Here is a 57671-nt window from a genome sequence, read left to right as displayed (position 1 = left end):
GGACTTCTGGGCCAGCCTCGAGCACAAGATCTTCTACAAGTGGCATCGACACGTGCCGATCGCCCTGCGGGAAGAGCTCTTCGAAGCAGCCCGCAGCGCGAGCGCCCTGGACCAGACCATGCAGCGGCTCCATCGCGAGTCCCACAGCGGGGCTCTCACTCAGCGCGCTCTGACACCCGATTGATGCACCGAGATCGCCCATCCCCCAACCACCAGATGATCGGAAGGCCCCCATGCGCATCCTGTTGAGCGGTGTCCCGGCGTTCGGGCACCTCCTCCCCTTCGCACCACTGGCCCGGGCCGCGCTCGCGGCCGGCCACGACGTGGCCCTGCTGACCAGCGGCGGCATGGCCCCGCCCCTGGCCGCCGACCTGCCGGGCGTGCAGGTGCTGCCGGCCGGCCCGATGCCGGACGTGCTCTTCGCCGAGGTCGGCCGGCGCACCGGCGTCGCCGACGCCGCGGCCGATCCCCAGCCCGAGGCGGTCGCGGAGTTCTTCGTCGGCGTCCGGGTCGACCTGACCGCCGATGAGGCCGTCGCGGTCGCCCGGGACTGGGCGCCGGACCTGATGATCTGCGAGGCCACCGACTTCGTCGGCCCGCTGGTCGCCAGTACCCTCGGCGTGCCGTGGCACGTGCTCGCCCTGGGCCCGGCGGTGCCGCCGGAGTTCACCGCGCCGATGGTCGCGCTGGCCGCCGAGCGCTACGCCGGCCGGGGCCTGGCCTCCACTCCCCCGTCGTCCTACATCGACCCGGTGCCCGCCGCGCTGCAGACCCCGGGCTTCACCTCCCCCGCACGGCACCTGCTCGTGCGCGCCGAGGCCCACCAGCGACCGGGGTCCTCCACGGCCGCCGAGCCCGGCACCCGGGGGCGCCGCCGGGTGCTGGTCACCCTGGGCACGGTCTTCACCGACCCGGACCTGCTGGCCACCATCGTCGGCTCGCTGGACGACGCGGACGTCGACGTGGTCGCCACGCTCGGGGTCACCGGCCTGGCGGCGCCGGACACCCCGGGTGTGGACTACCGGCCGTTCGCACCCCTCGCCGAACTGCTGGACGTCGACGTGGTCCTCTGCGCGGGCGGCTCGGGCACCGTGCTCGGCGCGCTCAGCCGGGGCATCCCGCTGGTCGTGCTGCCCCAGGGAGCCGACCAGCCGCTCAACGCTGCGCGCACCGAGGCCGCCGGCTCAGCGGTGGTGGTCCACGACCCGCGGGAGGCCGGGGCGGCGACCCGGCGGGTACTGGAGGACCCGTCGTTCGCCGCTGCGGCCCGCGACCTCGCCGCCGAGATCGCCCGCACCCCCACCCCCGCGGACGTCATCGCCACGCTGGTCGGCGAGAGGGCGTCGACGAGCGCGTCCATCCCGCAGGGCTGAGCACAGCCCGGCGCCGGACGACGGGGTCTGGCGCTGGGCGGTGCCTTCACTCAAGGGCTCCAGCGTTCCCAGCCCCCAACGGCCCGCCGGCGCAGCCCGGCTCCAGGCCCGGCGGGCCGCCCGGCGCCGAGCGGCCGAGATCGGCCCTGAGTCCCGGCCGCCTGCCTGGCCGGCCGTCGCGGACAGCCTGCGTGGCGCAGGTGGCGGCGGCCGCAGGCGTGGCGGTGACCACCGTGTACGCCGGTGTGGGCGGCAAGCCCGAGCTCATCCAGGCCCTGACCCAGAGCGGTGTCGGCCGACTCCATCGCGCAGTTCCTGACGCAGGGCGCCGCGACCGACGACGGCCGGGAGTTCGTGCGCCTCACGCCCAGGCGACGCCGGCGGTGATCGGTACTCGGGAGCGCACCGGTCAGGTGGTGACGTGCGCCTGAGTGTCCGCCGCGACCCGCTTACGCGCGCGGTAAGCAGCCGCTTTCACGCGGTTCCCACACTCGTCCATGCCGCACCAGGTTCGCCGGGCGCCGCGCGACCGGTCCAGATAGATGCGGGTGCACGACGCGCGGCCGCACTCCTTGAGGCACGCGTCCGGGTCCGACAGCACCGAGATGGCCGAGCGCGCCACGTCGGCGAGGGCGTTCTGGGCGCTCCCATCCCGCTCGACGCGATCGGGAGAGAGCCGCACCCGCACGCCGGGCAGCGCAGCCAGCGCGTTGACCACCGCGAGGTCCGACGGATCGAAGGGCACACCCTGCAAGCGGTCGCTGGCCAGCCGGTACACAGCCTCGCGGAGGGCCAGCGCCGCTTCCAACGCGGTGTGGTCGACCGGCAGGTCCGGGGCGAGGTCGGCGACCTCCACCAGCCATCGCTGCAGGTCGGCCGCCCCGCGCAGCAGCTCTTCCGGCTGGGCGTCGTTGCGCCACTTGCGCGTCCCAGCCAGGTCCAGGGCCGGGTTGCCACTGACGAAGGCGAAGGCCACGTCACCATCTTGACAGGTGACGACGGCGCGGCTCAAGCTCGTCACCAGTCTGACAGGTGACGGGAGGCCGCGAGTGATCGACGAGTACGACTACCTCTACTTCGCCGAGAGGGCGTTGACGGGCATGCGCACGATCGTCCTCGAGCTGGGGGACGACGCGGCCAACCTGCGTGCCCATGAGGGGGCCAACACGCCTTACGCGCTGCTCTGCCACTGCCTCGCCGTGGTCGAGACCTGGGCGGGGGGCTTCGTGCACGGCCGGACCGTCGACCGCGACCGTGACGCGGAGTTCGAGGCCAGCGGCGAGGTCGGCGCACTGGCGGACCGCGTCGGACCAGTCATGGAACAGTTCCGTCGCGATGTGGCCACCGCCCAGCCGCACGACCGGTTGGCAGTGGAGCCGCCCGCGGACTTCCTGGGTCCCGCGCGGAGCCTGACACAGGGCGCCGCATTCCAGCACGTCTTCGAGGAGCTCGCCCAGCACCACGGGCAGATGGAGATCCTGCGGGACCTGCTGGTCCTGCATCGGGCCGGTCGGGTGGACGCGTGACCGAGATCGCGGGGCTCGACCCGGCTCGCCTGCGCGGTGGTCATGGCGCCAAGTGGACCGCCGTCCCCGAGGACGTCATCCCGGCGTGGGTCGCCGACATGGACATCGGGATCCCGGGCCCCGTCCGCGAGCGCCTCACCGAGACCATCGAGCGCGGCGACCTCGGCTACCCGTACTGGGCCGCAGGTGACCCGGTGGTCGATGCCTTCGAGGAGCACATGCTCACGCGCTTCGGGTGGCCACCAGCTCCGGGCCGGAGCCGGGTGATGAGCGACCTCATCCAGATCCTGCAGGTCACCATCGAGCACACGACCGAGCCGGGTGACGCGATCGCCCTCCATGTGCCGGCCTACCCCCCCTTCCTGGCGTCCATCGCCCGGGCAGGTCGCACCATCGTGCCGCTGCCGGTGCACCGGTCCACCGATGGCTGGCACCTGGATCTCGAAGAGCACCGGCGGCTCGTGGCCCACCACCGGCCACGGCTGTTGGTCCTGGTCAACCCGCACAACCCGACCGGACGGGCCTTCCGGCAGGACGAACTGCTCGGCATCGCAGACATCGCACTCACCCACCGGATCCCCGTGTTCGCTGACGAGATCCACGCCGACCTGACCTACGCCCCCCACACGCACACCCCATTCGCCTCCCTCAGCCATGAGATCGCTGACCTGACCATCACCACGACGTCACCGGGGAAGGCGTTCAACCTCGCCGGCATGCGGTGTGCCATCGCCCACGTCGGGCACACCCCGATGGCGGAAGCACTGGCGAAGGCGCCACTCGACTACTTCGGGACACCCAGCGTGCTGAGCCGCATCGCTGCCGTCGCCGCCTGGCGTGAGTCGGCCGAGTGGTTCGAGATCGTCATGGACGGGTTGACTGCCAACCGAGCGCTGGTCGAGAACTGGGTCCGTCGGCGAGGCGACATCGACCTCGTGCCGCCCGAGGCGACCTACCTGGCTTGGATCGACTTCGCCCGAAGCGCCGTTGCCGCCGATCCAGCCGGGAACTTCATGCAGCGTGCCCGCGTGCAACTGAGCCCAGGTACCGACTTCAGCCAGTACACCCCTGTGGACACCACGACGTTCGCGCGGCTGAACTTCGCCACACAGTCGACCACCCTCCAGCAAGTACTCCACCGCCTTGATGCGGTTCTTGATGGAGAACACTGACCAGACCCGGTGGACGGGACTGGCCCCGAGTTCAGTTGACTCGTCGGGTGTGGTGGTCAGGCCGCGGTAGCGGCGAGGTGGAGTGTCTCGTACTCGGGGAGTGTGAGTCGTCCGAGGTGGCGTTGCCGGCGTCGGCGGTGGTAGGTGCGGTCGATCCAGGTGATGATCGCCAGCCGCAGTTCTTCGCGAGTGCTCTATCGCTGCTGGTCCAGAACGTATTCATGCTGCAGGGCGAAGAACGACTCCGTGGCTGCGTTGTCGTCGCAGGCACCGACTCGGCCCATGGAGCCGACCAGGCCGTTGTTCGTGATCATGCGGACCAAGGCGTTCGACTGGAGTTGGCTGCCGCGGTCGGAGCGGACCACGGTGCCGACCGGGTCTCTGCGGATGGTGGCGTTCCGCAGTGCGGCCACCGCCAGTGATGCCTTCACGGCGAGTCGATGGAGTAGCCGACGATCCGGCCGGAGCAGACGTCCTTGATCGCGCAGAGGTAGAGCTTGCCCTCGGCGGTGTTGTGCTCGGTGATGTCGGTCAGCCAGGTGACGTCGGGCGCGGTCGCGGTGAACTTCCGGTCGACCAGCCCCTCATGCACTGGCGGGCCGGCATTTCGGTTCAGGCCCGAATCTATATTGCGGGCGGTCGTCGCTGAGGCCTTCGATGAATTGATCGCCGTCCTGCACGCAGGCGCACAGGACGACGACCCGGTAGACCGGCTGTTCAGCCTCTGTCGAGGCTATCTCGACTTCGCGCGCGACTTCCCGGAACGCTACCGATTGATGTTCGGTGGCGTCTGGGAGGTGTCGGATACCGACGATGAGGTCGAGCTGGAGGAACGTGCGCGCGTCGGCCGATCGGCCTTCAACGTTCTGGTCGAGGCCCTTGATGCGTGCAGTGAGGCGGGTGTGTCAGACAGTTCGGATCCTTTTACCGACGCCACCGCCCTCTGGGTTGCCTTGCACGGAATGGCGGGCTTACGCCAGACTGCTCCACTGTTCCCGTGGCCTTCACATCTCGACGATCTACTGATCAGATCTTTGGCGCGACTATCTTGACCCGGACTTCGACTTGGTTCTGCCAAACGGGCCGCCTATCCGAGCAACCTGGCCCGCATGGACGCCGCGGGTGTGGCGATGGAGGTCCTGTCCGTCACGACCCCCGTGGCCGGGGTCGCGATGTCGGTGCGCACGCACGGCACCACCGCTGGGCGGACGCTGTCGGCCGTACTCGCGGGTGCGCGACGTCTGCGTCAGGAGATGGCATCGATGAGGTCGGTCAGAGCGTCGTGCGGGCTGCGCATCTGCGCCATGTCGGCGGCTACTGCCTCAGCGGCTCGCCGGTAGGACGGGTCGGTGAGCACTGCGGCGATCAGCGCTCCGACGTCTCCGGGTGCGGTGGCGACCAACCCCGCTCCCGCGACAGCGACCCGCTCAGCGTTCATCGGTTTGTCCAGGCCCAGCGGGAGCAGCACCAGCGGCACGCCTGCGCTGAGGGCGGACAGGACTGTTCCGGCGCCACCTGAGGAGACGACGACATCGACGTCTCGCAGCAGGTCGTGCATCGGCACGAAGCCGACCACTTCGAAGCGGTCTGGCACACCGTCGCTGCCGGACAGGTCGATCCCCTCGGCACCTGCGATGCGCAGGTCGACGTCTGCGGTTGCCGCCGACGCAACGACGGCGACCAGGACATCGGCATCGTCGACCACGGTGCCCAGGGTCACCAGCACCCTTGCGCGCTGGCGCTCCGCGTCCACCACGTCGCCACCACCGTCAGGGTGAGAGCTGTGTACCCGCCCCTCGTGCCCGGGCCCGCTGCCGTGAGGCTGAGGACGAACGGGGATCCGAGGAGCTGGGTAGCGGTCAGCCTCGGTCACCAGAGCATCCGGCCACGGGTCGAGGTATGCGATCGGCGCACTCGGCACGACACCGAAGTCGGCGAAGCGTCGGGCCGCACGTTGAGCGAACTGATCGGCCAAGAGCGGGATCATGGGAAGCGACGCACCGTGCGCCACCCACGGGGTCTTTCTCGAGGACGCGGCGAGCTGCCCCAGGTAGTCCACCAGGTCGCAGATCATGACGTCGGGCGCGAAGCTGTCAGCGGCGCTCATCGCCGCTTCCGCTCCCAAGGTCAGCCGGGTTTCGATGAGGATCTCCACAGCCGACACGAGTGGGTCCTCGAGAGGTTCCGCACCCGTCCGACGCGACACGTCAGCCAGGGTCGTGGCCAAGTCCGGTCCAGCCGGCAACAGACGCACGTCTGCGGCAAGTGGAGCGACCGATCGATGGGTCATCAGGGCGGTTTCGTGACCCGCCGCCGAAGCCGCCCGCATCAAGGGGATCATCGGCAGGAGGTGACCGTAGGCGGGCGTGCTGGTGAACAGGATTCGCATGTCGTCCCCACGTCTCGATACATCAGGGTCCACTCGTGTTCCACAGCCGCCGCGCCACGGTCCGCTGCACTGTCCGACGATTACGCGGGGCTCGAGCTGAACGCGCGTTCGCTCACCCACTCCTGCAACGGGCAGGTCGCCCTTCTCCACAATCCAGCGGCAAGCGGTTTGCCTGTCAGGCGCGGAAGCTCATCAACCGGCGTGACCGATCAACATGCGTCCATGGTGCGCGGACACCGATGTCTCGTTCCATCCAGCTGACTGCTCAGTCACGGGTGCAGCAGGCTGTATTGACGACTCCGCGCTGTCGTGGTTATCCACCGACGGCACCAACGCCCACGCCGGGGGCAGTCCGCGGAGGGAGCCTGTCCAGCGCGCATCCGACTCGGACTGGCCCGTGGCGAGTACGTGACCACCGACTCCCCGCAACGGGTGTCCGCTTTCGACGAGTGCGGGCCTCTTGTCATCCGTCCGCAGGCCGGTTCCGACTGGGCACCCGAGGCCGCCCGCGAACCACCAGAAGCTGCACGGCGTCCGACAGTTCCACGGCTGCTACAGCGTCGGTGACGACCAGCTCTGGGGCGTCGTGCACCGGCGCAAGAGCACGGCGAGCACCCTGGCCGCGCTGAGATCATTCCGCGCCGGACGAGACAAGGGGATCCGGGCGTGCGCGGCACGGCACGAGGTCGAGCTGTGCTCCACCCCGACTCACGCGTCCTGGGCCAATCCGATCGAGGCGCAGTTCGGGCCGTTACGCCCCTTCGGCGCCTCGAAGATCGTGGTCACACGGCACTACTTCGGACGAAGCTCACCGCGCTCCACGCAGATGATCGGATCGGGCTTCGCGATCTCGAACATCGCTTCGGCCAGGGCCAGCCCTTCAGGATCTTCACGCGCGGCGGCAAGAGCATCACTGCTGGCCCAATGCGACTGATTCACCACCTTGGCGCCGTCCAGAGAAGCGTAGACAGTCGAGCCGAGGAAACCCGACTTCTTCCGCATGACCTCGCCGGCGCGATGGATCGCATCGATCAGATCCTGCTGCCGCTCCACGGCAACCGCAAAGACCCCGATGACAGTGACCCTCACAACTCATCCTCCAGACAGCATGCAAACACCAGCCGAACCACGGCCGACAACGCGCCCACCACAACGGGCCTCAGGACGTCGTAGTTCACGGGCTCCCCACCGTATTGCTCACTACGCCCGCGGGCCAGCCCTTCAGGACCACCACTCTTGCCCATGACAGCCGGCGCGTCTCCTGCACCCAACACACGGTCCCAACACCGTGAACGTCCGTGGTCAGGGCACCATGTGTACTGACCGGAGATGTTGGTCGGGCGATTCCGCTTGTGATGAGCGACCGATCGGCTGCCGAGAGGTACAGCCTGCTGTACCTGATCTTGGTAGCGCAGGGGCTTCGCCTGCGCTCCACCCGCGGCCAGATTGTGTCTTGACCGGCAGCCGACAAGACGGAGCGCGGCTGACAGGCTGCCCGGCCGTCCCGACCCGCGGACGCACGACGACGGCCGGGTGTGCCCGCCCGGGACAGCCGCCGCCCGTCGCGCCCTCACCGCTCCACCCGGCGGCTCGACCTCGTCGCCGAGAGGTCCGATGACGTCCACCCCGAGAGGAACTCCTGATCACCATGACCGGAACGCGTCTCCGCCGATCCACTTGCGCAGCCCAGCACCACGGACTTCCGGGAGGTGCCGCGTGATCGAGGAGACCGCGGCCCGCGCCGAGCAGATCGAGGCCCGCGCGATGGAGACCTTCGTCCGTGACGCCTCACCCGCAGCACACCGCCAGCTGGGGATCAGCACGGCCCGACTGGGCGGCGGCGTGGTCGTCGCGGTGGCCAACGACCCGACCCACTACTGGAGCAAGGCCCTGGGCTTCGGCGTCACCGAGCCGGTGACGCGGTCGCTCGTGCAGGAGATCTGCGCCTTCTACCGGAGCAGCGGAGTGGCCGTGGCCACCCTCCAGATCGCCCCCGCCGCCCTGCCTGAGGACTGGCCGGAGATCGCCGCGGAGCTCGGGTTGGTCCACAGCTCGACGTGGATGAAGCTGCAACGCCACGTCCCCGATCCGATCACCTTCCAGCCGGCCGCCACCCGGCTGAGGATCGGGCCCGTGCCCGAGGACCAGCACGACGAGTGGGCGCGGGTGCTGATCAGCGGCTTCGGCATGCCCCCGGTGTTCGAGGGGCTGGGCGCAGCTGCCGACCCCGAGTTGGTCCACCGCTTCGCCGCCTGGGACGGCCGGGACCTGGTGGCCAGCGCGAGCGTCGTCGTCGACGGCGACGCGGCCGGGTTGTTCGGCGCCAGCACCCTGCCCGGCCACCGGGGGCAGGGAGCGCAGTCGGCACTCATCGCGGCCCGGCTGGGCGCTGCCGTCGACGCCGGTGCCCGCTGGGTCAGCGCGGAGACCTCGACGGAGACACCAGAGTCACCCAACTCCTCGTTGCACAACCTGCGGGCTGCCGGACTGGTCGACCTGTACGAGCGGCCGAACTGGGTGTGGCGCGCCCCGTGACCGCCAGACCGGCGGGACACGGAGACGGTCGCCGTCCCCGGGGCACCCGGAGTTCACCTCGGGGCCAGCCCGGCCGGCGTCCGCTCGTGACCTTGACCGTCCCCCTCCGCCCGACGTCGCCGGTACCGGCGCCCTGCTGGTGACCGTTCACGGCCTCACCGAGGAGCGCACGTTCTGGGGCGGGGTGCCGCTGGCCGAGCGCCTCGCACACTCCGCGTCGACCTGCGCGGTCACGGGCAGCCCGCTGGACCGGGCCCTACTCCCCCGCTGACCGTCGCCACCTACGTGCACGAGTTCGTCGGCGCCTCGCCGGCCGCTGCTGATCGGGGTGGTCGCCTTCACCGCGGTCTCACTGCTGTGCGCGGTCCGCCCGTTGGTGCCCCCTCGATCCCGATCGAGCAGCTAGCCGAGAGCCTGAAGGTGCTCCCGCGCGGTGTCGACATCGTCGCTGAATGCCGAAGTCCGTACTGTGTGATGGCCCTCGACGCCGTGCGACTCCCGCCCAAGGCTCTGGCGCTCGGCCCGACGCCTCGAAGACGGCCACCCCGAGCGGCGCGCCCGATCCCGCCCAATCGTGAACGGCGTCGTGACGGCGAAGCGCGATTCTCCGCGATCACGGCGACCGGCCGGTTCAGACCAGATCACGTCGAGGCCGTCGCGCGAAACATGGTCGTCGAGCGCGACCGCCGTCATCCTCGGCCGAATCGTCGGCCACCGAGGTCGACGGCTCGGTCGCGGATGTACTCCCGTGCGAGTACGCGTCGCCTCCTGTGGGTGGACGCGGCGGCCGGCGGCCGCCGTCATCGTGGTGGACACCAACCATTCTTCGGAGGTCTCGTGTCCCCAGAGCCAGATTCCACAGTCGTCGATGGGCAGTCCCGGAGCCCGCTGTCAGCCAACGCTGATGACGCTGCGGCCATGCTCGTCGGCGCCGTCAAACGATATGGCTCCGGCCAGTCGGCCGTCGTCGCGCTCGACGACGTCACCATTGCGTTCCCGGCGGGGAAGTTCACGGCTGTGATGGGCCCGTCGGGTTCGGGGAAGTCGACGATGATGCACTGCGCCGCCGGGTTGGATCGACTGACGTCGGGCCGCGCATTCGTGGGCAACACGGATCTGTCGACCCTCGACGACCGTGAGTTGACACGGCTGCGTCGAGAACGGATCGGGTTCGTCTTCCAGGAGTTCAACCTCGTGGCGACGCTCACGGCCAAGGAGAACATCCTCCTGCCGTTGACCCTGTCGGGCCGCCAGCCGAGCGATGGAGTGCTCGATCAGGTCGTGTCGATGCTGGGCCTCGGTGATCGCATGCACCATCGGCCGACGGAGCTCTCGGGCGGCCAGCAACAGCGCGTCGCCGTCGCCCGGGCGCTGGTCGCTCGGCCACAGGTGGTGTTCGCCGACGAGCCCACCGGCAACCTCGACACCCGGTCCGGACAGCAGATCCTCGGACACCTGCGATCAGCGGTCGACGAGCACCGTCAGTCGATCGTGATGGTCACGCACGATCCCAACGCCGCTGCCTGGGCCGACCACGTCGTGTTCGTCGTCGACGGCGGAGTGCACGACGTGATGGACCGCCCGTCGGCCGATTCGGTGCTCGACGTGATGAAGGGCCTGGGCCGATGAGCCAGATGATCCGGAGCGCGGCCCGGAGCGTGTTCGCGGGGCGGAATCGGTTCGTGCTCACGGGCACGGCGATCACACTGTCGGTGGCGTTCCTCCTCGCGACGCTGGTGCTGTCGGACTCGCTGCGCGGCCGAGCGGCCAGCGACATCTCCGAAGCGATGGCCGGGACGGACGCCGTGGTGCAGGGCGTCTCCCTAGGCGAGCCCGGCGGAGGACCGGGAGATCCTGCCAGGTCGGTTCAGCGATCACTGGATCCCGACATCACCGAGCGCGTGGCTGGGGTCGACGGCGTCGACGAGACCGCCTCGCAATGGGTCGGCTTCGCGAAGCTGGTCGTCGACGGATCGTCGGTCGGAACCGGCACGGCGAGCGACCTCGGCCGCAACTGGATCGCCGACCCGACGCTCAATCCGTTCCGGCTCGAGAGCGGGCGAGCACCGACCGAGGCCGGAGAGATCGTGATCGATCGATCGCTCGCCGGCGACGCAGGCGTGGACCCGGGTGACGTCGTACAGGTCTTGACCGCGACGGGGATGCACGACGCGACCGTCACCGGTGTCGCGACGTTCGGTTCGGCGGACACGGCACCGCTGCAGCGAACGGTGCTGTTCCCCGACGCAGCGGTGCCCGCCTGGCTCGACCTCGCGGCGCCGACCGAGGTGCTCGTCGACATCGCGGAGGGTGCCGACCGCGCCGAGGTGCTCGGCCGACTGTCGGCGCTGTCCGACGCCGAGGTCGTCGACGGACCGGACTACATCGCGACGATGCAGGACGACGCGACGTCACCGCTGCAGTTCCTGACCGTGTTCCTCCTGGCCTTCGCCGTGGTCGCGGTGTTGATCGGCGTGACGATCATCTTCAACACGTTCGCGCTCACCGTCGCCCGCCGCCGGCGGGAGTCAGGACTGCTGCGTGCGATCGGTGCGGAACGACGCCAGGTCCTCGGTGGAGTGGTGATCGAGGCGGTGTTCGTCGGAACGATCGCCACGCTCGCCGGCCTCGTGTGTGGGGTCGCGGGAGTGGGCGTGCTGCGCTGGGTCGTCGGACTCACCGGGGTCAGCCTGCTCACCGGGCCGTCGATCGTGAGCCCGATCTCCATCGCGGTCGCCGCGACCGTCGGAATCGGCGCAACGATCCTCTCGGCATGGATCCCGGCTCGCCGCGCGGCGGCGACACCACCGATCGAGGCGCTGCGCGAGAGCGCGGCGGAACCCCGGGTCGTGAGCCCGGTGCGGACTGCCAGCGGACTCGTGCTCGCCGCGGCGGCGATCGCTGGAGGAGCTCTGGCCGTGGTGCGCTCGAGCCCGGTGTGGCTCGTGCTCGCTGCTGCCATCGTCCCGGCGCTCGTGCTGTGCGGCCCGGCGATCGTGACCGCAACAGCGCGTTGGAGCTCTCCGGTTGCCCGCCGCACCGCCGGTGTCAGCGGCACGATCGCAGCGCGCAACTTGGCTGGGAGTCCACGCCGATCGGCATCGACAGCGCTCGCGCTCATGCTCGGCACCGCGATGGTGACGATCTTCGCGATCTTCGCGAGCTCTCTGACGAGCGGGATCGGGACCGATGTCCGTGAGGGACTGCGGGCGGACCTGGTGGTCACGTCGGCGACCCCCGACTTCGCGACGATCGACCCCACCCTGGCCGGCCGGATAGCAGCGCTGCCCGACGTCGACGCGGTCACTGCGCTGTCGTTCGCCGAAGGGATCGTGGCAGGAACAGCCGAGGCGGTCGGCGGCATCGACCCGACGGCCCTGCCCACCATGGTCGACCTCGACCCGATCGCCGGTGACCTCGCCGACCTGAGCTCGGGAGGCGTGGCCGTGGTCGGTGACGACCCGGCGCGGCTTGGCGAGACCCTGGAGATCCAGTTCGAACGATCGACCATCGAAGCGCCGATCGTCGCTGTGGTCGCGAGGAGCACCGGCGGTTTCGAAGCGCCGGCGTACTTCGTCGACGCCGCGACACTCGACACCGCGGTCGGTCATCTGCTCGACGCACTGGTGTTCGTCGACCTCGCCGACGGAGCGGCGGCGGACGCCGAGAACGACGTGAGTGCCCTGGTCCGAGATGCGCCCGGGTCGTTCCTCGAGACCCGAGAAGAACACATCGCCAACAGCGGGAGCGAGATCGCGGCGTTCGGGAACTTCATCGACGGGATGCTCATCCTGGCGAGCTTCATCGCGCTCCTCGGAGTCGCCAACACCACGGCGCTCGCGATCAACGAACGCTCTGGAGAGATCGGGCTGCTGCGAGCGGTCGGCGCGTCTCGCCGGGAGGTGCGTCGTATCGTGCGGCTCGAGGTGGCACTCCTGTCTTTCGTTGCGGCATCGATCGGCATCGCCGTCGCAGCCGGCCTCGGCTGGGCGCTGATCGACGTCACCGGTGGCGCGGAGATCCCATCCGTCGTCATGCCCTGGACCCGTCTCGCGGTGACGCTCGTCATTGCGGTCGCAGCCGGCGTGGTCGCTGCAGCGTGGCCCGCGTTCCAGGTCTCCCGGACGCCCGTGCTCGAGCTGGTGCGCGGCGACCGCTGATGCGAGAGTCTCTGCACCTGGGCCGGGCGGCCGACGACCGGTCCAGGGGCAGGGACCTCCCGGCGGAGTACCCGCCCGTCATCGGTTGCGACGATGATCGTGCCGTGACGCACACGGATCACCGCGCCGGTCGCACAGATCTCGCTGTGATCGTCGCCGCGTTGGCGGTGTCGATCGGCGTGTTGGTCACCGATCCGGACGTCGTGGCCGGACGGCAGCTCCCAGGCATCGCGCTCGCGGTCGCAGCCGCAGTGCTGCTCGTCGTCGCCGGTCGGTTCGGTCGGGCCACCGTCGTGGCGATCGGTGTGCTGGACGTCGTCACCCTCGCATGGACCTCCAGCCCGATCGCGTTGCTACCGCTGCTCGCCGTGGCGCTGTTCCGTCTCGTGTACCGGAGCGAGGATCGTTCTGTCATCTGGTTCGGATCGCTCGTCGCGATCGTCGTCGCCGGCTCCGGAGCGCAGGTCGGTGGTGAGCCGTTCTGGTTCGAATGGGTCACCGACGCAGCCGTTCTCCTGCTCCCGATCGCCGCCGCGGACGCCCGTCGCTCCGACCTGCGGCGTCGAGCCGACGAAGTGGAACGCCAGGTCGCCGAGCGGCTCCAGGCGGAACGCCTTCGCATCGCGTACGACCTGCATGACATCGTCGCCCATTCGCTGTCGGCGATCACCGTCCAGTCCGGCATCGCCGCCCATGTGTTCGAGCGCGATCCGGCCGCCGCTCACTCTGCGCTCGTCGAGATCAACGACGTGGGCAGACGATCGCTCGACGAGCTGAGATCCCTCCTCGGGCTCCTGCGGTCCGACGAGTCGGTGCCGCTTCGCCCGGTACCGACGGCAACCACCGCCCTCAGCGATGTCGTTGTCGCTGCCGCCGGGCACTCGAGGGCGGTCGAGGTGGTCGAGGACGGTGACTATCCTGCGGGGGTGGCGGAGAGCACCGTGGTGACGGTGCACCGCATCGTGCACGAGTGCCTGGTCAACGTCGCCCGCCACGCCGGCGTCGTCCCCGCGGTCGTCCGGCTCCGGCACGGGGACGGCGGCGTGCACGTCACGGTGTCGAACGACGCCCCGGCCACCGCACGCGCCGCTGTGCCGGGCACCGGCATGGGTCTGCTCGCGATCCGTGAGCGAGCGGAGTTCCTCGGTGGCACGGTCCACGCCGGACCTGCCGACGACGGTGGGTTCGCGGTGCGCGCGTTCGTGCCCTACCAACTGCCCGACGGGCGGGGGGCATGACCGCCCGGCCCGACGCGCCTGCCACGGCGACGCGCAACATCCGCGTGCTGATCGTCGACGACCAGGAGTTGGTGCGTCGCGGGTTCGCAGCACTGCTCGCCAACGAGCCTGGCATCGAGGTCGTCGGTGAGGCCGGCGACGGCGCGCAGGCGATCGCCCAGACCCGGCGGACACGCCCCGACGTCGTGCTGATGGACATCCGCATGCCCCGCATGGACGGGCTCGAGGCGACGCGAACGATCTGCGGAGACGAACAGCTCCGCGCCACCAAGGTGCTCGTGCTCACCACCTTCGCGCTCGATGAGTACGTCTACGAGGCGCTCCGAGTCGGTGCCTCCGGTTTCCTGCTCAAGGACACCCCGCCGCGACTCCTCCTCGAGGCGATCGCCGCCGCCGCCGACGGCGATGTCCTCATCTCACCAGCGATGACGAAACGGTTGGTCGCCGACCTCGTTCGCCGACCGATCAGCTGGCCGGGGGACTTGGGTCCCCTCGATGTCCTGAGCGAGCGCGAGCGGGAAGTGCTCGCCGAGGTCGCACGTGGCAAGACCAACTCCGAGATCGGCGAGTCGCTCTACATGTCGCCGCTCACCGCGAAGACGCACGTCAGCCGCATCCTCGGCAAACTGAACGCGCGCGACCGCGCCCAGCTCGTGGTCATCGGATACGAGACCGGACTCGTCAGCCCCGGCGAATGAGCATCGCGAGCGTCGTGGTGGTCTGCTCGGCGCGTTCGGCAAGTCGGTGATGAAGATCGGTATGACCCGGCGACTGGAGCCACTGGACCGGATCCGGGAGCTGGGCGACGCATCGGTCCCGTTCCCGTTCGACATCCACAGGCTGTACTTCTCCGATGACGCGGTGACCCTGGAGAACGAACTGCACAACTCGTTCGCCGCCTCGCCGGCTCAACCAGGCCAATCCCCGACGGGAGTCCTTCTTCCCCACGCCCGAGGAGGTCCGGGACGTGCTCGCCGAGAAAGTCGGCAATCTCCTGGAGTGCCCCCCCTTACCGTTTCCGCGTCCCCGCTGAGGGGGCTCCTGGTCACCTGGTCCGGCATGACTGACTTCTCCTGTCGTTGATGATCCGGGGGGTGTTGGTACGGGCCTGGTGGCACTGGTGGACCGCTGATAGGGAAATGGCTGCCTTCGGGCAGGTCTTCGTAACGTGGCTGCCGGCATCCAGTGCTCGACTGGCCAGGACGGGCATCGGTGCAGGAGGCACATCGATGAGCGAGCTCGGCCACACGGTGTTCTGCGGGCTGGACGTCGGCAAGGGCATCCATCACGCGGTGGCGCTGGACCCCGGCGGGAAGCGGCTGCACGATGCCGCCCTGCCTCAAGACGAACAGCGCCTGCGTCAGCTGTTCACCAGGCTACAGGCCCACGGTGAGGTGCTGGTGGTGGTCGACCAGCCGGCCACGATCGGGGCGTTGCCGATCGCGGTCGCCCGGGACGTGGGCTGCCATGTCGCCTACCTGCCCGGGCTGGCGATGCGCCGGATCGCTGACCTGCACCCGGGATCAGCCAAGACCGATGCCCGGGACGCCTTCGTCATCGCCGAGGCCGCCCGGACCATGCCGCGCACCCTGAGCCGAGTCGATTCCGGTGAGGAAGTGCTGGCTGAGATCCGGGTGCTGATCGGGTTCGACGACGACCAGGCTCAAGAGGCAAACCCGGCTGAGCAACCGCATCCGCGGGCTGCTCACCCAGATCCACCCCGCCGCCAAGCGGGTGCTCGGTCCTCGAGTGAGCACCAGGGTCGTACTGGAACTGCTCTCCCGCTTCGGCGGGCCCGCCGGACTCCGCGTGGCCGGCAGGCGGCGACTGCTCACCGTGGCCCGCAAGGCCGCACCCCGCGCCGGGGAGCAACTGGTCACCGCCCTGCTGGCCACACTCGACGAGCAGACGGTGGTCGTTCCCGGCAACACGGCCGCGGAGAAAGTGCTCCCGCGGCTGGCCCAATCGCTAGCCCAGGTGCCTGCCCAGCGGCGGCAGATCGCCGAGGAAGTCGAAGGAATCCTCGATGCCCACCCTCTTGCCAAGGTCCTGACCTCGATGCCCGGCGTTGGGGTCAGGACCGCAGCCCGCATCCTGCTCGAAGTCGGCGACGGCAGCACCTTCCCCACCTCCGGACACCTGGCCGCCTACGCCGGCCTGGCGCCGGTCACCCGCCGCTCGGGCTCCTCGACCCGCGGCGAGCACCCGCCCCAGGGAGGCAACAAGCAGCTCAAGCGGGCACTGTTCCTCTCCGCCTTCGCCGCCCTGGCCGATCCGACCTCACGGGCCTACTACAACCGCAAGCGCGCCACCGGGAAACGCCACAACGCCGCCCTCATCTGCCTCGCCCGACGCCGGGTCGACGTCCTGTTCGCCATGCTCCGCGACGGCACCGCCCACCAGCCTCAACCGGCTTGACCCAACCCATAGGGACACCCCCCGAACGCGACCACCCAGGCCGGCAATTCGACATGCAGGCGACATCAACCGTTCGGGACACCCCGCCGCTGAGACCAGGCGCGAGCCATCTTCCGTAGCCCCGAGGTACGGGAGGACCAAGGACATGACCGCGGGCGTGATCTCCTCACCCGGACGCGGTCGAGCAGCGGCCGCCTTCCCGGAACCGGCCTGCCCGATGCCGGCCTCCACCCCCTGCGGCACTCCGCAGCCAGCGCCATGCTCGGCCACGGCGTCCGCTGAAGGTGGTCTCCGAGATCCTCGGCCACTCCTCCATCGCCATCACCGGCGACGTCTACGGGCACGTCTCCCGCGACGCCGTGGCCACCCTGGGCGCCGTCCTGAGCAACTCAGGGTCGGCTAATGGTGGTCAAACCACCCGGAACAGCAGCAGGGGCCGTTCCCGATTTCCCGGAAACGGCCCCTGCCCTGCGACTTCTCTTGTCGGGCTGACAGGATTTGAACCTGCGACCCCTTGACCCCCAGTTTCCTGCGCGGGGTCCGCCGCCGTTCACCCTGATCCGGTCTTCCCTGGTCAGCGCGTCACCGCGTCCCTCGACGTCCGCGGTCGTCCGGCGACGTTCGGACCGCGTTGCTGTACCGGTTGCTGTACTTCCTCCCCTGCGCTGGGCAAGTCCTCTCTGCAGCAGCCAGGGAACGGTACGAGCTGCGGGACTCTCGGTCGGGCGGTCAAGAGTGCGTTGATCCGCAAGTCGACGGACGGGCGGGACGCTGACAACCGCCTCGGCCATCCGGCGGGAGTCGCCGACCCGAGGTCCAGCGCTTGGAGAGCGTCGGCCAACTAGAGCGCGCAACCGTGGTCGGCGGCGAACCGATCAGCAGCAAACTCGGAACGTCGGCAGGTCCGCGCGTCGGCCAGCGGACAGATCACCGCCGCCAGCGCGACAGCCCCCACCACTCCCCCGGCCAGCCATTGCCCCTCGTGCGCCGCCCGCACCATCGCAGCGCCAACACCGCAGATGCTCACCCCGCGAGAACGCCCTGAGACTGGCGACCCGAAGGCGCCGTGAGGCCGGCCAGCAGCCGCGCTGCGGCGATCCGTCGGGCTGCTGACCAAAGCGGCTGCAGCGCCTCGGCCTCAGCCGGGCTGTGCCGGAGGAACCCGAACACAGCGCGCACTGAGTGCTCTAGTGCTCGAGCCAGGGGGCAAGGGCGGCGGCGCGCTGGTCGTTGGTGGTCAAGATCTGCCGGCAGGCCACTCGGTGACCAAGGTGGGGTTAAGTCGTTCGACCTTGCCGTTCTGCCAGGGGCAGTGCGGCTTGATGAACCTCTGTCGAGCTCCGATTTCGGCGCAGGCGTCGGCGCTCGTCCCGGACCCATGACCGGGCAGGCTCCACGACCACGCGGTCAGGAAGGCAGCCCTCTGCGACGCAGCAGTGACGTGGCCAATTAGAAGTGCACCCGGTCGCTGAAGGAGTTCAGATCCCGCCCCGTGAGCCGCTCGATCAACGCCAGCCGGTAGCGCATCGTGTTGCGGTGGATGAACAGCGCCTCCGCGGCAGGGCCGGTGGCGCAGTCGTGCGACAGGAACGCGTCGAGCGTGTCGACCAGCTGGCCGGCGTTCTTCGCGTCGTAATCGGTCAAGGGTCGCAGGGCGCTCTCCGCCAGGGCGTACATCGGCCGGTCCAGGGTCGCAGCCATGAGCGCGGTCTCCAGGTCCATGCGGTTCTGGTAGCTGACACCTTCGCCGCGGGCCACCGCGTCGGCAGCCTCGAAGAACGCGACCCGCAGGCCGCCGACCCCCGCGTGCGAACCGCTGACACCCACCCGGGCGCGAGCTCCCAGCCGGCTCAGGTGGCGGAGGGCCAGGCTGGCCACGGCGTCGACCTCATCCCCGGCGGGGACCACGAGCACGAGCCCGTCGGCGAGGGTGGTCCGCAGGTACGGGTCCCCCCGCTGGGCCAGCAGGCTGTGCAGGTTCGACGGGAAGGACTGCAGGAGCCGCGGTGCGCAATCGGCGCGGCCGAGGATCACGTGGTTGGCCGAATCCGCGTCCACACCGAAGCCCGCCAGCCGCCTGACGGCATCCCGGTCGGGGATCGCGCCGTGCCGGATGTCTTCCAGGAGCTGCGCCACCAGCTCCCGGCGCCCCGACAGCAGCGCCTGGAGGCACCCGAGCTCGAGAGCAGCGACGCTCGCCGCGAAGCGGAGCAGCGGGAGGTGCTGGGCACCGGCCGAGGTGCACAGGAGGGCTATCACGTCACCGTCCAGCTCGATGGGGACGACGACGTACGGGTTGGCGGCGTGCGGAGCGTCCGGCCGCCATCGGAGGAGTGTCTCCACGGGCCAGAACATGCGTGCGGGCGACTGGGACACCATGCTCCCGCGCATGTCGACGACGGAGACGGGAGTCCCGAGCCGGTGCCGGAGCAGTGTCACGAGTCCGTCGACACCTCGCCCCGCCGCGATCGCGCCGACCAGGTGCTCGTTGAACGCAAACTCCACTGACGCGTCGTTCCCGATCGGCGTCGCGTCGGGTGCACCGGCATCGGTCGGTACGTCGCGGCCCGAGGAATCGGGGTCGGTCACCACCCGCCTCCTCGACGTCAGCGAGCGAGCACCTGCCTGCCTCTGCCGCCGACGGTAGTTCCCATCGTGTGCTCGAACAAGGAGCGGCAATGTCCTCGTGCAGCCACACATCGGACGTGCCAGCCGGCTCGAGGTCCCAGCGGGAGGCCGCGCCAGCTCTCCCGTCGACGTCCGCGGCCGGTCTGCTCCCGCGGCTCCACCGTGGTCACGTCGGCGCGGTTAGGAGCTCAGGACGGGTTGACCGACCCCACAGGGAGCGACCCGACCGCCGGCAGCAGGTGCCCCATGCGTTCCTGCTTGGTCCGGAGATACCGGACGTTGTGCGGGGTGCTGACCGACGGCAGCGTCACCCGGTCGACGATGTCCATGCCCTGGCCCTGCAGCCCTCCGTACTTGGCCGGGTTGTTCGTGATGAGGCGGATCCGCTGGACCCCCAGGTCGGCGAGGATCTGCGCGCCGATGCCGTAGCTGCGCGAGTCCACCGGCAGCCCCTGCGCCGTGTTCGCCTCAACGGTGTCGAGCCCCTCCTCCTGCAAGGCATAGGCCCGGATCTTGTGACCGAGGCCGATGCCCCGCCCCTCGTGGCCGCGCAGGTAGATGACCGCGCCGACACCCTCGGCCGCGATCGCCTGGAGCGCCTGCTCCAGCTGGCTGCCGCAGTCACATCGCAGCGATCCGAGGATGTCGCCGGTGAGGCACTCGGAGTGCACCCGCACCAGGGCGCCGCGTGGACTGCGCCCGGCGGAAGCCACGTCACCCATCACCAGCGCGAGGTGCTCGGTCCCGTCCACCGTGTTGCGGTACGCGATGGCGCGGAAGTCGCCGAACTCCGACGGCATGGTGGCACTGGCGACAGGTGCCACGAGCCGTTCGGTCGCGCGACGGTGGCGCACCAGATCGGCGATGGCCAGCATGGGGAGGCCATGGGCAGCGGCGAACTCCCGCAGGTCCGCCCCGCGGCGCATGCTCCCGTCCTCGGCGAGGATCTCACCGATCACCGCGACCCCCGAGAGACCGGCCATGCGGGTGAGGTCGACCGCCGCCTCGGTGTGCCCCGCTCGCACCAGGACGCCGCCCTCGCGGGCCCGCAGGGGGAAGACGTGTCCGGGGCGGCGCAAGCCCGCCGGGGACGTACCGGGATCGGCCAGGGCGCGAACGGTGGCCGTCCGGTCCACTGCGGAGACCCCGGTCCCCGTACCGATGGCGTCGACGCTCACAGTGAAAGCGGTGCCGTGGGCGTCGGTGTTGTCCTCGACCATTAAGGGCAGCCGCAACTCGTCAGCACGTTCTGCGGGCATCGGCGCGCACACGATCCCGGTCGTGTGTCGCACGAGGAATGCCATCTGGGCGGTGCTGACGAGCTCCCCCGCCACGATCAGATCGCCCTCGTTCTCACGGTCCAGGTCGTCCACCACCACGACCATCCCGCCATCGGCGAGCGCGGCCACGGCGTGCTGCACGGCCTCGGCCGGCATCTCGCGGGTCACGTGGCCGGCCCGATCAGGACGGGGGCGGCGGCGGCCAGCGCCGCAACCGACGTGGACGGAGCCATGGGGATACCTCCGGGTACCGACGTTGGAGAGCGGAAGGCGGGATCGGGCACCGATGCGCTGACCGCCCGTCTCTTATAGAGGGATGCGCGTAGTCTTACAGTGACCAACATCACTGTCAAGCACACGCGTGCGGTTCGGGTGTAGACGACGTGGACGTACAGCTGCGGCATCCTCTCGTCCGGCATGCATGAGCGATCCCCACGGGGGCCAAGCAGCGGGCGCGCCGCTAGCAGGGCGGCCACCACACCGACTCCGAAAGGCGATCATGTGGCCATGAGAGCCCACCTCGACGCCCTGGCGAGCAACGTGCGTGCGCTGCGCGAAGCGCACGGGTTGTCCCTGTCGCAGCTGAGCGATCGGTCGGGTGTGGGCAAGGCGACGCTGTTCAAGATCGAGCAGGCGAGGACGAACCCCACGCTGGAGACGTTGCTTCTGATCGCTGACACCTTCGACGTGCCGGTGGCAGAGCTCGTAGCGCGGCGGACCCGAGCGAGCATCGAGGTGGTACGGGAAGGAGAAGGCGACGAACTCGTCGATGACAGCTCGCGCGGGCACGGCATCCGGAAGCAGGTCGTCGGTGCCGGAGTGATGAGCATCGACTCCGCCCGCTTCCACGCAGGCACGTGCATGCTCGCCCAGAGCCATGGCGTAGGTGCCCGCGAACACGTCCTGGTCCGCAACGGGTCGATCGAGATCGGTCCCGCCGGCGAGGAGGTGATCCTGCACGCCGGGGACTACGCCACCTTCGTGGCCGACCGCCCGCACAGGTGGCGCCCCGTCGACGGCGACGCGACCGTCTGGATCATCGGCACCTTCCCGCGGCCCGCGGCCTTCGTGGAGCAAGGGCCTGACGGTCTCTGAGGACACCCGGCGACCGAGCCGACCGACCGCTTCACGCGGACGGCCGGCGCGCCGTCGGTCGGCACGGTCGTCAGCCGTGTGAGACGAGTTGCTCCTCGAAGAAGGCCCCGACGACGCCTACCGCGAACGGCGCGTCCATGCGCGGATCCTCGTGCCCGGCACCACCGATCACCAGCAGCGACGACGCGCCACGGGCACGCACCAGCGCTTCGTGCAGCCGCACGCTCACCGACCCGTCCACCACCCGGTCCCGGTCGCCGGTCACCAGCAGGAGCGGCGCCGCCTGGCCGGACACCAGGGACATGGGGTCGGCCGCCCGATGGCGAGGATCGGAAGCGTCGAAACTCCCACCCAGCAGGGCCTCGGCCGAGGACGGCGGGAAGAGCTCCCGCTCGAGGGGCGTGCCCGCGGTCTGGCTGGAGAGGTCGTGCGGTGCGAACCAGGACACGGCGGCCTCCACGTCAGGGCGTTCTCCCGCCTCGGCATTGCCCAGGGCGAGCAGCGCGGCCAGATGCCCCCCTGCGGAGGCTCCCCATGCGCCGACGCGTTCCCCTGGGATGCCGTAGCGAGCGGCCTGGCTGCGCAGCCATCCGATCGCGGCCCGGGCGTCGTCCAGTTGCGCGGGGAACTGCGCGACATCACTGAAGCGGTACTGGAACGAGGCGACCACGAACCCGCGCTCCGCCAAGGGGATCGCGCGATCGCTCTCGTAGTCGGTCCGCTCCCCCACCTGCCAGCCGCCGCCGTGGAAGTACGCCACTGCGGCGCGGGGCGGTTGCATCGCCGGGGCGAAGACGTCGACGTGCAAGCCGGTGTCGTCAACGGTGCGGTAGACCTGATCCCGGTAGACGTCGACCGCGGATATGGCTGTCATGTCACTCCTCTCGTGAAGGGGGCGGGGGACGGGTCCCCCCGTCCACCCGCCCGGTACATCAACCTCGGGCGTTCCTGACACTCAGCCCCACTGGCCCTCGATGCCCTCGACGTTCCCCTCGGTGAGCACGTACGGCGTGATCTCGTCGGCGACCTCTTCTGGGGTGATCACGTCATCGCCGTTGATGTGGTCCACCAGTGCCTGGGCGGCGATCTCACCCCAGGTGAAGGGGGCCAGCACGGTGGTGCCGTAGACACCGCCTTCCTTGATCGACTCGACGCCCTGCCGGCTTGCACCGTCGCCCAGGACGACGACGTCGTCCCGGCCTTCGGCTTCGAGCATGTCGACGACCTGGACCGCGGTGCTGTCCGTGGAGTTGAGGATGACGTCGACGTCGGGATTGGCGGCCAAGAGATCACGCACGACCTGGCGACCTTCCTCCGGGTTGTAGCCGTCCTCGCCGAGTGCCACCCGCTGGAATCGGCTGTCGCCGCCGAATCGCTCCTCGAAGACCTGGAGCTTGACGGCCTCGAGCTGATAGGCCTGGGAGCCGACGATCTGGATGTAGCGACACGGGTCCTTGCCCTCGCACGCCTCCTCGAGCAGGTCGGCCGAGGCCTCGCCTCCGGCGATCAGGCCCGCGGAGACGGATGCGATGACACCGTCGACCTGCGGCGCGGTCTGCGTCTCATCGGGTCCGATGATCGTCTCGAGCCCGACGACGGGGATACCGGCCTCGCGCGCCCCATCAACGCAGGGGATGGAACCGGGACCACTGAGCGGGTTGAGGACGATGCCGTTGTAGCGGCCGGACGAGACGATGTCCATGCAGTCGGCGTTCTGAGTCTCCACATCAGAGCTGTCGAACACGGTCAGCGATCCACCGAGGGGCTCGACGACCGACTTCATGCCTTCGATCTGCACTTGGCCGAAGTCGGAGATGTCCCCGGTGACGAAGGCGAACGTGGGTGCGCCCTCCTCTGCCTCTGCGCCGCCGGTCCCCCCGGCGTCGGAACCGCAGGCGGCAAGGCTCATCGCCAGCAACCCTGCCGTGCCAATCGACGCCAGCGTCCTCGTGGGAATGGTCATCTTGTACCTCTCTCTGGGTCGTGCTGCGGCTCGGAGGAGCCTTGGACGGACAGGAATGAAGAGGCGGACGCTCAGCGTCGGTCGGCGGTGCGCATCCAGGTGTCCCAGCCGACGGCCAGGATGATCACCAGCCCGGTGAAGATGCGCTGATATGTGGGGTCGACCCCGAGCAGGTTGAAGCCGTTGCCGATCAACTGCAGCAACATGACTCCCAGCAGCGTTCGCCAGATGGCCCCTGCGCCACCCAGCACCGACGTCCCGCCGAGCAGCACCGCTCCGATGGCCACGAACTCGATTCCCACGCCGGTGTTGCCGTCGACGGTGAGCGTCCGGGAGGCGGAGATGACCGCCGCGATGCCGGCTGCCACGCCGAGGATGACGTAGGTCGTGGCTCGCACCCGGTTGACGTGGACGCCGGCCAGGCGCGCCGCCTCGGCGTTCCCGCCGGCTGCGAAGAGGTGCCGTCCGAAGACGGTGCGGTTCAGCAGGAACATGCAGAGAAGGGCGAAGACGACGAGGACGATGATGGTCACCCGGACGCCCAGGATCCTCGGCTGGGACAGGGCTCTGAAGGAGTCGTTCTCGATGATGACGAGGTAGCCGCCTGTGAGCGCCAGCGCGAGCCCCCGGAAGACCATCGTCGTGGCGATCGTGGCGACGAACGGATTGAGCCGTCCGTAACTGGTGAGGGCTCCGTTGACGGCGCCCATCGCGGCTCCTGCGAGGAGGGCAGCCCCCAGCCCGGCGACGACGCCGGCGGAGTTGGTGACCTGTGCACCGACGATTGCGCTGACCGCGAAGATCGCGCCGATCGAGAGGTCGAAGCCACCGGCGATGATGACGAGCGTGAGTGCGCACGCCAGGATCCCCACGGTCACGGACTGGTCGAGCAGGTTGAGCAGGTTCGAGACCGTCAGGAAGGCCGGCGAGGCGATGGAGAGGACGACGAACAGGATGACGGCCGCGCCCACGATGCCGTAGTCACGCGCGTGCGCCATCACCGTCGCCCACCGTCTCGACGAGGACTCCACGGGGCTCGGGGTCGGGACTTCCTGGAGAGTTGTCATGGACGTGCTGCGCTCCCGGTGCTGGTGGAGGCGGTGTCGAACGCCGCCTCGAGGATCTGGTCCTTGCTGGTCTTGGCGGTCTCCAACTCGGTGACGGCCCGCCCCCGAGCCATGACGACGATGCGGTGGGTGAGTGCGAGGATCTCCTCCAGCTCGCTGGACACCACGACGACCGCGACACCCTGGGCGGCAAGGTCACGGATGATGTCGTAGATGGCGGCCTTCGCCCCGACGTCGACGCCACGCGTCGGCTCGTCGACGATCAGGACACGGGGCATGTCGACGAGCCACCGGCCCAGCACGACCTTCTGCTGATTGCCGCCGGACAGCGTCGTCACGCCGACGTCGATGGAGGCGCACTTGACGCCCATCTGATCGCGCAGCTCCTCGGCACGGCGCCGTTCGACCCTCGACCTCAGTACGCCGAATCGCGCGAACCGGCGGAGGTGAGCCAGGCCGAGGTTCTCGCGGACGGACCGGCTCATCACGAGCCCGAACTCCTTGCGGCTCTCCGGGAGGAGCGCGATCCCTGCGCGGATGGCTGCGGCCGGTGACCGGAACCGACACGGCACCCCGTCGAGCCTCACCGTGCCCGAGGAGATCGGGTCGGCACCGAAGATCGCACGGCAGACCTCGGTACGACCGCTGCCCACCAGCCCGGCGATGCCGACGATCTCCCCACGACGGACACTGAAGGAGACGTCGCTGATGATCCCGTCGCGGGTGAGGCCCTCGACCTCCAGGATCGGCGGCGCCCCCGTGTCGAAAGCCGGCGCCAGCGAGTGGGAGAAGACGTTCTCCTGCTCGTGGCCGAGCATGGAGGTGACCAGTCGCTCCGGGGTCTCGATCGAGGCCTCAGTCGTCCGGACGAGGCAGCCGTCGCGCAGGATGGTGATCCGGTCGGAGATCGAAAGCACTTCCTGGAGGAAGTGAGAGACGATGACGACAGTCGTCCCGCGTGCTTTCAGCTCCCGGATGATGGCGTGGAGCTGATCCACCTCCACCGGCGTCAGGGCGGCGCTGGGCTCGTCCATGACGATCAGGCTCGCGTTCCGCGCGAGCGCGCGTAGGATCTCCACCTTCTGCTGGTCGGCGAGGCGGAGTCGACCGACTGGGCGGTCGGGATCCAGGTCGAAGCCGGTCGCCTCGACCAGCTCGGCGAACCGCTGGCGTGCACGGGCACCCTGCAGGACCCCACCCGCGGCGAACTCCATGCCGAGGAACGTGTTCTCGATGACCGACCGCATCGGCAGGAGCGCCAACTCCTGTTCGATGATCGCGATGCCGTCACGCAGGGCATCGTGGGGCGCACGGTAGTGACGCTCGTGCCCATCGACGATGAGTTCGCCGCCGTCGTGCCGGTGGGTGCCGGCGATGATCTTGCCCAAGGTGGACTTGCCGGCGCCGTTCTCGCCGATGAGGGCGTGCACCTCTCCCCGGCGGATCTGGACGTCCACGCCACGAAGGGCGTGCACGCCACCGAATCGTTTGTCGACGCCGCGCGTCTCGACATGGATCTCGGACAAGTCTGACAAGCGCGTGCCTTTCCGATATACGAACCGCTTAGTTCGCCGACGCTGCTGGCAGTGGCCCACCACGAGGCGGTGCGCGGAGTGACCCCGGACACTAGGCGGCAATCGACAAGCTGCAACCGTTTATCGGACCCGTTATCGAATCTTAACGAGGCCGCGCCTCCGCACCGTGGATGCCACGGCAGTGGAGTGGACGCTTCCCCGGTGGGCGCGAGCGCGAGCGGCCCAGGAGCGGTCGGTCCGCACCCCTACTGACCGCTCGCACGGGCAGCCACTCCCCACGGGCCCCAGCGAACTGAGACTTCGAACACTGGTGCCCTATAGTCGGGCACTCCAGCACCACCAAGGAGAGGGAGCCCCGTGAGCTACATCTGCACCGTGATCTTCGAGACCGACGTCGCGAACCTGGAGAAGGCCGAGCGCGATCACCCCGAGATCATCGGGGGGATCATGAAGGCCGCTCAGGGCCGCATGCTGGGCCACACGCGGTACTCCCGCGCCGGCTACACGATGGACGTCGACGAGTACGCCTCGGAGGAGGCCTATCGCGAGTTCGCCGCGGAGGCCGGCGAGCTCATCCGTCAGTACGGCGAGACGGGCGGCGCCATCCCGAACGACACGCTCTGGAAGCGGCACGAGGCGTGACCTCGCAGCACCGCGACATCGAGGTGGTGCGCGTCGTCCCCCGTTCAGGCGCGAGGGACGAGCTCCTGCAGATCCGGCCACGGCTGATCGAGGAGTACCGGGCCCACTTCGGCGACCGCTTCACGGCAACCCTGTCGGAAGCGGAGGACGGCGAATGGGTGGACGTGTGGACGTGGGCGGACCGCGCCGACGCCGAGCACGCACTCGAGCACCAGGACTTGATCCCGTCGTTCGCACAGTGGGAGGAGCGGGTTGAACTCCGCTCGCTCACCTGGGCACGCGTGATCGCCTGAGCTCTTGCTGCCGATTCGTCGGCTGGGGCCCGGCGCGTCCGGGCCCCAGCCGGCCACCCGGCGCGGTCGGGCCTCCCAACTATGACCGTTTATCGGTATGGTTCGTTGCATAACCGAACGCATACCCACTGACTCGGAGGACCCGTTGAGCAACTCCGCACCAACTACGCCCACATGGGCGCGGCAGCGCGATCCCGACACCGTTGCGGTCGGAGACGTTCCCGTCGCGCTCCGCCGGGAAGGGAGCGGTGAGCCGCTGCTCTACCTGCACGACGCCTGGTTCGCGCGTCAGTGGCTGCCGTTCCACGCCGGCCTCGCCTCGCAGTTCGACGTCCTGGCCCCCGAACACCCGGGCTTCGGCGACACCCCTCAAGGCCCCGGCTTCGAGGGATTCCTCGACTACGTCCTCCACTACGACGCCCTGCTCGACACGTTGGGCCTGACCACCGTGCATCTTGCCGGGCACGGGCTCGGCGCCCGCATCGCCGCCCATCTCGCGACGGTCTATCCCCACCGCTTCGCCACGCTCACCCTCATCGCCCCCAGTGGGCTGCGGGGCAGCAGCGAGCCGCTGGTCGATGCGTTCCGCATGTCGCCCGAGCAGTTGGGGGCTGCCCAGTTCAACGGCCGCGAGGAGCGATACGCGGAGTTCACCCAGCTCAAGGGCTTCCCGGACGACGCCCTGGACGCCTATGCCGACTCCACGGCCCACGCCCTGCTGACCTGGACCAACCGTTTCGACCGCCAGCTGGAGCGGCGCCTCGGTCGAATCTCCTCGCCCACCCTCGTCGTCGCCCCGGAGGAAGAGCGCATCGCCGCGCCCAGCGCCGCCGCACGCTACGCCGAGCTCATCCCGGGCGCCCGGGTGGAGGTCCTCCATGGTCAGGACGGACCCAGCGCCCACGCCCTGCCCATCGAGAACCCGAACTCCCTCGCCGAGCTCGTCGCTTCGCACGCCTCGGCCCACCCGATGACGGAGGCCTGAGACATGACCGCACGCGAATTCCACGTGATGCTGCACGGCGGCTACCCGAACGTGCCGTACGCCGGGAAGCGCGGCTCCAACTACATCGACCTGCCGAACTCCCACTACGACCGCACCGAGGGGCAGCGGGTGCTGGAGCGGCAGCTCGACACCTTCGTGGCCCTGGAGACGATGGGCTACGACGGCGGCGTGGTCAGCGAGCAGCACAACGGGCCCATCGGCCTGCTGGGCAACCCCCTCCTGGCGGGGGCGTTCGTCGCGGCCCGGACCTCATCGATCAAGATCGGCGTCGTCGGACCGATCATCAACGCCTACCTCAGCCCCGTCCGCATGGCCGAGGAGGTTGCCGCACTGGACACGATGTCCCGTGGGCGCCTCCTCCTTGGGCTGCCCATGGGGCACGGCATGCAGTACCACTCCATGGGCGTGATCAACCCGGCCACCGCACGCGCCCGCTACCGCGAGGCGCATGATCTGTTCATCAAGGCCCTCACCCACGAGGGCCCGTTCGAGTGGTTCGGCGAGTTCTACCAGATCCCGTACGTGAACCTGTGGCCGAAAACGGTCCAGGACCCGCACCCCGAGATCCTGATCCTGGGCGGTGGTTCCCAGGAAACCCTGGAGCTGGTCGCGGACAAGCGGTACGGCTACCAGTCCGTCGGCCTGAACTCCATGGCCTCCATCGCCAAGACCATGGGGCGGTTTCGCGACCTCTGCCGGCAGCGCGGGTACGAGGCCGACCGCAGGCAGATCTGGGCGTCGGTCAACATCCACGTCGCCGAGACCGACGAGCAGGCACGCCTCGAGGCGGAGGCACATGCCCTCTGGCTGGGGCAGAACTTCTTCCGGTCGCACTTCCACGACAACTTCCCGCCCGGCTACCTCTCACAGCCGTCGATGCGCGGAGTGCTCGGCGGCGGCTATCGGAGCAAGTCCACCGCGAAGGCGGCGTTCGATGCTGCGGTGGAGAGCGGCAACCTGATCGTGGGGTCGCCGGACACCGTGGCGGCCGGGATGGAGCGGCTCTTCGCGGAGATGGACCCCGGGCGCGTGCTGCTCGACCCCCTGGGCGACACGAAGCCCGCATGGCTGGTCAACAAGACGCTGAGCCTCTTCGCCGAAGAGGTCCTGCCTCGGCTCCGCGAGGGTGGCGTGCCACCCGGCCAGCACACGAAGCTCGCCGGCTACGAGTCGCTGGCAGAGTACGGCGCCCGGAAGGACAGGACCCTGCCTGCACCCACCGTCACGCTCGGCGACGGCCTGATCGACGCGAGCACGTCGCACGTCGCGTCGCTGCGCCAGCCCGTCGAGCCCGGCGAGTTCCTGGCCTGACCCACCGCCGCGACCGGGAGAGGGCGCTCCACACCTGCGCGCTCCCCCGGTCGTGACGCCAGTTGCCCCACGGGCCCCACGCCGTTCGGGCCGGAGCCTGCGCCTCCGACGATCACTGGCCGCGCACGCCTGATCGCCAGTGCGCCGAGCCCCCGTGCGGCACCCGTCCGCGCGGGGGCTCCGTCGACCGCTGGCGCCGGCCGACGTGGTCGGCACGCATCGGCCGCGGCTCGCCGCCCAGCAGTCGAAGGGCGCCGCAGAGCTCGTCGAGACCCAATCGTGGCCGTACCGCGCTCGGCGCTGCGGTTCGCCGCAGCCCGGCAGCGCCCGGGCGGCCCGTCCGGCGTGCCAGCGCCCTCACCTATCGCGGAGGAGCGGGTGCCGACCGCCGCTCGGCCACCTCGGGTGCGACCGGGATGGCGGTCCTCGGTGATCGCAGGGCGACCACAGGCTCCACGTGCGTGCCATCAGCGTCGGACTCGGGCACCGCGTGGCGCGCGAGGTGCCGCGCCGCCGGATCGTCTACTGGCCCGCCCGGCGATCGGCGCGCCGTCGACCACAATCTCGGCAGCGACGCACCGCCCGAAGCCGGAGCCGGCTTCGGGCGGTGCGAGTGCTACGGACGGGCGTCACGGCTGGACCCAGCGGAGGCAGCACCGGCTTCACGCGCGGACCCAGCAGACGTCGCCCTCGGCCGCATGCAGCTCCATCGTCCTACCAGGTGTCACGTCCACGTCTGTCGGCGTGAGTACCTTGACCGCGCCCCACCCGTTCACGTCGACGATGATCTCGTACTCGTCACCCAGCAGCAGCGCGTCCACCACCCGACCCGAGAACGTGAGACCAGGGCCGCCGGATTCCGGCCACGGCTGGAGGATCTGGCGACGCACGACCAAGGGGCATCACGGTGAGGGAAGGTCTCCGCCGCGCGAGGCACCGATCGACGTGCCGTCGTTGAACGGTGGCGGCCACGCGGCGGCGCACTGCGGACGTCAGTGCCCACGGTGCGCTGAGCCGGCCGCGGGTCCACCCGGACGCCCTCCCCCGGCAGGTCAGTCGCGCGGCCTCCAACCGGTGCCGGTGAACAGCCACTCGGTGCGCCGCCAGAGCTCGCTCCCGGAGTCGGCATAGCCCTCGAACGCAGACATGTGCGTCGCCCCCGGCAGGTCGAACGCCGCCCCCGCGTTCCCGTGCGCATGCCACGCGGCGAGGAACTCGGCGCTCTGCCGCGCGAACTCGGGTGTTTCTCGACCACCGTAGGTGACGAGGAGCTCCCCCGGAACGTGCCGGACGCCGAAGAGGGGCGACTCCCTGCTGACCACGTCGTGAGTTAGGAGGAGCCGCGGCGCGAGCCATGAGTACGGGAACGGCGAGAGGTCGAACAGCCCGCTGATCGCCAGACCTGCCTTGACCGCGTCCGCTGGCAGCCCGTACTCCCCTTCCCAGTCGGTGAGCATCAACTGGGCCACCTGCTGGCCGCCCGCGGAGTGTCCTGCCACGACCACCCGGTCGGTGTCAATCCCCAGTTCGTGCCCGTCACGGACCAGGTGGGCGATCAGAGCGCGCATCTGCCGGGTGATCTCCGGCAACGAGACCTTCGGGGTCAGCGAGTAGTCGGCGACCGCGACCGAGACACCCCGGGACACAGCGGCGCGAGCGACCAGGGAGAAGTCCTTCGCGCTGTTGGCTGCGTGCCAGTACCCACCGTGGATGAAGACGAGGACGGGCGCGCCAGCCGCGTCGGCCGGGAAGAAGTCGAAGGTCTCATCGAGCGTCGGTCCGTATCGGACGCCGAGTCGGCAGGTCAGCTCCTCTCGGGTCGCTGCGCTCCACTGCGCGTGCCGTGTGATCGCCTCGATGAAGTCCGGCTCGATCGCGTCGATCCGGTACTGCTCATCGATCTCCTCCTGCGTGCGGAACTCCCGGTACAACTGGGCTCCGGAGCGCTCGAGCGTGCGCGGCCGGTCACGCATCGGTCGACCTCAGATCGCTGCTGTCGAAGAACTTGCCGCCGAGGTAGATCAGCGCTGGGTCATCGGTGTACTCGGCGCAGACGACCTCCCCAATGAAGACGGTGTGCGTGTAGGCCGGGATCTTGTAGCGCACGGCGAGCTCGAAGCGGCCTGTGCAGCCGGCGATCAGCGGGCTCCCCGTCTGCCCCGTCGTCCACTCGATGTCAGCGAACTTGTCACCGCCGGACTGGGCGAAGCGTCGAACCACCGCCGTCTGCGAGGTTGAGAGGAGGTTGACCGCCACGTGGTCGGCGGAGAACAACCACGGGTAGCTCGACGACGTCACGTTGACAGCGAAGAGGATCAGTGGCGGATCGAGCGAGACGCTCGAGAAGGAGTTGACCGCGAGGCCGTACGGCTTCCCCTCCGGGGAGGCCGCGGTCACCACGGAGACGCCCGTGGGGTATCTGCGGTGCACGGCCCGGACGACCTCGCCAAGGTTCTCTTCGGTCATCTCATCTCTCTCTCGCGGTTGCGGAGCGCACGGTTGCGCACTGGGCCGCTCAACGGTCGATGGGCAGGATGCCCAGGTCGTGGAGGACGCTGACCTCGTTCCACGAGGCCCAGTCCTCGGCGATGACGCCGTCCTCGAACCGGCTGATGGTGATGCCATAGGCCCGGATGCGTCGCCGCGTCGGGAGGGCCCCGAGGTAGGGCCCGAGGTGGGTGCCCACCGATTCCCACCGGTAGGCGATCCGGTTCTCTTCCCGCACCATGTCCAGGGACACCATCTCCAGGTCGGGGAAGCCGATGTGGAGCTCCCGCAGCATCTGCTTGAACTCGTCGCGCGTGTAGGAGCGGCGACCGTGCCGGACGTAGTCCGGCGCGAAGAACTGATCCAGCGCACCGACGTTCTTGTTGTCATCGAGCTCTGTCCAGGTCCGGGCGAGGACGTCCTTCAGATCCACGGTGGTCACCCCCTGCTCACCAGGTTCACGGTCTTCTCGATCGTGTTGGCCAGCAGCCCCGCCATGCCGAGCTCCTCACCGATCCCGCTCGCGCGCTGGCCCGACCAAGGCAGGGCAGGGTGTGGCGGCCCCCAGGCGTTCACCCACACCGAACCGGTCTTCAGCTGGCGGGTGAAGCGGGTGACGGCCGAGGCGTCACCGGTCCACAGGACAGCGGTCAAGCCGTATTCCGTGTCGTTCGCCAGACGGAGCGCTTCCTCGTCATCGTCGAACGGGATGATCGTCCCCACCGGTCCGAAGATCTCCTCACGGGCGATCGTCAGGTCGTTGTCCCCCACGAACACGGTCGGCTCGACGAAGTAGCCGGTGGTGCCGATCCGCCGACCACCGGTCACGAGATGCGCTCCCTCGGCGAGTCCGCGCTCGACGTATCCGAGGACGCGGTCGAGCTGCGCGCTGCTGATGAGCGAGCCCATGGTGGTGCCCTCGTCGAACGGGTCCCCCACCACGGCACTCTGCGCGATGTCGGCCAGCCCCTGTGCCACGGCCCCGACCCGACTGCGGTGGACCAGGATGCGCGAACCTGACGCGCAGGTCTGCCCCTGGTTGGCGAACACCGCGGTCGCGATCACCGGGAGCGCGGCGTTCAGATCGGCGTCACCGCGGATGATCTGCGGCGACTTCCCCCCGAGCTCGAGGGTCACCTTCTTCAGCTGCTCACCCGCGACGGCGGCGATGTGCCGTCCCACTGCTGTGCTGCCGGTGAAGCTGATCTTGTCCACCTCGGCATGGCGGACCAGGGCCTCACCTGCGACCTGGCCACTTCCGGTGACGACGTTGACGACACCGGGCGGAAAGCCGGCCTCCGCCACGAGGGCGGCGATGTACAGCGTCGTGAGCGACGCCAGCTCTGCCGGCTTGACGACCACGGTGTTCCCCACCGCCAGAGCCGGCGCGAGCTTCCACGCCAGGATCATCGTCGGTGCGTTCCAGGGGGTGATGGCGCCCACGACGCCCAGTGGCTGCCGGAGGGTGTATGAGAACCGCTCCTGCCCGGCGAACGGGGGCAGTCCGAAGGTCGTCCCGGTCACCTTGTCCGCCCACCCGGCAAAGTGCCGGAAGGTGTCGGCCACCAGAGGGATCTCGAACATGAACGACTCGACGTAGGGCCTGCCAACATCAGAGGCCTCGAGCGTGGCGAGGATCTCGCGATCACGCTCCACCAGGTCGGCCAGCCGCCACAGCAGGCGTCCGCGGTCGGCTCCGGACATCTGGGACCAGGGACCGCGCTCGAAAGCATCGCGGGCCGCGCGCACCGCCGCGTCCACGTCGGTGGCGGTGCCCGCGCTGAGCGTGGCCAGCGGGGCCCCCGTCGCGGGATTCTCGACGTCGAAGACGCCCCCGTCGGCGGATGCCCGCCAGGCCCCCTCGATGTAGTGCTGGGTAGGGGGCAGTTGGAGCTCGGTGATCATCGCACCTCTCTCGGTGGTGGCTCGGAGCGGGTGGTCCAGCTCCCTGTGCCGCGGTGGGTGGAACGCACGTTCAGGGGGCGGGCCGGATCGTGGCAACGGCCTCCCCCATCGGCAAGGCCGGATCACCACCGATCCAGCCGCGCAGGGCGACACGGTCGCCGTCCTCCAGGAAGGTCCGCGTCGTCCCCGGACCGATGGGGATCTCCCGCGTACCGCCCCAGGACAGCTCCAGGAGGGAGCCCTGGCCCGCCGGATCGAAGGAGGAGATGGTCCCGGTCCCGTAGAGGTCACCCGTGCGCAGCGAGGCACCGTTGCGCGTCATGTGGGCCAGCTGCTGAGCCGGTGACCAGTACAGGGAGCCGGCGGACGGCCGGCTGAGGACGTGCCCGTCGATTTCCAGCTCGAAGGTGACCGCAGGGTTCCTGGGCTCGGCGACCTGCAGGTAGGCGAGCACGGCCGGCTCCTGGTGCGGCCCCGACACCCACGCGTCGTCGAACGCGGCCATCGGCACGACCCAGGAGCTGATCGTCGTGGCAAAGGACTTCCCGAGGAACGGTCCGAGCGGCTGGTACTCCCACGCCTGGATGTCGCGAGCGCTCCAGTCCACCAGCAGGACGGCGCCGAACACGTGCTCCCGGAAGCGGTCGGCGGGTACCGGTTCGCCCTGCCGGGAGGGGCAGCCGACGACGTATCCCATCTCGACCTCGACGTCGAGCCGCCGCGTGGGCGCTTCGGCGACCTCGTCCCCGCGGCGTTGCTGGCCCGCGGGGCGTACGACGTCCGCGCCGGATGGGATCACCGTCCCGGCCCGTCCGTGGTAGCCGACCGGGAGATGCCGGTAGTTGGGCTTGAGCGGCTCCTCCCCCGGCCGAAGGATGCGGCCGGCGTTGCTCGCGTGCTCGATGCCGGAGAAGAAGTCCACGAAGTCCGCGACCTCGAAGGGCATGAGCACGGCGACCTCGTCGACGCCGTGGACGTCGGGCTGGCCCGCGTGGACTCCCTTGCGCACTCGGGCGGCGACCGCAGAGCGAACTTCGGCCCACCGGCGCGGTCCGGCCGCCATGAACGGTGCGAGGGTGTCGCGCCCGAACTCCTCGGTCCCCAGCAGAACGGCCAGATCGAGGACGAGGTCACGGACGGCGACACCCACCCGGGGCGCGCCACCCCGGGGGGCAACGACACCATAGGGCAGGGTTTGCTCGCCGAAGTGGAAGGTCGGCACCGGCGCTCCTCCGGTAGGGCAGCGGGCTGCTGCGCGGTCAGGGACGGAAGTGCCGTTCGATGCCGTTCCAGACGTCGTCGTAGTCCGGTTGCAGGGTGGCTGCAGCCATCGCCTGCTCGGACACGACGATGGGCAGGCGGGTCTCGAACATGAAGGCGAGCGTGTTGTCGATCTTGTGCGGCTGGAGCTCGACGGTGCTGGCCCGCTCGTACGTCGCGTGGTCCGCGCCGTGCGAGGTGAAGGTGTTGTGCAAGCTCGCCCCACCGGGCACGAAGCCCTCCGCCTTGGCGTCGTAGACGCCGTACACGAGCCCCATGAACTCGCTCATGATGTTGCGGTGGTACCACGGCGGCCGGAAGGTGTCCTCACCGACCAGCCAGCGCGGCGGGAAGATGACGAAGTCCGCGTTCGCGGTGCCCGGGACGGCGCTCTGCGACGAGAGCACGGTGTAGATGGACGGGTCGGGGTGGTCGAAGGACACCGTGCCGAGGACCATGAACTTCGACAGGTCGTACTTGTACGGGGCGTAGTTGCCGTGCCAGCCCACCACGTCGAGCGGCGAGTGGTCGTAGTCGGCGGCCCAGAGGTTGCCGAGGTACTTCTGATGGAGGACGACGTCCTCATCCCGGTCCTGGTAGGCCGCGACCGGGCTGAGGAAGTCGCGGTGGTTCGCCAGGCCGTTGGCCCCGATCGGGCCGAGTTCGGGCAGCGTCAGCATGTGCCCGTAGTTCTCCAGCACGTAGCCGCGGGCCTGCCCGTCGGGCAGCTGGACCTGGAACCGGATCCCCCGCGGGATCACGACGATCTCGCCGGGTGAGACCTCGAGGATGCCGAGTTCGGTCGGGATTCGCAGCCGACCCTGCTCGGGAACGATCAGCATCTCGCCGTCGGCGTTCACGAAGTACTCGCGGTCCATCGACGCGGTGGCGCCGTACAGGTGGATCGCCACGCCGTCCTGTGCACGCACGTCGCCGGTGGCGCCCATCGTGAAGAGGGACTCCACGAAGGTGACCGGCGCCTCGCTCAACGGCGGGGCGTCCCAGCGCAGCCGGTTCGGCTCCGGAGCCTCGTTCGCGATCGGCGCCGCGAGGAGGTTGCGGGCGTCGACCCGACGGTACTGCGAGTGCTGCGCGGATGGCCGGATGCGGTACACCCAGGTGCGCCGATTGTGGTGGCGCGGTGCGGTGAACGCCGTACCGCTTAGCTGCTCGGCGTAGAGCCCCAGGGGTGCCCGCTGCGGGCTGTTCCGCCCTTCCGGGAGTGCGCCCGGGACGGCCTCGGTCACGTGCTGGTTGCCGAATCCGGGCAGGTAGGCCAGCTCCTGACCGGACGAGACGAGCAGTCCGTTGGCGCTGATCTGGTGGACGTCGGTCATTGCGACCCTCCAGGGAGTGCAGCCGGCGTCGGAACGCCGGAGAGATGGATGGAAGTAGCGGGCTGGCTCTACTGCGGGAAGGACTTCGTCACAGGTGCTTGCCGCCGTCGACGACGAGCGTGGTCCCGGTCGCGATGCGCAGGTGCGTCACGGCTCCGGCGATGCACTCGGCGACGTCGTCCGGGTGCACGACGACCTTCAACGGGGTGCCACTGGCCTGGGCGACGATCGCGTCCAGGCTTCGTCCCTGCACGAAGTCGGTTTCGACCGCGGCAGGAGCGACTCCCAGGACGCGGACCTCCGGCGCGAGAACGCGGGCGGTCGACATCGTGAGGTTGTCCAACGCGGCCTTCGCGGCGCAGTAGCCCACGTTGCTGCCCAGCGCGGTGGTTCCCGAGAGCGACGAGACGTTGACGACCACGCCGTCCCCGGAGGCGACCAGCAGGGGGGCGAAGGTCCGGGTCACGGCGAAGGGGCCGCGGACGTTGAGCCGCATCATCGAGTCGAAGAGCTCGTCGTCCATTGCCGCCAGGTCAGCGTGCGCGATCTTCTGCGTCGCCCCGGCGGAGTTCACCAGGACGTCGACGCGGCCGTATCGCTCCTCGATCTCATGACGGGCTCGCTCGAGTGCCGGGGTGTCCTCGATGGGCATGCGCACTGCGCTGTGCCCGTCCCCAGGCAGGCCCTGGACAACGCTCTCCGCGCGCTCCAGGCCCGAGTTGTAGCCCACGACGATGCGTGCCCCGTAGCCGGCGAGGCGGCGGGCGGTGGCGGCGCCGATGCCACTGCTGCCACCGGTCACCACCGCGACCCGACCTTCGAGCGGGTACTCGCCCAGCCCGCCTCTCCTGACCTCCCGCTCCACTGCGGCCGATTCCGCGCTCATCTGCGGGTCAGCCCAGGTGACCGGTGAAGCCGGCCGTGCGGTTGCAGAGGTCGACGAGCGCGGGAGCGTTGCTGGTACGCGCCTCCTTGCGGTCGCCGGCCGCCCGGGCCGCCCAGATGACGCCTGCACCGATGAAGCACAGCGGCTCGGGCTCCCACTTGCGGGGCTTCATGTTGACCAGCGGCAAGGCCGTGAGCTCGGTGCTCCGGCCGAGGATCAGGTCGCGCATCGTGGCGACCGACGAGGTTGGACGGCGCGAGGCCCTCGCCCACGTAGGCACCGGCCCAGCCGAGGCCGGTGTTCCGGTCCGGCACGGCGCTGGGTGCCCAGTTGCGACTGGCGCCGAAGACTCCTTGCCACGAGTGGGCGATGCCGCCGCCGTCGAGGAAGGGGAAGAGCTTGATCAGCTGCTGGTAGTAGTGCTGCGTCACGTGCGGCGACGCCGGCTCGTCCGCGTTTGGGGCCGAGCGCCAGCGGTAGGGGACGCGCGGGTCGTCGCCGCCGATGGCGATCCGGTTGTCGCTGGTGAACTGCAGGTGCAGGAAGGGGTGCTCGGCCAGCAGCGCCGAATGGCTGGACCACCGCAGCTGGGCGATCTGGTCCTCGCTCAGGACCTCCGTCGCCAGCATCGAGGTGTGCACGGGGATGATTTGCCGGCGTTGACCGTCGATCGACTTGGTGTAGGCCTCTGTCGCCCGGATGACGAAGCGGGCACGCACCGTCCCGTGGGCGGTCACCGCCTTGCCCTGCTCGATCCTGGTCACCGGCGAGTTCTCGTACACGACACCACCGTGCCGCTCGACGGCCTCGGCGAGCCCGCGGACGAGCCGGCCACCGTCGACGCTTGCGCAATGCGCGCTGAAGCGGGCACCGAGAGCGCCGGCGATGTTGATCCGCTCGAGCACTTCCTGGCGCTCGAGGTAGCGACTGTCCTCAGGCCCGAAGCCGAATTTCCGGTCCTCCTCGATGCCAGCCTTGAGGCGGCGGGCCTCGAGGTCGTTGCGCGAGACGATGACGACGCCGTTCTGCGCGTACCCGCAGTCGATGCTCTCCCGCTCGACGACCTTGCCCACCTCGGCGGCCGCCTGCTGCACGGCGCGCTCCACGCGGATCGCCGCCTCACGGCCGCCACCGCGCTTGGCCCAGAACTCGCGCGAGCCGCTAATCCGGGCGATCACGGCACCGCCGTTGCGCCCAGAGGCACCGTAGCCAGCCACCTTGGCCTCGAGAACCATGACCTGCAGGGACGGGTCCTCCGTGAGCAGCTCGAGCGCCGTCCAGAGACCGGTGTAGCCGGCGCCGACGATGACCACGTCGACGTCACGGTCGCCGTCGAGCGCCGGGCGGTCAGTGATCGGACCGCCGTTGCGGAGCTCCACCTGCTGCCACCAGTGGGAAAGGGCGGACTTGTTCATCGTCTTCCTTCTGCAGTACCGGTCGTGGCGAACGACGTGCGCCCAGCCGCTGATCCCGCGGAGGGGTTTGCGGCGGGCGGTCGTGAGCTGCTCCTGCATGACCCTAGTGCCTGTTCCGATAACCGCAAGCACTTGGTCGATATATGTACAACTGGGACACCATGCGCTCACGGTCCTCGAGGAGCTCGGGAGCGGGAGAGGCTTGGGCTCTTCCAGCCGGCCAATCGCTTGAGCCATCAACTGCCCCGTCGCGCTCATCTGGGACACCGGATCCGGTGGCATGGACAACATCCACAGCTGACACACCCGACCCTCGAGGACCGCCATCGACCGGTCCAGTCGATCCGCTGCACGATCACCGTCGCCGGCGTCGTCGGCCACTCCCCCACCGGCGCCCGAGTTCGCGGCTCAGCCGCATCGACGATGGAGTCCCGGGTGACCGGACCTACTTCGGTGGGGCATCCCCCCACCAGCGCCCGCCTCACGGCGACGCAGCCGTCAGATGAACTCCCGGATGCGGAGCGGTGACCCATCTGAGAAGCGGCTGAAGCGGAACATGTCCGCGTCGATGCTGGTCGGCTTCTCGGCGATGATCTCCGCCGCAAGGCGTCCGACGCCGGGACCCAGGGAGTACCCCTGGGCGCCGTGCCCGGTGTTGACGAAGAGGCCTGGGATGGCGGGGACCTCGGACACCACGGACGTGTAGTCCGGGGTGGCGTCGACGACCCCGGCCCAGCGCTCCACGATCGCGGCGTCCCGCAAGGCCGGGAGCAGCTCCTGCACCGCCGCCAGACCCCTGTCGCCGGCCTTGACCATCGGCCGAGCGGTGAGCATCCGAACGCGCTCGAACTCGGTGACCTCGTCGTTCCGCCACATGCGCTTCGTGCGCAGGGAAGCGAGGAGATCGCTGCCGACCTGCACGCTCAGGAGCCGCTCGGCCCGGTTCCCGAGTGCGAGTTTGAGGGCCGGCAGGAAGTGCGGCAGCAGGCGGAAGCTGTCGAGGGTGACCGGGACGGCGTGCATGGTCACGCCGATCGCGTAGGACCCGTCGATCTGCTCTCGCCAGGCCGCGCCACCGCCGATGCCGGCGCCGCGAAAGGCCGTACCGCCCTTGACCCTCATCAGGGAGGAGGCGATGCCCTGCTGCGGCAGGTCGACACCGAGGTTGCCGAGGAACAGTCGCGACCAATCGCTGGCGGCCTCGACGACGCGCTTGGTACGCACCTCCCCCAACTCCATCACCACGCTGTGGATCGCGCCGCCGGCGGTCTCGATTCCCCGCACGGCCACCGGCGCGAAGACCTTGACGCCCTCCGCGCGCGCACCCTTGCTGATCACCGGCACCGCGTGGGTCGGTTCGGCAGACCCGTCACTGGGCTGGTGCAGAGCGCCGATGAACTGACGGCCGGCGTTCGGGATCAGGTCCTCGATCTCGTCGCGGCCCAGGATCCGCGCGTCGACGTCCCGGGGGAAACGCTGCGTGGCCTCGCGCTGCCACGCGGACTGGACGGCAAGATGCTCCTCGTTCGCGATCAGCTGCAGGTTGCCGTTCCGGCGGACCCCGACGTCGAAGCCGAAGCGGTCGGCGAAACCCATCCAGATGTCCTTGGCCAGTACGGCCAGCGGCACTTTGTTGTGGTGCAGAGCGTTGGTGTAGACCCAGCCGAAGTTCCGGCTCAACGCCTCGCCGCCCACGAAGCGCTTCTCGGAGACCACCGTCCGCAGACCGAACTGCTTGAGGTACAGCGCGGTGCTGATCCCGGCGATGCCCGCTCCGATGACCACGACATCGGCCTCGGCGGGGATCTCGGACAGCGGGTCGGTCTCGACGGGCGTCGCCCGCCGGACTTCCGACTCCAAGAGCCACCGGCGTTGGGCGGCGAATGCTGCTCCAGCGAGGACGCCGGCGGAGGTCCCCACTGCGGGGATCCGGCCGTGTCCGTCCAGGATGTTCTTCAACACGCGCGTGCTCCTCAGCCGATTGGTACGTGCGAACGGACGCTGCTCGACCTCAGTGGTCGATCAGGACCGGGGGCGATCCGCCCGGTGTGCACCCGTCCGCCAGCGCACCATGCCGGAGCTGCCGTGACGTGCCGGAAGTCCTCCGGTGCGATGTCGAACGGATCCCCGTCGAGGACGACCAATCGGCGGAAGCCGCGGAGCTCCGACTGCGACCACCATGAGAACCGGCACTTCGCCACTGTGCGTCACCGCTCCCAACCTGCGACGGTCCGACCAATGGAGAAGGTGAGCCAGCGAGACAGAGGCCGGGTCGCACGTACGCCGCCGGCGGCCGGATTGGACCTGGACAGATGGGCTGGATGGGTCGCGAACCGATGACCGGCGGGACCATCGTCCCGACGGCCAGTACCTGTAGTACATCTGCGCTGGTCCATGAGCACCCGGTCGACATGGGAAGGCTCGAGCGGCCCGTGGATCGGCAGTGCACGTGCACGGCCTGGACCGCCGTGTGCCCGACCAGCTGCCCGTGAGGTTGCCGTTCTGGCTCGCCCCTAGGAGGGAGCTGTGGTCCTCATGCCAACGCCATGTTCGAATAGCGATACCTTGAGCCCATGGCCGAGATCGCACAGACTGCGGACCACGCCCTGCGCATCCTCGAGGAACTCGGGCGTGGACAGGCACTGACTCCTTCACAGCTCGCGGAGCGGCTGGGGCTGAACCGCACTGTCGTGCACCGTCTCCTGGTCACGCTCAATGCGCGCGGGTTCGTGCTCCGTCAGGGGTCGGTCTACCGGCCGGGGGCGACGCTGATCCGGCTGGCCAGTGTGCTGGAGCCGGATCTGCGGGCCGCCGCTGCACCGGTCATGGCGCAGGTCGCCGAGGAGACCGGCGAGTCGCTTGTGCTGCACGTCGCGGACGGCATGGACGCCGTCGTGCTCGACCAAGCGGTGGCGTCACGGCACGTGCTCCAGGTGAGCCACCAGATCGGGTCCCGGCATTCACTGGCCAGCGGCGCGAGTGGACGCGCTCTGCTGGCCTTCCTCCCGCCGGCCGCGATCCGTCGGGTCACGGAGAGCCTGGACCACGAGCCTTCCCTGGGACGCAAGCTCGATGCCGTACGCCAGATGCGGTATGCCGTTTCGCACGATGAACTGCAGACCGGTGTGCACGGCGTAGCCGTTCCGGTGCTGGACGCCGCGGGGACGGCAATCGCCAGCCTCGCGATGCTCGTGCCCGACGGTCGCGCCCGTGGACTGGAAGACCACGTGGATGCCCTGTGGGAGGCGAGCGAGCAGATCACCCGCGCTGCAGATCCGTTCCGGTCCGAGAACGTGAGCGCCTGAACCTTTTCGCGCCCCTCGCCGAGTTCCCTGCGCATCTCTGGCACGTCGGATGTCACCTCGCCCAGGTGGCCGGGATATCTCGTTCGCTCGGACGTCGCACCCTCACCACCCTCGGTGTGCCGTCGTGATGCCCTCCCCGTGTGCCAGGACGCGTTCGTCACACCGTGACGCCCTGCCAGTGCCTGATTGGCTGCTCGGCCGCGAGGAGCTCGGCTGACTCCTCGCGCCATGCTCGGAAGTGCGGTGTGCTCCGGTGCCCCTCGAAGGCGGCCTCGTCCTGGAACGCGCTCACGAAGCGGAGGACCTCCAGGTCCTCGGTGTCCTCGACCACGAGGAAGAGAAGGCATCCCCCGTCTTCCAGCGCCAGTGATCGCGCGGCGTTGCGACGGGCTGCCGCGACGAGCTCCCCACGCAGCCCCGGCCGCGCCGTGAGCGTGGCGAGGACGACCAGCGAACCGGCCGGTACGGAGCCTTCCAGCCTGCGCGGACGACCGTGGTCGATCACGCCTGCTGCCTGCTCCCGATCCTCGGGCCTCACCATCCCGTTCCTCGCTTTCCTGTTCGGGTGACTCGCGTCGCCAGGACGGGCAGTGGCCGCGCCGGGCAGCAGGCGGCCGTCAGGCCTTGCCCGAGGGCCGGGCCGCCCGCGTCCGCACGGTGAACCGGGAAGAGAGGTGCTCGCCGCGCTCCAGCTCGTCGACGAGCACCGCCGCGTAGTCCTCGACGGACACCCACGACTCCCCGCTGGGACCAAGGAGCAGCTGGTCCTCGCCGAGTTCAACGTCGCCGGTCCGCCCGCCGGGCGAGATCCCGTCGGACGGCGACAGGTAGGTCCACTCGACCGGACCCTCGTACGCCCGGTAGGTATCGAGGGCATCGGCCTGCGCGACAGAACCCTGTCGCCAGGCCGGCGGGAAGTCCTCCGCGTCCACGCGCCGCCGACCATCGGCGTTGATCAGACTGCCTGCGCCGCCGACGACCAGCAGTCTGCGGACGCGGGCCCTGGCCAAACCCTCGAGCAGCTGGGGCGCGGCATCCGCGACCAACCGCGGGTCACCGAGGGCGCCGCCGCCCAGGGCACTGACCACGGCGTCGTACCCGCCGACCGCAATCGCGATGGAAGAGGCGCTGCGTGGGTCGATCGCATGACCAGCGGCACCCTTCGGCGGCGGCGACCCGCCCGGGCGCAGCCCAGCAGTGACGTGGTGGCCTCGCTCCGAGAGCTCGGCCACCACAGTCGAGCCGACCATGCCGGTCGCGCCCAGGACGAACACGTCCATGTCTTCTCCTTCGTCGTGTGCCTTTGCAGTCGGATGACCCGGGAGGGTCGGCGCGCCGCGCGCAGGAGCCCGACCGGCCGGCGAGGAAGGATGCGCGCGGAGCCGCCCATGCTGCGCCGTTCCCCTCGGAGGGCGCGACCGGCCGGTCGGGCCAGGGACATCACCGCGCCCCCGTGTCGACGAGGTCGATGTGCGCCCGCAGCTCTTCGCCGGCGACCCACCCGCGGCCGGCCGCGTAGGCGACCATCGCGTCGAACTGCTCGGCGCTCGCGCCGTGCGGCTCCACGCACCGTGCGCGTAGCTCAGCGATCGAGAGCCAGGCGTGGGCATCGTCGAGCCGACCCAGCCCGGAACGCCGGAGAGCTGCCGCGAGCTGACGGTGGTCGAGCGACCGGTCGGCCACCACCGACAGCCTGCCCGTGTCGCCCGCTTCGTCGACGACTGCCTCTTCACGACCGAGACGGATGATCATCACTTCTCCCCGAGTTCGTCTGCCAAGGCGCTGGAAACTGACGCACCCGAAGTGACGGCGCCCTCCATCCAGTCGGCGGCACCGTTCTCGGAGCCTGCCCAGAAGATCCGGCCGACGGGTCGGCGGAGGGTGTGCCCCACGGTCGTGAGCACGCCTGGCGGGACCGTGGTGCCGCACCCCTGCGACCAGGCATCACCGGACCAGTCGAAGAAGTGGAACTCGCGCGGCCTGCGTGCAGCATCGCCGAATGCGCGCGCCAGGTCGTCGAGCACCCGCTGGCGCACCCCGTCGGGCCGTGCCCTCAGGTCAGCGAGTTCCGTGGCGGCCGCGCCGTCGTCGCCATAGAAGGCGAGGAGGACGCCGTCCTTGGAGTCGCTGGTCGAGGCGTCGAGGGCAACGGCGAACGGACCGTCGAGCACGGCCGCCCCGCTCAAGCCCTCGCGGCGCCAGAACGGCTCGTCGTACACCGCGAACGCCTTGCCGCCGTGCGCCGCCCGCCACTGCCTCTGCAGCTGATCCCGATCGGGCGGCAGCGGGGGGACGAACTCGATGGAGCCCGCCTGACCGGGCTCCATCGACACCACGAGCGCGCGCGCTCGGGTCGTCACGCCACCGTGCGTGACCCGCACTCCGCCGGCATCGTGCTCGACCCTGGTGACCGGTCGCCCCAGGAGGAGGGGCGCATCGAGCCGGCCGGCGAGTGCCGCCACGACCCAGGAGGTCCCCCCGACGAACCGGTCCCCGAGGTCGTGCAACGCGTCGAGTCCGCCGGCGCGGGCGGCGCTCCACAGGACGTAGAGCAGCGACACACCGTGGGGGTCGCCGAAGGTGAAGAAGTCCCGTTCGATCAGCTCACGCGCGGCCTGGTTCGCGACGTTCGCTGTCAGCCACCCCGCCAGGCTCTGCCGGTCCAGGTCCGTCGCGACCTTCGCTTCCCAGGGGTGCTCGGCCGGTACCTGCTCGGCGAGCCGTGCCAGCGCCCCGTACGCCCCGGAGTACGCGGCCGCGGCCGCGGCATCCTGCTCGAACGGACTCACCTCGACGACCCGGCCCGCAGGGGTCAGCCGGATCATCGCCCCCTGCGGGGGCGCGGGCTCGAGACGGATGCCGAACGAGGCCGCCAAAGCCCGCGGCTCCGTCGCACCGGGTGCGACGAACTCACTGCCCCTCTGAAGAACCCGTCCGTCGGCGCACGTGGCGCTGTCGAGTCGGCCGCCGACGCGGTCGCGTCCCTCGACGACGATGAGCGAGAGGCCCGCTGCCCTCAGCTGCGTCGCCGCCACCAACCCGGACAGCGCCACACCGATGACCACGACGTCCACTGCGGACGGCGCAGACCCGGCACCGCGGTAAGGGGGCATCGTGTCTCCTGTCCATCTCGGGACGACGGGGGCAGGGGGGCGAAGCGCCGGGAGAGGCGCTCCCAGGTGGCGGTGCCGCGGAAGGCGCCGGAATCACAGGCGACCAGGATGAAATTCGAACACGAGCATCCGTTTAACGAACCACGCTACACCCTGGTCGCGGTGTGGGCTCGCACCCCTGGGACCCAGCGCGACCTCGGTAGCGTGGCGGCCGCGGTCAGGAAGCCGCCGTCGGCCATGGCCTTACCGCGGCGAGTCGGCCCCACGTTGTCCTGCTCGGCGGAACCGGCGACGGTGGCGAACAGGGACGGTGACCAGCTCGAGGCCGTCGAGCCATGCGTCGCGGGAGTCCTGCCGTCGGTCCCGCGCCGGAAGGTGATCGACGTCCGGGTGCAGACCCCTCGTACTCATCACGGTCGGTCCTTCGAGAGGGTCCGAGGTCCGCGCAGCCGCACGGCCGCCGGGTCAGGGCGTGAACCGCCGGATGGACGTCGGGGTCACACGGGCTCGGCCCTGCGCGTCCTCGAGATCGTCGAGTCCCGACTCTCCACGCGGTCGCGGTCGAACTCCAGCGCGGCGTACTTCTCCGGGTCCCACCGGCGGACGTTCAGTGCGTGAGGCGCACCCCCGACCGCTGTGAGCACGAGCAGGGGCAGCAGCGAGATGAACGAGGAATCCTTGCCTGCTATGGGGTCGAACTCCTTGGCCATCAGCACGAACGCCACACTGAGCCCGATGGCTCCGAGAGGGGGCGCGAGGAAGGTCTCCACCATTGCCGCCCTTCGCGGCGCCTGAAGTACAGGGTCACGACAGCTGCGGCTGCCGCCTGCAGCACCACCATCGCCAGCGTGCCGATCCCGAACAGGACCGACGAGATGTCCAGCAACGGGTCGAGCTGCAGCAGAGCGAGGACGGACGAGCACCACCGCCGCGGTGCCGGCACTGACCGCCACCGCACGCCTGGGCGCCTCGCTGCGCCGGTCCCGCTCGCCGACCCACCGGGGCAGGAGCCCCTTCTGGCCCAGCGCCTGGATGTAGCGGGCGAGCGCGTTGGTCAGTGCCAGGGTCGAAGCGAACTGGCTGAACAGCATCATGTACGAAACGACGTGGCTCACCCATGCCGGCGCATGCGCGCCCATCAGCTCGAACACGATGTTGCCGTAGGAGTCGAGCGACGCAGTCCGGACCTCGTCCACGCCCACGGCTCCGATGATCACCCAGGTGCTGAACGCGAGGAGCAGCGTCAGGATCGCCACCGTCGCGTAGGTCGCCACAGCGACCGTCCGCTTGGGATCCCTGGCCTCGGGCGCGTACAGGGCGGCGGACTCAAATCCGGAGAAGCGCATGATCGCCTAGATCAGCGCGACGGCGAAGCCGCTGCCGAAACCGATCTCCGGCGAGAAGACCTCTACCGGGAGCCCATCGCCGTCGTCACCGGTGAGGATGAAGATGTCGAGCGCGAGGATCACCAGGAACTCCAGAGCGACTGCGACGGTGATCACCATTGCGCCGATCTCGATGTTCAGCGACGCCAGCACCACGGCGAGCAGGAAGGCGATCGCCGCGCAGACCTGCCACGACACGCTCAGGCCGGTCTCGACCTGCAAGATCTGAGCCCCGAAGAACCCCATGATCACGACGGCGCCGATGAGGAAGGCGCCGTAGGTGGATCGCCAGCCAGGCGCCCGCGGAACCGGCCACGCGGCCCATGGCCGCGCTGATGTAGGGGAAGAACCCGCCAGGTTCAGTGATCCGGTGGCTCATCGCCGCGTATCCGACGGCGAAGAGACCCAGGATCACGCCGGCGACCAGGAACATGACGACGAGCGACGGCCCTCCCAGCGCCAGCCCGAGCGGCAGCGTGCCGAGGACGACGGCGAGGGGGGCGGCCACCGAGATGACGAGCACCGTGATGTGGGGCGCTCGCAGACCCCCGGCCCGCTCCGGTGAGCTGGTCTGAGTCGGGTCCGACATGTTGAAGCTCCTAGGGGTCGCTGGACAGACTGACGGCGCAACGGGTGGCGCACCCGCGACGAGCTGCCTGGTCGTTGGAGCAGTCCGATGCCGGGGCGGGCGACGTGCTCCGAGCGGCCGCGCCCGAAGCTGGCGCCTGCCGCTGGGGGCAGAGCTTCTGCGACCTGGACCGCAGAGCAAATGTCACCCGGCACAGAGCGTCACCCCTGCGGCAGTGCGCCTGCCCAATTGCCCGATGCGGGCCTCTCCCGACGTGCGGAAGAGGGCGGCCCCGGCCAGCCCTGCCGCTCGGCGGCGGCGCGACCCGGTCCGACCCGATGAGGCAGTTCCGGGACCGGACGCCGGACGCGAGTGCGGCGGCCGGCCGGCTCCGGGGACAGACATCGCCGTACACCGCCGGCGCCGCCCCTCGGTCCTGGTCCTGACCGATGCCACCGTGCGCGCTCAGCGACGGACATCAACGCTCGCCGAGTGGTCCGATCCAGCCGGAAGGCCTCGTCCGCCCCGATGATCAACCCCCTCGTGCGCGCTGGCCGGTGGCCGGATCGATCGAGGTGCTGTCCCGGTCGGCGGATCAGACCTTGAACTGGCCGACGAGCCGCGTCAGGTCTGCCGTGATCGCTGCGAGTCCCGCGCTGGCGGCCTTCGTCCCTTCGGCGTCCTCACCGGTCTCGCCGCTGACGGCCGAGATGGTGCGGATGGACGTGGCGATCGACCCCGCGCCCACCGCTGCCTCGCTGACGCTGCGGGACATCTCGTTCGTCGTAGCAGTCTGCTCTTCCACGGCACTGGCGATCGCCGTCTGGTAGTCGCTGATGCGGGAGATCACCGCGTCGATCTTGGAGATCGCCTCCACCGCACGAGCTGTGTCGGTTTGGATGGCATCGACCCGGCGGACGATGTCCTCGGTGGCCTTGGACGTCTCCTGCGCCAGGTCCTTGACCTCGTTGGCGACCACCGCGAAGCCCTTGCCGGCCTCACCTGCCCGGGCAGCTTCGATGGTCGCGTTGAGGGCCAGGAGATTCGTCTGCTCCGCGATGGACGTGATCACCTTGACCACGTCACCGATCGCCCGGGACGACTCACCGAGCTGGGTGACGGTTCGGTTGGTGTCCCCTGCGACGGTCACCGCCTCGCCAGCCATCAGCGCCGCCTCCTGAGCGTTCGAGGCGATCTCCCGGATGCTGGCACCCATCTCCTCGGCGCCTGCCGCCACCGACTGCACGTTGCGCGAAACCTGTTCCGCAGCCGCTGACACCTGCTCCGTCTGCGCCGCGGTGTGGCCGACCGAGCCGGCGATCCTGCTCGAGACCCCGGACATGTCATCGGAGACCCGGACGAGGATCTCCGACGCGCGGCCGATCCCCGAGACGGTCTCGGCGACCTTGTCGACGAAGCGGTTGAAGGCGGCGCCCAAACGACCGATCTCATCCGTGCGGCTGTCGTCGACCCGGGCGGTGAGATCGCCGTCCCCATCGGCGATCTCCTCCATACGGCCACGCATCGCGTCCAGGGGCGCTACGACCCGCCGCGCCACCAGGAACACGGCCCCCGCAGCCACGAGCATCGCGAACACCGCGCCCACCAGGATCGTCGTCCGCAGTGCGCTGGCGTCGGCGAGGATCGCCGCTTCCGGGATCTCGACGACGAGCGCCCAGTGCTGCCCTTCGGCGACGGCCACCGGGGCGGCAACGACCACCGAGGGGCCGTCGGCGCTCTCCGTGCTGCGCCGGACGAGAGACGCCTCCGCCACCGCCTCGCCGGCCGCATCGCCCACTTCGCCCACTTCGCCCACGAGCGTGCTGCCCACTTCGTCCCCTGGCCGGTTGCTGGCCAGGACCACGCCGCTCGAGGTGACCAGCGCTGCGTGGCCGACCTCGTACGGTCTGATGCCATCGATCTGCTGCTCGATGCTCGTAAGGGTGACGTCGACACCGGCCACGCCCACAGTCGCCCCGCCCACGAGGACGGGCGACGTCACCGAGGACATGGTCACGTCGTTCACGGTGAAGGGGTCGGTGACGACGTCGGTGCCCGAGGTGCGCGCGAGGAGGTAGTAGTCGCCGGCCCCGGGTTCGTCGTAACCGGACATCACGGTCGTCGCGAGGACGTCGCCGTCCCGCATCCAAGCCGTCGCGTAGCGACCGCTCGCGTCGGTGCGGGGACTGCCGGCGTACGCCTGGTCGAGGCCGTCGAACGCGTTCGGCTCGAACAGCCCCCAGGCTCCCGCCAGGGTCGGGTCGTCCTCTGCCAGGCGCAGGATGACGTCATCCGCGAGCTCCCGGTCCGCCTTCCGGGTACCCGCCATCGTGGCGAGCGTGCGTGCCAGCGTCTGCGCCGTGGAGAGCTGGCGGCTGAGACCACTCTGGATCTGCTCGGCCTCCGCGGTCGCGACGCTCTCGGCGTACCGCAAGCCATCATCCTTGGCCTGCCCGGTCGCCAGACTCGCAACGACGGCGACCAGCGCACCGAGAACCAGCGCGAGGACTAGCACGGTGCTGAGGACCAGCCGAGCCTTGATGGTCACGGGAACTCCAAGGTGAGGAACAACGGGGCGCATGATCCGTTCTCGGCCACCGGGGGCGTCGGCATCAGTCCAAACTCGTCCGATAACCGCACTTGCCGCACACGGCACATGGGCACCGCCCGTCACTCTGTTCCGTCTTGTGGCGTCGGTCGGTGAGCCAGGCATCTTCAGCCCGGCGGGGAGCCGGGAGGCGATTCGACTATCGTTACGGATTGTTCGGATTGGTCATCCTCTGGAGGACTCGTGGACAAGGTCCTACCCAGCGCGCGAGAGGCCGTCGTCGACATCGCGCCCGGCTCGATGCTCCCCGTCGGCGGGTTCGGTCTCTGCGGGGCCCCGATCACGCTGATCGACGCTCTGCTGGAGCAGGCCACCCAGGGCGAGGAGGACGCGGACCTGATCAACGCAGGTAAGGGGACCGTGGCCGACTGGTTCGTCCCCGGCACGATGGTCGACGGGATGGGCGGGGCGTTGGACCTCGTCGAGGGCCGCCCGCCGCGTGATCATCACGATGGAGCACGTCGCCCGCGACGGGTCGCCGAAGATCGTGCAGGACTCCACCCTGCCGCCGGCAGCGGCCGCGTCGACCGGATCGTCACCGATCTCGCCGCCGCCGACGTGACGCCCGAAAGCCTCGTGCTGTGGGAGACCGCGCCGGGTCTGACCGTCGAGGAGCCCATCGAGAAGACGGGCGCTCTCCTCACGACCGCCGACGATGTGCGTGAGATGCCCCGTCCCACGAACGTTCAACGGCCCTCCCCCATCCGGTCCACCGCCCTCGGAACACCACGGAGGTTCCCGTGTCCCACCCCGTCCTGCAGGTGGTCGCCGCCAGCACTCGTCCGGGTCGTCGCGGCGTCGCCGTCGCCGGATGGGTGCAGGAACTGGCAGCGCACATGGTGCGTTCGACGTCGAGCTGATCGATCTGGCGGACGTCGGCCTGCCTGTGTTCGACGAACCGCATCACCCACGGCTGAGGCGATACGTGCACCAGCACACAAAGGGCTGGAGCGCGACGGTCGATCGCACCGATGCCTTCATCTTCGTGTCCCCGGAGTACAACCACTCCTTCCCCGCCTCCCTGAAGAACGCGTTGGACTTCCTCTCGGCGGAGTGGGCCGACAAGGCCGCCGGTCTCGTCACCTACGGTGGCGCCTCTGCCGGCCTCCGTGCGTCGTCGGCCCTGAAGCCGGTGCTCGGAGCCCTGCGCATCCTCACCGTGCCCGAAGGGATCTCGATCCCCTTCTTCACCCAGTTCTTCGATGCTGACGCCTTCGTCCCCAACGCCGAGCTCGAGGCTGCCGGGAAGGCGATGCTGGACGAGCTGGCGCGGGTCACGCCGCCGCTGCGCACCCTCCGCGCTTCCTGACCCGGCTCGTCGAGCCTCCTGGCGCGGCCTCGCGCACGGTCGTCGCGCATTCCGGCGCCGTCCGCAGGCCGTCCCGTCGGGGAGATCCGACCCAGAACCCCCCGGAACCGGGCGACCCATGGGCGCTGGTCCGCGCGACACAAAGGAGCACTCATGAGCACCCCGATCCGCTGTGGCCCGAAGGTGACGCCGTGACGGCCGCCGAGGACGCGCGTCCCATCTCTGCCAGCGAAGAGGCCCGGTGCCAGGCGCTCCTCCGCGCGGACGTGCCGGCACTGCGGCGGATGTTCCACGACCGGCTGCTGTACACGCACGCCAGCGGTGTGCGGGACACGAAGTCCGCTTACCTCGCAAAGGTGGAGAACGGCTACTACGTCTACCTGCGGCTGACACATCGGGTAGAACGGGTCAGCGTCCTCGGAGACACCGCGATCGTCGTCGGTCGTCTGTCCGGTGACATGACGGTGCAGGGCGCCCCCCGGACCTTTGAGAACCTGTCCCTCGCAGTGTGGACGAAGTCCGACGGCGACTGGCAGCTGGTGGCGCACGGTTCCACGCGGCCACCGGCGGACTGAGCGTCACACGGCCCCACTGACCCCCGTGCACCAGCTCGCGTGGCCCGGACCGCCTCCTCGTGGACCGCGGTCCCCTTCGACGAGGTCTCATCGGTCCACTCCGCGCGCGACGGCCCGCTCATCGACGTGACGACGCGGGCTGTGCACGGCTGCAGGTTCAACGCCCGATCGCTTCATCCCGCGTGGGAGCGCGCTCGCGAACAGATCTCCAGGAGTCCGACGAGCTCACGCAGGGCTCGGCCGACGATTGACCGCTCCCCTTCGGCCGTCGCGGTCACAACGCTGCCGTCGATCACCGCGCCGACGAGAGTCACAGGCACCTCCCCTCGACCACAGGCGTCGAGCAGGTCGCCCACCTGGCGATCCATGACGTCACGCGCCCGAGCCAGGCGGGCCGACAAGGCGTCGCTCTCGCGGGCGCAGTCCACGACCCAGCCGAGGGTCCCGGCGAGCGTCGCATCGTCCTGGCGGGGTCCGTAGTACGCCGTCAGGAGCAGTTGGGCGACGTCTGCGGCGCCGGCAGGGTGCAGGCATTGTGCCGCGGCGAGCACGTCCTCCGCAGAGACGGCCCGTTCGCTCTCGACCTCATCGACGCACGCCAGCAGCAGAGCCTCTCGCGTGTCGAAGTAGTACCGGATGGCGCCGAGCGAGACCCCTGCCGCCTGCGCGACGGACCGATGCGTGACGGCTGCCGCGCCCTCGGCGGTCATCAGGGTGATCGCGGCACGCAGGATCTCCTTGCGCTTCCGTACGGCGCGTGCCTGGCGAGGGAACCCGTCGATGGGCTTCATCACAGATCCTCACAGACTGATACAGGTGTACTACTTCTGGTCTACAGTAGTGGCGGACTCCCGTTGGGCCCTCCTTCCTGCTGGACATACTCCGATGAATCACGTCGTCCCTCGTTCCTTCACGCTCACCACCGCCGCGATCGTGGCTCTGTTGCCCTTCGCCGCAGACATGTACCTGTCCTCGCTGCCGGCGATAGGCGCCGACTTCTCGGCCCCCGTCTGGGCCACCCAGCTGACGCTGACCGGCTTCCTGCTGGTGCTCGGCCTGGGACAGCTCGTCGCCGGCCCGATCACCGACGCCATCGGGCGCCGCGGCCCACTGCTCGTCGGCCTCGGACTGTTCGTCGCGGGGTCAGTCCTCGCGGCAGTTGCACCGTCCATCGGTGTACTGGTCGCCGGCCGGATCGTCCAAGGCATCGGCGGCGCCCTCGCCGTGGTCGTCGCCAACAGCTCGGTCCGCGACCGGGTCGTCGGCCTGGCGGCAACCCGCCTCTATGCCGTGCTGATGACTGTGGCCGGACTGGCCCCGGTAGTCGCTCCGGCGGCAGGAGGGCTCATCGAGCAGCACTTGGGCTGGCGATCGGTGTTCGTGGTCCTCGGCCTCCTCGGCGCGCTCGTCGCGGCGAGCGCCGCCGTCTTCCAGAGCGAGTCCCTGCCGGCGGAGCACCGGACTCCGTTCACTCCCGCCCCGGTGCTGCGCGCCTACCGCGACCTGGTGCGGACGCGGGACTTCGTCCGACCCCTGGCGGCGATCTCGGCGCTGTTCATGATGCTCTTCGCCTACATCGGCGGCGCCTCGTACGTCTACCAGGCGCGGTACGGATTGGATCCGGCCGCCTTCGGGCTGGTCTTCGGCGGAACGGGGATCGCGTTCCTGCTCGGTGCGGTGGCCGCCCACCGCATGGCGGCCTCCAGTGACCTGAGGCGTCAGTCGCTCGCCGGAGGGTTCATCGCTCTCGCCGGCGCACTGTTGGCGGCGATCGGGACCGGCACGAGTGTCGGGCTCCCGGTGGTGATCGCGGGCATGGCGGTGGGCCTCTTCGGTCTGGGCATCGCCGAACCGGCATTGATGAGCTGGTGCATGAGCTCGGTGCGCTCGAACACCGGCTCGGCGGCGGCCCTCATCGGCGCGTCCCAGTACGGGCTGGGTGCAGTTGCGACGGTCGTCGCTGGCATCGCCGCTGCCGGCGGCCCGGCGGTGTGGGCGGCACTGGTCGCGGCGTTCGCCCTGGTATCGGTCGCGATCACCCGATCGATCCCGGGCAATCCAGCGATCGAGGACGGCCACGCGGAGGCGGAGCCGTCGGCCGAGCTCGTGCCCGTGGGCGCGGCCTCCTGAGAAGAGGACGGAACTGTCCCACGCCGACTGCCGCGGGCGACCGAGGCTCGTTCACCGTCTCGTGACTCTCCCGCACGGGTCGCCGTGTCGAGGCGGGCCGTCGACGTGGCTCCGACGGTGTCGAACGGCACCTTGCGGCCCAGGTGGCTGCTCAGTTGCTTGGCGTAGCGCGCCGGGACGTCGGTGCGGACATCCGCGCGGCTGCGGAGGGCGGAGGTCAGGGTCAGGAATGGGCGGCCCGCCTCTGAACTGCAGTTTCTCTGTCGGGCTGACAGGATTTGAACCTGCGACCCCTTGCCCCCCAGCTTCCGGCGCGAGGTCCGCCGTCGGCCGCCCTGGTCTGATCTGAGCCGCATCGTGCAGCGCGGCCCGTACTGCGCCGATCCTGGACTCGGCCAGCCGCAGCGTGTGGGAACGCCTCGGAGCTCGCGGCCGAACGATCAGGAGGTAGGAGCGGGGGTGCTCGGCCCGAAGGGCAGCAGCAGTTGCTCGAGCGGCAGCCGGTCTCGGACGGCGGTCTCCCGGCTGGCGAACGGCTCGGCGAGCTGCACCGCGTCGTCCCGGCGTCCGACGGCCAGCACGACGAGCGGAGTGACGACGCCCGGAGCCGCCAGCAGGGCGGCGACCCGGTCGCGGTGGAAGCCGCCCATCTGGTGCACGGCCAGGCCCTCGTGCTGAGCCTGCACCGACAGGTGGGCCACCGCCTGGCCGGTGTCGTACACCGCCCACGGCCGGGACGTGCCGTCCGGACCGACCGTCTCGGCCGCGGCGATGATGAGGGCCGAGGCGCCGTGCGCCCACGCCTGGTTGCCCGGCTGCAGGGCATCGAGGACAGCGGCGAACTCGGCCCTCCCCCGAAGTGCGACGGCGAACCGCCACGGCTGGGTGTTGGACGCGCTGGGCGCCCAGCGGGCGGCCTCGAGCACGGCGGTCAGCTGCTCGACCGCTAGATCGTGCCGGGGGTCGAGGGCGCGAGGGCTCCACCGCTCGGCGAGCAGAGGATGGAGTGGCTCGGCGGTGGTCGCCGCCTTGGAGATCAGCGGGGTCATGAGATGCGGCCTTCCTTCTTGTGGATCAGCAGGTCGAGCTGGAGCCCGATGGGTCGATCGGCACACCGAGGCCGCGGCTGAGCGCGACGCCGCCAACGAGCTCCACGATGGCGGCGAACCACGCGGCGGCCGAGGTGGCGGGTACGCCGGCCTGGTCGAGATACGCGGCCGTGCCGTCGATGGCGTTGAGGTACTGCCTCTGCCAGCCGTGGGCCGAGAACACGGCGCGGAGGGCGAGGCGGACGAGCAGGACGGCGATATCCCGAGCGGGAGCGGGGAAGGCCATGGCGGTTCCTCACGCGGGCGTCCGTTCATGAGGCGCCAACTGCCACAGCACTCGATCGATGCGACCACCGACTCAGGTCGACGCGTGACAGACCACCGACTTCTCACCACCGACCATCTCCTCCCGACCGTATCAATGAGCGTTCACCGTGTTCGTCGATGCTGAGCTCCCACTCGTGCGGGACGCCCGCGCGAAGGTTTCGATGACCGCTACGACGACACCGCGGCACGGCGCAACCAGTTCTGCCTTCGCCACAGGCGCCGCCACGAACAGCAGGTCCCGCAACGCTCGCGCCTCCCGGCAAGATGCCGCGACGCTCGAGAGGATCACTTCGGCCTATTCAGCTCGCCCCCGGCGGATGTAGCGCGATCCACAACTCAGCCCTGGTCCCCGGCTCGTCGAGGTCGCGTCCGAGCAGCTGACCGGCACGGCGCACCCGCTTGCGCAGCGTGTGCCGGTGCACCCCGAGCTGCGCGGCGGCCGGCTCCCACTGACCGTGATGCGTCAACCACACGCGGACGGAGTGGACGAGGTCACCTGCGCCGGCACGGTCGGAGGCGAACAGCGGCGCAAGAAGTGAGTCGGCGAAGGCCCGCGTCGCCGTCGGCTCGAGCAGGGCCGAGAGCCCGGGAGTGGCCAGGTCCTCGAAGTCGACGACGACCGTGGTCCGCCCCCGGCCGTGTTGGGCGGCCTGGCGTGCCTGCTGGAGGCCGTCGACGAGCTCCGACCAGCGGACCGGCCGGGACATGCCGACCGCGGAGCCGGGGACGCGCGCTGGCAGGACGTCGAGTTGAGACGCTAGTCCGGTCTCCGCCGAAGTGAGGAGGACCAAGGCGTCGTCGAGCTCCGCGGAGAACAGTGGCACCCGCCCGTGCGCCGCTGCGTCGGCCGCCACATCGACCGCGGCGGAGCGCTGCTCGCCGCTGCCGAGCACGGTGAGGACACGGAGCGGCTCGGAAGGGAGTTGCTGGCCCAGTTCGTCGACCACGCCGGACACTGTGCGTTCCTCGCCGGCCAGGAGCAGCCGCAGCAGCGCGGCACGCAGAGCAGCCATGGCACTGTCCAGCCCCCGCGATTGCTCCATGCGCAACGTCAGCAGCAGCGCAGCGGCGTTCACGACGTGCCGCTCGGTCGGCGGCAGGCTCCCGGACCGGCCGACCGCCAGGAACCCGCGAATGCGTGCGTTCGTACCGAGCGACTGCACCAGCACGGTGTCCTCGGGTCCACTGATCGCCGCACTGGCCGGTGCGCGCGACCCACGGAGGCGGTCCAGCTCGGTCCCGAGGGCATGGGCATGTCGGACGGCGCCAGGTGGGGCGGCTTCCAGTGGTGCCCCGACCGTGTCGAGCAGCAGCGCCCAACCGCCGATCGCGCGGGCGAGCCGCTCCAGCAGCGCGCCGGGTGCGCCGGGCGCGACTGCGGCCCGGGTCAGCTCCTGCTGCACCGCCGCCGATCGAGCGACCGCGGCATACTCCTCGGCCGCGAGAGCCGCCGAGACGCTGCGCGAGATGGCGATGAAGGGGGTCCCTCGGGGCACGTCAACGACCGGCAGGCCGCTCTTCTCGGCGGCCGCCAGCAGTTCGGGCAGGACGGCCTCCTGCCCGAGGCCAGTCCCGAAACCGAGCGCCGCGACACCGGCGTCGACCAGCCGCCGCACGTAAGGGCCGGCCGGTTGGTCCTGGCGCAGCGCGAGTCCCGTCGTCAGCAGCAGTTCCCCACCTTCGAGGAACGGCGCGGGATCGGCCAGCTCGCTCACGTGGACCCACGACAACGGGCGGTCGACGATCGCATCGGCGGTCAGGAGCACCAGGCCGAGCTCAGACCGAGCGAGCAGGTCGGCGACAGTGACTGGCAAGTCAGCTCCCAAGAAGGGTCGGCTCCTGCCGGAATGGACATCCGGGGGAAGCCGACACGCCTGTTTGACCGTACTCGGTTCGGCTTCCGTTGCCGAGACTCAAGGGAGTCCGTCCCCCCAGGCGAGGAGCTCCTGTGACCGACCTGCTCGTTTCTCCGCTGACGCCCGCCCAGGAGCGTCGACTGGTCACGGAAGTGCCTGGCCCTCGGTCACGGGCGCTCAGCGCCCGGCGCGCGGCCACCGTGTCCGCCGGCGTCGGGACCACCCTGCCGGTCTTCGTCGAGCGGGCCGGCGGCGGTGTCGTGGTGGATGTCGACGGCAACTCGCTGATCGACCTCGGCTCAGGCATCGCGGTGGTCAACGTCGGCAACGCCGCGCCTCGCGTGGTGGCCGCCGTCCAGGAACAGGTCGAGGCGTTCACCCACACGTGCTTCATGGTCACGCCGTACGAAGGCTACGTCGCCGTCTGCGAGGAGCTCGCTCGCGTCACCCCTGGCGATCACGACAAGCGCTCGGCGCTGTTCAACTCGGGCTCCGAGGCAGTCGAGAACGCGGTGAAGATCGCCC

51 protein-coding genes and 3 pseudogenes (2 of these 54 only partly in view) are annotated in these 57671 nt (G+C 69.9%); 22 read left to right on the top strand and 32 right to left on the bottom strand.

Annotation, left to right across the window (positions count from 1 at the left end; translation table 11 throughout):
- Both O2W53_RS18265 and O2W53_RS18260 read left to right on the top strand, forming a co-directional pair.
- Window positions 1-184, top strand: partial view of a GTP pyrophosphokinase gene (locus tag O2W53_RS18265; RefSeq protein WP_269164494.1) — the 3' end only. It extends 524 nt beyond the left edge of the window; 184 of the gene's 708 nt are visible here — the last part of the coding sequence; its start codon lies beyond the left edge, outside the window; its stop codon occupies window positions 182-184.
- A gap of 49 nt (window positions 185-233) precedes the next feature.
- The gene (locus O2W53_RS18260; protein WP_269164493.1) at window positions 234-1373 is read left to right on the top strand and encodes a glycosyltransferase; all 1140 of its coding nucleotides are present in this window, start codon (window positions 234-236) and stop codon (window positions 1371-1373) included.
- A gap of 409 nt (window positions 1374-1782) precedes the next feature.
- Here the strand turns inward: O2W53_RS18260 and O2W53_RS18255 are convergent, their stop codons facing one another.
- Window positions 1783-2349 carry a CGNR zinc finger domain-containing protein gene (locus tag O2W53_RS18255; protein ID WP_269164492.1) on the bottom strand — a complete coding sequence of 189 codons (567 nt, stop codon included), beginning with the start codon at window positions 2347-2349 and terminating at the stop codon, window positions 1783-1785.
- A gap of 16 nt (window positions 2350-2365) precedes the next feature.
- On the opposite strand from O2W53_RS18255, the gene O2W53_RS18250 reads away from it, so the two are divergent.
- The gene (locus tag O2W53_RS18250) at window positions 2366-2899 is read left to right on the top strand and encodes a DinB family protein (protein WP_269164491.1); all 534 of its coding nucleotides are present in this window, start codon (window positions 2366-2368) and stop codon (window positions 2897-2899) included.
- Window positions 2896-4071, top strand: a complete 1176-nt coding sequence (locus O2W53_RS18245) for a MalY/PatB family protein (RefSeq protein WP_269164490.1) — start codon at window positions 2896-2898, stop codon at window positions 4069-4071. The genes O2W53_RS18250 and O2W53_RS18245 overlap by 4 nt, the downstream gene beginning before the upstream one ends.
- A 56-nt stretch (window positions 4072-4127) precedes the next feature.
- Here the strand turns inward: O2W53_RS18245 and O2W53_RS18240 are convergent.
- Window positions 4128-4690: pseudogene (locus O2W53_RS18240) on the bottom strand (IS3 family transposase); the annotation flags it as partial.
- A 10-nt stretch (window positions 4691-4700) separates the two neighbouring features.
- On the opposite strand from O2W53_RS18240, the gene O2W53_RS18235 reads away from it, so the two are divergent.
- Window positions 4701-5123, top strand: coding sequence for a TetR-like C-terminal domain-containing protein (locus tag O2W53_RS18235; protein WP_269164489.1), 423 nt, complete (start codon window positions 4701-4703; stop codon window positions 5121-5123).
- A 194-nt stretch (window positions 5124-5317) separates the two neighbouring features.
- Here O2W53_RS18235 and O2W53_RS18230 read toward each other — a convergent pair whose 3' ends face one another.
- Entirely contained in the window at window positions 5318-6460 is a 1143-nt protein-coding gene (locus O2W53_RS18230; protein ID WP_269164488.1) for a glycosyltransferase, read from the bottom strand.
- 792 nt (window positions 6461-7252) lie between these two features.
- Window positions 7253-7549 carry an antibiotic biosynthesis monooxygenase family protein gene (locus O2W53_RS18225; RefSeq protein WP_269164487.1) on the bottom strand — a complete coding sequence of 99 codons (297 nt, stop codon included), beginning with the start codon at window positions 7547-7549 and terminating at the stop codon, window positions 7253-7255.
- Between the two features lie 627 nt (window positions 7550-8176).
- Between O2W53_RS18225 and O2W53_RS18220 the strand changes: the two genes are divergently transcribed.
- The 7 genes and pseudogenes from O2W53_RS18220 (at window position 8177) to O2W53_RS18195 (ending at window position 16811) form a co-directional block, all read left to right on the top strand.
- Window positions 8177-8995: a hypothetical protein gene (locus O2W53_RS18220; protein ID WP_269164485.1), complete on the top strand. Its 819-nt coding sequence runs from the start codon at window positions 8177-8179 to the stop codon at window positions 8993-8995.
- 918 nt (window positions 8996-9913) lie between these two features.
- Window positions 9914-10624 carry an ABC transporter ATP-binding protein gene (locus O2W53_RS18215; RefSeq protein WP_269164483.1) on the top strand — a complete coding sequence of 237 codons (711 nt, stop codon included), beginning with the start codon at window positions 9914-9916 and terminating at the stop codon, window positions 10622-10624.
- A complete protein-coding gene (locus tag O2W53_RS18210) occupies window positions 10621-13155 on the top strand; it encodes an FtsX-like permease family protein (RefSeq protein WP_269164481.1) in 2535 nt (844 codons plus the stop codon). The genes O2W53_RS18215 and O2W53_RS18210 overlap by 4 nt, the downstream gene beginning before the upstream one ends.
- 146 nt (window positions 13156-13301) lie before the next feature.
- Window positions 13302-14393, top strand: coding sequence for a sensor histidine kinase (locus O2W53_RS18205; protein WP_269164479.1), 1092 nt, complete (start codon window positions 13302-13304; stop codon window positions 14391-14393).
- Window positions 14390-15091, top strand: a complete 702-nt coding sequence (locus tag O2W53_RS18200) for a response regulator transcription factor (RefSeq protein ID WP_269164478.1) — start codon at window positions 14390-14392, stop codon at window positions 15089-15091. The genes O2W53_RS18205 and O2W53_RS18200 overlap by 4 nt, the downstream gene beginning before the upstream one ends.
- 49 nt (window positions 15092-15140) lie before the next feature.
- On the top strand, window positions 15141-15476 hold the full coding sequence (locus O2W53_RS23970; RefSeq protein WP_442929289.1) for a GIY-YIG nuclease family protein: 336 nt from the start codon (window positions 15141-15143) through the stop codon (window positions 15474-15476).
- Between the two features lie 146 nt (window positions 15477-15622).
- Window positions 15623-16811, top strand: a pseudogene (locus tag O2W53_RS18195) (IS110 family transposase).
- Window positions 16812-18001: 1190 nt separating this feature from the next.
- On the opposite strand, the pseudogene O2W53_RS18190 reads toward O2W53_RS18195, so the two are convergent.
- The 3 genes and pseudogenes from O2W53_RS18190 to O2W53_RS18180 all read right to left on the bottom strand — a co-directional run.
- A pseudogene (locus O2W53_RS18190) lies at window positions 18002-18165 on the bottom strand (integrase core domain-containing protein); the annotation flags it as partial.
- A gap of 95 nt (window positions 18166-18260) precedes the next feature.
- Entirely contained in the window at window positions 18261-19403 is a 1143-nt protein-coding gene (locus O2W53_RS18185; protein WP_269164476.1) for a PucR family transcriptional regulator, read from the bottom strand.
- A 224-nt stretch (window positions 19404-19627) separates the two neighbouring features.
- A complete protein-coding gene (locus O2W53_RS18180) occupies window positions 19628-20875 on the bottom strand; it encodes a bifunctional 3,4-dihydroxy-2-butanone-4-phosphate synthase/GTP cyclohydrolase II (RefSeq protein ID WP_269164475.1) in 1248 nt (415 codons plus the stop codon).
- A 351-nt stretch (window positions 20876-21226) separates the two neighbouring features.
- On the opposite strand from O2W53_RS18180, the gene O2W53_RS18175 reads away from it, so the two are divergent.
- A complete protein-coding gene (locus tag O2W53_RS18175; protein ID WP_269164473.1) occupies window positions 21227-21814 on the top strand; it encodes a helix-turn-helix domain-containing protein in 588 nt (195 codons plus the stop codon).
- 70 nt (window positions 21815-21884) lie between these two features.
- On the opposite strand, the gene O2W53_RS18170 is transcribed toward O2W53_RS18175, so the two are convergent.
- The 4 genes from O2W53_RS18170 to O2W53_RS18155 form a co-directional block, all read right to left on the bottom strand.
- On the bottom strand, window positions 21885-22688 hold the full coding sequence (locus O2W53_RS18170; RefSeq protein WP_269164471.1) for an alpha/beta hydrolase: 804 nt from the start codon (window positions 22686-22688) through the stop codon (window positions 21885-21887).
- A gap of 81 nt (window positions 22689-22769) precedes the next feature.
- The gene (locus tag O2W53_RS18165) at window positions 22770-23777 is read right to left on the bottom strand and encodes a sugar ABC transporter substrate-binding protein (protein ID WP_269164470.1); all 1008 of its coding nucleotides are present in this window, start codon (window positions 23775-23777) and stop codon (window positions 22770-22772) included.
- Window positions 23778-23848: 71 nt separating this feature from the next.
- Window positions 23849-24775, bottom strand: coding sequence for an ABC transporter permease (locus O2W53_RS18160; RefSeq protein WP_269164469.1), 927 nt, complete (start codon window positions 24773-24775; stop codon window positions 23849-23851).
- Between the two features lie 65 nt (window positions 24776-24840).
- The gene (locus tag O2W53_RS18155) at window positions 24841-26370 is read right to left on the bottom strand and encodes a sugar ABC transporter ATP-binding protein (RefSeq protein WP_269164466.1); all 1530 of its coding nucleotides are present in this window, start codon (window positions 26368-26370) and stop codon (window positions 24841-24843) included.
- A 366-nt stretch (window positions 26371-26736) separates the two neighbouring features.
- Here O2W53_RS18155 and O2W53_RS18150 point away from each other — a divergent pair, with 366 nt between their 5' ends.
- The 4 genes from O2W53_RS18150 (at window position 26737) to O2W53_RS18135 (ending at window position 29631) form a co-directional block, all read left to right on the top strand.
- A complete protein-coding gene (locus O2W53_RS18150) occupies window positions 26737-27021 on the top strand; it encodes a hypothetical protein (protein WP_269164465.1) in 285 nt (94 codons plus the stop codon).
- Window positions 27018-27314, top strand: a complete 297-nt coding sequence (locus O2W53_RS18145) for a hypothetical protein (RefSeq protein ID WP_269164464.1) — start codon at window positions 27018-27020, stop codon at window positions 27312-27314. The genes O2W53_RS18150 and O2W53_RS18145 overlap by 4 nt, the downstream gene beginning before the upstream one ends.
- A 145-nt stretch (window positions 27315-27459) precedes the next feature.
- Window positions 27460-28299 (top strand): alpha/beta fold hydrolase, encoded by an 840-nt coding sequence (locus O2W53_RS18140; RefSeq protein WP_269164463.1) that lies wholly within the window; start codon window positions 27460-27462, stop codon window positions 28297-28299.
- Window positions 28300-28326: 27 nt separating this feature from the next.
- The gene (locus O2W53_RS18135; RefSeq protein ID WP_269164503.1) at window positions 28327-29631 is read left to right on the top strand and encodes an LLM class flavin-dependent oxidoreductase; all 1305 of its coding nucleotides are present in this window, start codon (window positions 28327-28329) and stop codon (window positions 29629-29631) included.
- Between the two features lie 662 nt (window positions 29632-30293).
- Here the strand turns inward: O2W53_RS18135 and O2W53_RS18130 are convergent.
- From O2W53_RS18130 to O2W53_RS18085, 10 genes are all read right to left on the bottom strand, one after another.
- A complete protein-coding gene (locus O2W53_RS18130) occupies window positions 30294-30521 on the bottom strand; it encodes a TOBE domain-containing protein (protein ID WP_269164502.1) in 228 nt (75 codons plus the stop codon).
- A gap of 162 nt (window positions 30522-30683) precedes the next feature.
- On the bottom strand, window positions 30684-31604 hold the full coding sequence (locus O2W53_RS18125) for an alpha/beta hydrolase (protein ID WP_269164462.1): 921 nt from the start codon (window positions 31602-31604) through the stop codon (window positions 30684-30686).
- Window positions 31597-32097 carry a flavin reductase family protein gene (locus tag O2W53_RS18120; RefSeq protein ID WP_269164461.1) on the bottom strand — a complete coding sequence of 167 codons (501 nt, stop codon included), beginning with the start codon at window positions 32095-32097 and terminating at the stop codon, window positions 31597-31599. The genes O2W53_RS18125 and O2W53_RS18120 overlap by 8 nt, the downstream gene beginning before the upstream one ends.
- 49 nt (window positions 32098-32146) lie before the next feature.
- Window positions 32147-32560, bottom strand: a complete 414-nt coding sequence (locus O2W53_RS18115; protein WP_269164460.1) for an ester cyclase — start codon at window positions 32558-32560, stop codon at window positions 32147-32149.
- Window positions 32557-34023, bottom strand: coding sequence for an aldehyde dehydrogenase family protein (locus O2W53_RS18110; RefSeq protein ID WP_269164458.1), 1467 nt, complete (start codon window positions 34021-34023; stop codon window positions 32557-32559). Before O2W53_RS18110 ends, O2W53_RS18115 begins: the two co-directional genes overlap by 4 nt.
- A 70-nt stretch (window positions 34024-34093) precedes the next feature.
- Window positions 34094-35245, bottom strand: coding sequence for a fumarylacetoacetate hydrolase family protein (locus O2W53_RS18105; RefSeq protein ID WP_269164457.1), 1152 nt, complete (start codon window positions 35243-35245; stop codon window positions 34094-34096).
- A 37-nt stretch (window positions 35246-35282) separates the two neighbouring features.
- Window positions 35283-36620, bottom strand: coding sequence for a homogentisate 1,2-dioxygenase (gene hmgA, locus O2W53_RS18100; protein WP_269164456.1), 1338 nt, complete (start codon window positions 36618-36620; stop codon window positions 35283-35285).
- An 88-nt stretch (window positions 36621-36708) separates the two neighbouring features.
- Complete coding sequence (locus tag O2W53_RS18095; RefSeq protein ID WP_269164455.1) at window positions 36709-37506, bottom strand: SDR family NAD(P)-dependent oxidoreductase; 798 nt, start codon at window positions 37504-37506, stop codon at window positions 36709-36711.
- Complete coding sequence (locus O2W53_RS18090) at window positions 37503-39020, bottom strand: NAD(P)/FAD-dependent oxidoreductase (RefSeq protein WP_269164454.1); 1518 nt, start codon at window positions 39018-39020, stop codon at window positions 37503-37505. Before O2W53_RS18090 ends, O2W53_RS18095 begins: the two co-directional genes overlap by 4 nt.
- Window positions 39021-39419: 399 nt before the next feature.
- Window positions 39420-40880: an NAD(P)/FAD-dependent oxidoreductase gene (locus O2W53_RS18085; protein WP_269164453.1), complete on the bottom strand. Its 1461-nt coding sequence runs from the start codon at window positions 40878-40880 to the stop codon at window positions 39420-39422.
- 614 nt (window positions 40881-41494) lie between these two features.
- Between O2W53_RS18085 and O2W53_RS18080 the strand changes: the two genes are divergently transcribed.
- The gene (locus O2W53_RS18080; RefSeq protein WP_269164452.1) at window positions 41495-42226 is read left to right on the top strand and encodes an IclR family transcriptional regulator; all 732 of its coding nucleotides are present in this window, start codon (window positions 41495-41497) and stop codon (window positions 42224-42226) included.
- A gap of 157 nt (window positions 42227-42383) precedes the next feature.
- Here the strand turns inward: O2W53_RS18080 and O2W53_RS18075 are convergent, their stop codons facing one another.
- The 7 genes from O2W53_RS18075 to O2W53_RS18045 form a co-directional block, all read right to left on the bottom strand.
- Window positions 42384-42731, bottom strand: a complete 348-nt coding sequence (locus O2W53_RS18075; protein ID WP_269164451.1) for a putative quinol monooxygenase — start codon at window positions 42729-42731, stop codon at window positions 42384-42386.
- 112 nt (window positions 42732-42843) lie between these two features.
- Window positions 42844-43506 carry an NAD(P)-dependent oxidoreductase gene (locus O2W53_RS18070; RefSeq protein WP_269164450.1) on the bottom strand — a complete coding sequence of 221 codons (663 nt, stop codon included), beginning with the start codon at window positions 43504-43506 and terminating at the stop codon, window positions 42844-42846.
- Window positions 43507-43666: 160 nt separating this feature from the next.
- Window positions 43667-43978, bottom strand: a complete 312-nt coding sequence (locus O2W53_RS18065; RefSeq protein WP_269164449.1) for a hypothetical protein — start codon at window positions 43976-43978, stop codon at window positions 43667-43669.
- Window positions 43978-45300, bottom strand: a complete 1323-nt coding sequence (locus O2W53_RS18060) for a flavin monoamine oxidase family protein (protein WP_269164448.1) — start codon at window positions 45298-45300, stop codon at window positions 43978-43980. The genes O2W53_RS18065 and O2W53_RS18060 overlap by 1 nt, the downstream gene beginning before the upstream one ends.
- Window positions 45301-45836: 536 nt before the next feature.
- Window positions 45837-46685, bottom strand: coding sequence for an APC family permease (locus O2W53_RS18055; protein ID WP_269164447.1), 849 nt, complete (start codon window positions 46683-46685; stop codon window positions 45837-45839).
- A gap of 6 nt (window positions 46686-46691) precedes the next feature.
- Complete coding sequence (locus O2W53_RS18050; RefSeq protein ID WP_269164446.1) at window positions 46692-46976, bottom strand: hypothetical protein; 285 nt, start codon at window positions 46974-46976, stop codon at window positions 46692-46694.
- A gap of 911 nt (window positions 46977-47887) precedes the next feature.
- Entirely contained in the window at window positions 47888-49840 is a 1953-nt protein-coding gene (locus O2W53_RS18045) for a methyl-accepting chemotaxis protein (protein ID WP_269164445.1), read from the bottom strand.
- Window positions 49841-50711: 871 nt separating this feature from the next.
- Between O2W53_RS18045 and O2W53_RS18040 the strand changes: the two genes are divergently transcribed.
- Entirely contained in the window at window positions 50712-51209 is a 498-nt protein-coding gene (locus O2W53_RS18040; RefSeq protein WP_269164444.1) for an NADPH-dependent FMN reductase, read from the top strand.
- A gap of 191 nt (window positions 51210-51400) precedes the next feature.
- On the top strand, window positions 51401-51784 hold the full coding sequence (locus tag O2W53_RS18035; protein WP_269164443.1) for a nuclear transport factor 2 family protein: 384 nt from the start codon (window positions 51401-51403) through the stop codon (window positions 51782-51784).
- Window positions 51785-51957: 173 nt separating this feature from the next.
- On the opposite strand, the gene O2W53_RS18030 is transcribed toward O2W53_RS18035, so the two are convergent.
- Window positions 51958-52575 carry a TetR/AcrR family transcriptional regulator gene (locus O2W53_RS18030; RefSeq protein ID WP_269164442.1) on the bottom strand — a complete coding sequence of 206 codons (618 nt, stop codon included), beginning with the start codon at window positions 52573-52575 and terminating at the stop codon, window positions 51958-51960.
- Here O2W53_RS18030 and O2W53_RS18025 point away from each other — a divergent pair.
- A complete protein-coding gene (locus tag O2W53_RS18025) occupies window positions 52565-53914 on the top strand; it encodes a multidrug effflux MFS transporter (RefSeq protein WP_269164441.1) in 1350 nt (449 codons plus the stop codon). The genes O2W53_RS18030 and O2W53_RS18025 overlap by 11 nt on opposite strands.
- 440 nt (window positions 53915-54354) lie before the next feature.
- Here the strand turns inward: O2W53_RS18025 and O2W53_RS18020 are convergent, their stop codons facing one another.
- From O2W53_RS18020 to O2W53_RS18010, 3 genes are all read right to left on the bottom strand, one after another.
- Window positions 54355-54963, bottom strand: a complete 609-nt coding sequence (locus tag O2W53_RS18020) for a nitroreductase family protein (RefSeq protein WP_269164440.1) — start codon at window positions 54961-54963, stop codon at window positions 54355-54357.
- 25 nt (window positions 54964-54988) lie between these two features.
- Window positions 54989-55249 (bottom strand): DoxX family protein, encoded by a 261-nt coding sequence (locus O2W53_RS18015; protein WP_269164439.1) that lies wholly within the window; start codon window positions 55247-55249, stop codon window positions 54989-54991.
- 340 nt (window positions 55250-55589) lie between these two features.
- Window positions 55590-57104 carry a PucR family transcriptional regulator gene (locus O2W53_RS18010; RefSeq protein WP_269164438.1) on the bottom strand — a complete coding sequence of 505 codons (1515 nt, stop codon included), beginning with the start codon at window positions 57102-57104 and terminating at the stop codon, window positions 55590-55592.
- A 134-nt stretch (window positions 57105-57238) separates the two neighbouring features.
- Here O2W53_RS18010 and gabT point away from each other — a divergent pair, with 134 nt between their 5' ends.
- Window positions 57239-57671: the 5' portion of a 4-aminobutyrate--2-oxoglutarate transaminase gene (gabT, locus tag O2W53_RS18005; RefSeq protein ID WP_269164437.1), read on the top strand. It continues 917 nt past the right edge of the window; only the first 433 of its 1350 coding nucleotides appear in the window; it begins with the start codon at window positions 57239-57241; its stop codon lies off the right edge, out of view.

Origin of the sequence: Modestobacter sp. VKM Ac-2978 (assembly GCF_026968025.1) — a bacterium.
Taxonomy (GTDB): Bacteria; Actinomycetota; Actinomycetes; order Mycobacteriales; family Geodermatophilaceae; genus Modestobacter.
The sequence above is the reverse complement of the archived record's forward strand: the minus strand, read 5'-3'. Positions and strand labels throughout refer to the sequence as shown.

Coding starts and splice junctions, on each gene's coding strand:
- O2W53_RS18020 (WP_269164440.1), bottom strand. CDS start 54,963: ATGACCCCGCTGATCTCCAAGGCGGCGACCACCGCCGAGCCACTCCAT.
- O2W53_RS18030 (WP_269164442.1), bottom strand. CDS start 52,575: ATGAAGCCCATCGACGGGTTCCCTCGCCAGGCACGCGCCGTACGGAAG.
- O2W53_RS18160 (WP_269164469.1), bottom strand. CDS start 24,775: ATGGCGCACGCGCGTGACTACGGCATCGTGGGCGCGGCCGTCATCCTG.
- O2W53_RS23970 (WP_442929289.1), top strand. CDS start 15,141: ATGAAGATCGGTATGACCCGGCGACTGGAGCCACTGGACCGGATCCGG.
- O2W53_RS18230 (WP_269164488.1), bottom strand. CDS start 6,460: ATGCGAATCCTGTTCACCAGCACGCCCGCCTACGGTCACCTCCTGCCG.
- O2W53_RS18175 (WP_269164473.1), top strand. CDS start 21,227: ATGAGAGCCCACCTCGACGCCCTGGCGAGCAACGTGCGTGCGCTGCGC.
- O2W53_RS18095 (WP_269164455.1), bottom strand. CDS start 37,506: ATGAGCGCGGAATCGGCCGCAGTGGAGCGGGAGGTCAGGAGAGGCGGG.
- O2W53_RS18110 (WP_269164458.1), bottom strand. CDS start 34,023: ATGATCACCGAGCTCCAACTGCCCCCTACCCAGCACTACATCGAGGGG.
- O2W53_RS18070 (WP_269164450.1), bottom strand. CDS start 43,506: ATGGACGTGTTCGTCCTGGGCGCGACCGGCATGGTCGGCTCGACTGTG.
- O2W53_RS18090 (WP_269164454.1), bottom strand. CDS start 39,020: ATGCAGGAGCAGCTCACGACCGCCCGCCGCAAACCCCTCCGCGGGATC.
- O2W53_RS18135 (WP_269164503.1), top strand. CDS start 28,327: ATGCTGCACGGCGGCTACCCGAACGTGCCGTACGCCGGGAAGCGCGGC.
- O2W53_RS18200 (WP_269164478.1), top strand. CDS start 14,390: ATGACCGCCCGGCCCGACGCGCCTGCCACGGCGACGCGCAACATCCGC.
- O2W53_RS18080 (WP_269164452.1), top strand. CDS start 41,495: ATGGCCGAGATCGCACAGACTGCGGACCACGCCCTGCGCATCCTCGAG.
- O2W53_RS18120 (WP_269164461.1), bottom strand. CDS start 32,097: ATGACCGAAGAGAACCTTGGCGAGGTCGTCCGGGCCGTGCACCGCAGA.
- hmgA (WP_269164456.1), bottom strand. CDS start 36,620: ATGACCGACGTCCACCAGATCAGCGCCAACGGACTGCTCGTCTCGTCC.
- O2W53_RS18165 (WP_269164470.1), bottom strand. CDS start 23,777: ATGACCATTCCCACGAGGACGCTGGCGTCGATTGGCACGGCAGGGTTG.
- O2W53_RS18025 (WP_269164441.1), top strand. CDS start 52,565: ATGGGCTTCATCACAGATCCTCACAGACTGATACAGGTGTACTACTTC.
- O2W53_RS18170 (WP_269164471.1), bottom strand. CDS start 22,688: ATGACAGCCATATCCGCGGTCGACGTCTACCGGGATCAGGTCTACCGC.
- O2W53_RS18040 (WP_269164444.1), top strand. CDS start 50,712: ATGGGTGCAGGAACTGGCAGCGCACATGGTGCGTTCGACGTCGAGCTG.
- O2W53_RS18065 (WP_269164449.1), bottom strand. CDS start 43,978: ATGATCATCCGTCTCGGTCGTGAAGAGGCAGTCGTCGACGAAGCGGGC.
- O2W53_RS18215 (WP_269164483.1), top strand. CDS start 9,914: ATGCTCGTCGGCGCCGTCAAACGATATGGCTCCGGCCAGTCGGCCGTC.
- O2W53_RS18055 (WP_269164447.1), bottom strand. CDS start 46,685: ATGCGCTTCTCCGGATTTGAGTCCGCCGCCCTGTACGCGCCCGAGGCC.
- O2W53_RS18015 (WP_269164439.1), bottom strand. CDS start 55,249: ATGGCCTTCCCCGCTCCCGCTCGGGATATCGCCGTCCTGCTCGTCCGC.
- O2W53_RS18125 (WP_269164462.1), bottom strand. CDS start 31,604: ATGCGTGACCGGCCGCGCACGCTCGAGCGCTCCGGAGCCCAGTTGTAC.
- O2W53_RS18180 (WP_269164475.1), bottom strand. CDS start 20,875: ATGCCGGCCGAGGCCGTGCAGCACGCCGTGGCCGCGCTCGCCGATGGC.
- O2W53_RS18260 (WP_269164493.1), top strand. CDS start 234: ATGCGCATCCTGTTGAGCGGTGTCCCGGCGTTCGGGCACCTCCTCCCC.
- O2W53_RS18210 (WP_269164481.1), top strand. CDS start 10,621: ATGAGCCAGATGATCCGGAGCGCGGCCCGGAGCGTGTTCGCGGGGCGG.